This window comes from Yersinia sp. Marseille-Q5920 (assembly GCF_946902935.1).
GTDB classification, from domain to species: Bacteria; Pseudomonadota; Gammaproteobacteria; order Enterobacterales; family Enterobacteriaceae; genus Yersinia; species Yersinia rochesterensis.
This window is the reverse complement of sequence record NZ_CAMPQA010000001.1, coordinates 288,005-345,675: the sequence shown is the minus strand read 5'-3', so window position 1 is coordinate 345,675 and position 57,671 is coordinate 288,005. Positions and strand designations below refer to the sequence as shown.

Below are 57,671 nucleotides of genomic sequence, written 5' to 3'. Positions count from 1 at the left end.
AAAGGCCTTGCAATACAGCGACTAATAAGTCTTGTAAATCAGAAGTTTCGGCGGTTTTTCCGCACATCCCTTGCGCGTAAGAGCAGCCATTAGCAACCGGCGTTCGGATGGTTTGTTCACATTGCACACAGAACATAATTATTTTTCCTTTTAAAGTTGCATTTGTAATGCGTGTTTAAAAGCATAGAGGTGAGCAAGGTGTTTAAACAGCTTTTTTAATGCAACTTTAACTTGTTTTGATTTGGCGCAACTTTTGCTGCGAATGAGAATTTATTCACTATTGTTGCAGGGGATCACGCAGTGAACCCAGTGGCTCACTGCGTACAAGAAGAATTAGGAAGAGAAGAAAGCAATCAATATTGGCGCAAGCAAGCTCAGTAAGAAACCATGTACGATAGCTGCCGGCACCATTTCTAGCCCACCACTGCGCTGTAAAACTGGCAGAGTGAAGTCCATTGAGGTCGCGCCGCATAAGCCCAACGCGCTAGAGCGGCTACTGCGCACCAGTGTTGGAATCAGCATGATGGCCACCAATTCACGGGCTAAATCGTTGAAGAATGCGGCACTCCCAATTACTGGGCCGAATGAATCAGTCAATAAAATACCTGATAATGAATACCAGCCAAAACCAGACGCCATCGCCAGTCCGGTCTTAATCGGCAAATCCATCAATACTGCGGCGAGCATTCCGCCAGCCAATGCACTAAACGCCACAACAATGGCCACAATTGCGCCACGGCGGTTCAATACAATCTGGCGTAGTGTCATACCGCTGTTACGCAATTGAATTCCGACTAAGAAAAGTAAGAAGATCAGCGCCAATTCACTGCCTTTCGCAGCAAATTGCAACCACTCCCATTGGCTCAATCCCAGTAAAAAACCGACAATGACTACGCCACATAATTTCAATGATTCCAGCGCCATATGCAGGCGCGATGGCAATACTTCCTGGCGGTGGGTGTTTTTCCAAGGTGTCTTGCGTTCAAGTAAAAATAACGCCAGTAAATTGGCACAAAAAATACACAGGAAAAAGACGCCAGCATATTGGAAAATAAGCAATAGGTTCGCACTCAGGTTTTCCAGAAACGCCAGACTGATACCCATAAAGAATAAAATAACGTAGACCATCCAGCTTAATAAGCGGTTGATCAATTGAATTAATGTTTTGCGGCTAAGTGGGATGAGATAACCAAGAATTAACGGCAAAAGAATGATCAATAATCCTGAATACACGAGTTATACCGTCCTGCTGTGCAGCTAAAGAAACACCCATTTGGGATATCATGAGCAGATGAATAATGGGCTGTGGCGCAATAAACTATCTAAAATCAGGGAAAGAGTAAAGCACACAGACTGCCGTATTATTTGACCTATAAGGTTTTTTTGTCTCAGATAATCAAGTCATAGGTTAACTCTGTAATCTGATAGTATCAGTATGAATAAATTCGCATCGGAGGCGTAGCATGTATCTTGAGCGTGTAGATATTGTCGGTTTTCGCGGTATTAATCGTATTTCATTGAACCTTGATGATAATACAGTGCTGATCGGTGAGAATGCCTGGGGTAAATCCAGCTTATTAGATGCCCTTACCTTACTTTTGTCCCCCGAACCTCAACTTTATCATTTTACCTCGCAGGATTTTTATCATCCGGCAGGCGATGAGAATGCTAAAGAGCGTCATTTACAAATTATTTTCACCTTTTGCGAAAAAGACATTGGCCATTGGCGCTCCCCCCGCTATCGCCATTTATCCCCGCTCTGGATAAAAAATGACGATGGTTTACACCGTATTTATTATCGAATTGAAGGTGAATTAGCTGACGATGGCACAGTGTGTACCTGGCGTACTTTCCTTGATTTAGACGGACGCCCACTGGAGTTACATGATATCGAAAAGCTGGCGCGTGGGGTGATTCGCATTCATCCGGTATTACGGCTGCGAGATGCACGCTTTATCCGCCGGCTGCGTAGTTCCATCACAGAAAACAGCCATCAGCCGGATAAAGTGGCATTGAACCAGCAATTGGATCAATTAAGCCGCGAATTGGTTCGTCGCCCACAGAAATTGACTAATGCCGAATTGCGCCAAGGGCTGGAGGCTATGCGCCAACTGCTAGAGCACTATTTTGCCGAACAAGGTTCGCAGTCTGTGGGGCCGCGTAACCACCATCGCCCGCAACCCGAGCGCGAAGCCTGGCTCGCTCTCGATAGTATCAACCGTATGGTGGCTGAGCCAAACAGCCGCAGTATGCGATTGATACTTTTGGGAATGTTTTCAACATTACTGCAAGCAAAAGGGCCATTGAGCCTTGATCCCCATGCCCGTCCATTACTGCTGGTGGAAGATCCGGAAACGCGTTTACACCCGATTATGTTGTCCGTCGCTTGGGGGTTACTCAGCCAACTGCCTCTCCAACGCATCACTACAACAAACTCCGGAGAGTTAATTTCATTAGTGCCGGTAGAGAGCATTTGTCGATTAGTGCGCGAATCGTCCCGGGTTGCCACTTACCGCATTGGCCCTCGAGGTATGAGTGCCGAAGATAGCCGCCGCATTGCTTTTCATATTCGTTTCAATCGTCCCTCTGCTTTGTTTGCCCGTTGCTGGCTGATGGTTGAGGGGGAAACTGAAATTTGGTTACTTAATGATCTTGCCCGCCAATGCGGCTATCACTTTGAAGCTGAAGGCGTAAAAGTGATTGAATTTGCTCAGAGCGGCCTGCGCCCGTTACTGAAGTTTGCCAATAGAATGGGAATACAATGGCATGTTCTGACTGATGGCGATGATGCAGGGAAAAAGTACGCGGCGACTGTACGCACGATGGCGGATGATGGGCGTGATCATGAACGGGATCGTTTGACCATTTTACCCGCCCCGGATATGGAGCACTTTTTATATCGTTCAGGTTTTGATGAGGTATATCACCGGATATCCGGTATTCCTGCAAATGCTAAAATTCAGCCACGCAGAGTGATCGAAAAAGCGATTCATCGGACTTCGAAGCCGGATTTAGCCATTGAAGTGACCAGCTATGCCAGAGCGCGGGGCGTTGAGTTTATCCCCCCGCTGCTGAAAAAAATGTTTTCCCGCGTAGTCTGGCTGGCGCGCGGCCGAGCTGACTAGCGGGGGAGACATCTCTAGCCGCGCGGAAAATGCGCGACTAAGCCATTTTCAAGTTGCTCAAGTAGCTGATAGCGGCGGCGATATTCCGCGCGCTTTTTGCTCGCAATATCTTCAAGAGGCTTACGTGCAATTCTGGCGGGTAAATTGAAATGGCCCTGTGCGCACTGTTTCCCTCCCAGTGAAGCCCAAAAAGAGTCGTAATCTGCGTGTAATTTATCTTTCTTTTTCGCCCGATAACGCCAGTTCTGATAAATATGTGTGGTATTACCTACGGCAATAATCTGTATTATCCCCATCAATTCAGCCAAATAGCAAGTCGCTTCCAAGACTAAACGTTTCGGGAATAACCCATGGCAAGCTTTAGTGCAGGCTTGAATTTCGCTGTGCGGCGTTTCATGATCCGCTCCCTGCAACCCACCGATAAACAATGTTTTTTGGTTTTGATAATAAGTGAGACTGAATGTCAGTAATGCCAGGGTTTGTTGTTGCTCATTGGCAAGCATCAGCGTAATTTCACCCTCTTTATTGAGTTTGGGAATAACGCCCAAATAAAGGGAATACTTCTCCTCACTCTTGCCCGTTAACTCCGTGAGTTTATAAGGTGAATGGTGCAAATAGTTGTGGCGTAATAATTCTGGCATACACTGATTTTCCAACTGGAAATGATCCTGTAGTACAGCCAGTTTTTGCTTATTATTTAGCGTGTTAGCTAAGTAAGGGCGGTGTAATTTGCAGGGTAAATCCGGTTGAGCACGTAGGATGCTATTGAGAAACGGTTGCTTCACCAATACACCTAGCAATCTAAAGGTCAGTTTGGGGCTAATTAAGGCACGGGCGATGAATTTAAGCCGAAACTGGGATTCTTGCCACGAGCCGCCCAGAGCTTGATTGCCTTTGAACAGCATTGAGATTAACCCCCAACGGTTAATATTGTCAGGGATTAATTCGGTGTTATTAATGTTGTGCATGACTAAGTCCGTTATATCAATATATTTCCCGCATCATTGAAACAAACAAGAACTAAACGGAATCTCAATGCATCCCAAATTTCGGTTGTAGTCCGATATGCGTTGATGTTTTGTTTAGTCATATGGGCATTACCGATGCTATTTTTAACAAGTGGATAATTTACAATTTCAGGAAGGTAATTGATTTGATGCAGTTAAGTGGACGTCCGCGCCGATGGCTTATCGCAATTGCCGTTTTCATTATCGGCGGTTTTTTCATTATTAAGCATCTCATGGCGCCGATACCGGTTGATTTTCAGACGGTAAAAGTTGCTAGCCGTGATCTGCAACAGAGTGTATTGGCCACCGGCAAACTTGATGCAGTACGCAAAGTTGATGTGGGTGCTCAGGTCAGTGGCCAGTTGAAAAAACTGTATGTGGAAATTGGCAATCAAGTCAAGCAAGGGCAATTGCTGGCCATGATCGATCCGCAACAGGCACAGAATCAAATCAAAGAAGTGGAAGCGACATTGCAGGATTTGAATGCGCAGTTGGGGCAGGCGAAAGCTGAACTGCAATTGGCTGCGGTCACCTTACGTCGTCAGCAAGATTTGGCGAAGTTACAAGTGGTGTCACGTCAGGATTTGGATCAGGCGAGCACCACACTGGCTGTGAAAAAAGCGCAGGTTGAGACTATTAATGCGCAAATTAATAAAGCAAAAGCTGGTTTGGATACTGCCAATATTAACTTGGATTACACCAAAATTTCGGCCCCAATGGGCGGCGATGTGGTGCAAATCACCACTTTACAAGGCCAAACCGTCATTGCCGCGCAGCAGGCGCCTAATATTCTGACGCTAGCGGATATGAGCACCATGCTGGTGAATGCACAGGTCTCGGAAGCCGACGTGATCCACTTAAAGCCCGGCATGAAAGCCTCGTTCACGGTTTTGGGTGATCCTGGAAAGTACTTTGATGGGGTATTAAAAGACATTCAGCCCACACCGGAAAAGGTCAATGACGCGATTTTCTATTCAGCGCGTTTTGAAGTCCCTAATCCAGATAGATTATTGCGATTGCAAATGACTGCGCAAGTATCAATTCAGTTGGCGAATGTTCCGCAGGCAATAGTTATCCCATTATCGGCATTGGGTGATGAGCTGGGAACTAATCGCTATCAAGTCGCGGTATTGAAAGACGGCAAAGAAGAAAAACGAGAAATCACTATTGGTATCCGTAATAACGTTGATGCGCAGGTTGTTTCCGGTTTGAGTGTGGGTGAGGAAGTCATCGTTAGCCGCGGCGGCACGGAGGATGCGTAATGACGGCATTGCTTGAATTAAAAGACATCCGTCGTAGCTATCAGTCCGGCGAAGAAACTGTTGATGTATTGCAGGATGTCTCACTGACCATCAATGCAGGCGAGCTGGTGGCGATTATTGGCGCTTCTGGCTCAGGTAAGTCGACACTGATGAACATTCTCGGCTGTCTGGACAAACCGAGTGCAGGTGTTTATCGGGTGGCCGGGCAAGATGTCGCGGCCTTAGATAACGACGCACTGGCGGCACTGCGCCGTGAGCATTTCGGTTTCATTTTCCAGCGTTATCACCTGCTACCTCATCTGAGTGCGGCCCATAATGTTGAAGTTCCGGCGGTTTATGCTGGTTTGGGTAAAAATGAACGCCGCGAGCGAGCGAACATGCTGTTAACCCGGTTGGGGCTGGGGGAGCGAGTGAGTTATCAGCCCAATCAGCTCTCTGGCGGGCAACAACAGCGCGTCAGTATTGCCCGAGCCTTGATGAATGGTGGTCAGGTTATCCTGGCTGACGAACCCACCGGTGCGCTGGATAGCCATTCCAGTGTTGACGTCATGGCTATATTAAAACAGCTTCAGCAGCAGGGGCACACGGTCATTATTGTTACCCATGACCCCACTGTCGCGGCTCAGGCTGAGCGGATTATTGAAATCAAAGATGGCCGTATTATGGCCGATTCTGGGTCGAAAACAGCGGCAAGTATTGCGGCTTCTGACGCGATTAGTCTAACGCCTCCGGCCCCCTCATGGCAGCAATTAGCAGGGCGTTTCCGTGAAGCGCTATTAATGGCCTGGCGCGCAATGTCAGCCAATAAAATGCGTACCGCTCTGACTATGTTAGGTATCATTATTGGTATTGCCTCGGTTGTTTCTATATTGGTGGTTGGCGACGCGGCGAAACAACTGGTGCTGGCGGATATCAGGGCTATAGGTACTAACACGATTGATATCTATCCCGGTAAAGACTTTGGCGACGATGACCCCAGTACTCGGCAAGCATTGGTTTATGACGACATGACCGCGCTAAAAGAACAGTCTTACGTTAGTGCGGTGTCCCCGACTATCGCCGGTAGTATGCGGTTGCGTTATGGCAATATTGATGTGGCGGCCAGTGTCTCGGGTGTCAGTGAACAATATTTCCGGGTATATGGCATGAAGCTTGAACAAGGCACAGCCATCACCCGCGAGCAGGTTGAGCGCCAGTCACAAGTGGTCGTTATTGACCGCAATACGCAGCGCCGCCTGTTTCCTCACCTCAAAGAGGTGGTGGGGCAAGTGATATTGATTGGCAATATGCCCGCGACAATTGTGGGCGTGGTAGAAGAAAAGCAATCCATGTTTGGTAGTAGCAAAGCACTGCGGGTATGGGTGCCTTATAGCACCATGGCAAGCCGGCTGATGGGGCGTTCTTACTTTGATTCAATCACTATTAGGATTAAAGAGGGCTATAACAGTAAAGAAGCCGAACAGCAGTTGGTTAGGTTGTTAACCATGCGCCATGGTAAAAAAGATATATTTACCTACAACATGGATAGCTTGCTGAAGACTGCGGAGCAAACTACCCGCACTATGCAGTTATTCCTTACATTAGTGGCTGTTATTTCACTGGTGGTCGGTGGGATTGGTGTGATGAATATTATGTTGGTCTCGGTAACAGAGCGTACCCGAGAAATAGGTATCCGCATGGCGGTAGGTGCGCGATCCAGTGATGTTATGCAGCAATTTCTCATTGAGGCTATTCTGGTCTGCCTGGTAGGGGGAGCACTCGGTATCTCGCTATCTTTCGCTATTGGCCTGATTGTAGAGATGTTTTTACCTAACTGGCAAATTGCTTTCCCGCCCATGGCATTGTTCAGTGCATTTTTGTGTTCAACCGTGATAGGGGTGGTATTCGGTTATTTACCGGCGCGCAGCGCTGCTCGGCTAAATCCTATTGATGCACTAGCGCGAGAATAGATTGGTCTGAGGATTGATCTTGGTTTATATGGCCGCATATTAGAAGTGTTAGAAATAAAAATGCCAGTCATTATTTGGCTGGCATTTGGAAGCGTTATTGATGTTGCAATGCAATAAGCTGCGCTGATAATACCTTTATCACCATAGGGTTAGGTTATGGTTTGCACCCAAGGTGCTTAGGGAGGTAAGTGTGCCGTGTTAGGCCAATACAGCGAGTTCCTGCGGTACGGCTTCTTGCAATATCACATCTAGCCCGAGTGGAACAATCAGGCTGGCATGGTTCCCTTTCGGTCCTTCATGGACATCAAAGTTAACCATCTGACCGGCTTTTAACGTTCGGTAGCCATCCATCTGGATAGTTGAATAGTGAGCGAATATATCTTCGCCGCCGCTCTCAGGGCAAATGAAGCCAAAACCTTTGGCATTGTTGAACCATTTAACAGTACCCGTCTCCATACTTCTACGTTCCTCGCAAGGCTATTTTAGTTCGAGATGAGGTAATCACTGGTTAAAGTGAGCGCAAATTGGTTAAAACTCCAACAGCTCACGAAAATACACTCTAGTGGAAATGACCTTAACGTCAAGAGGGCGGCTTTTGTCAATGCGGGGTAGTTCTTCAAAGTTTGATGTAGCTAACGCTATTGTCTTTATTTGGATACAATTTAACCGCTATTAAGGTAAAAATGCCGACTTCTTTCTCAGGCGGCGTTATGGCATAAGTGATGTTAAAATAATAATAGATATCTGCATGAAATGGTCTTATAACCGGAGTGAAGTATTGCTCCTGTGTGGTTCAGTGAAACGATGGGCAGGCAATGAGTAAGAACAACGACTGGCTGAATTTTGAACATTTGGTCAAAGATAAACAAATCGAGGCGCTCAAACCGCCGTCTATGTATAAAGTGATACTTAACAACGACAATTACACACCGATGGAATTTGTGATTGACGTTCTGCAAAAGTTCTTTTCTTATGATATTGAACGCGCAACACAACTGATGCTCAATGTGCATTATCAAGGAAAGGCGATTTGTGGTGTTTTTACTGCCGAGGTAGCAGAAACAAAAGTCGCACATGTAAATCAATACGCCAGGGAGAACGAGCATCCGTTGCTTTGTACGCTGGAAAAAGCCTGATTAAGGCAACTATTGGGAGGTGCCTATGCTCAATCAAGAACTTGAACTCAGTCTCAACATGGCTTTCGCCAGAGCGCGTGAGCACAGACACGAGTTTATGACCGTGGAGCACCTGTTGCTGGCATTGCTGAGCAATCCAGCCGCGCGGGAAGCGCTGGAGGCGTGTTCAGTTGATCTGGTGGCATTACGCCAGGAACTGGAAGCGTTTATCGAACAGACCACACCAACCTTGCCGGTGAGTGAAGACGAGCGCGACACCCAGCCGACGCTAAGTTTCCAACGCGTGTTACAGCGTGCGGTCTTCCATGTCCAATCGTCAGGACGTAATGAAGTTTCTGGTGCCAACGTGTTGGTCGCCATCTTCAGTGAACAAGAGTCTCAGGCGGCCTATCTACTGCGCAAGCATGATGTTAGCCGTCTGGATGTAGTGAACTTTATTTCCCACGGCGCCCGTAAGGACGAACCGGGTCAGGCACCGAATGCAGAAAATCCGGTGAATGAAGAGCAGGCAGGAGGGGAAGACCGTATGGAGAACTTCACCACCAATCTGAATCAACTGGCCCGCGTTGGCGGCATTGACCCACTTATCGGCCGTGATAAAGAGTTGGAACGTGCTATCCAGGTATTGTGCCGTCGGCGTAAAAATAACCCGCTGTTAGTGGGGGAATCTGGCGTTGGTAAAACAGCTATTGCCGAAGGTTTGGCTTGGCGTATCGTGCAGGGCGATGTTCCTGAAGTCATGTCAGAGTGCACATTATATTCATTGGATATTGGGTCACTTTTGGCCGGAACCAAATATCGTGGCGATTTTGAAAAACGCTTCAAAGCGCTACTGAAACAGTTGGAAAATGACAAAGATAGCATCCTGTTTATTGATGAAATTCATACCATTATCGGTGCAGGAGCCGCCTCTGGTGGGCAAGTAGATGCCGCTAACCTGATTAAACCGCTGCTTTCTAGTGGCAAAATTCGGGTCATTGGCTCCACTACTTATCAGGAATTCAGCAATATCTTTGAAAAAGATCGTGCGCTGGCTCGGCGTTTCCAGAAGATTGATATTACTGAGCCGACACCGGAAGAAACTGTTCAGATTATCAATGGCCTGAAACCGAAATATGAAGCGCACCATGATGTGCGTTATACCGCGAAAGCGATCCGCGCAGCGGTGGAGTTATCGGTTAAATATATTAATGACCGTCACTTGCCGGATAAAGCCATTGATGTGATCGATGAGGCTGGTGCTCGTAGCCGCTTAATGCCAGTCAACAAACGCAAGAAAACGGTCAATGTGTCAGATATCGAGTCTGTGGTTGCTCGTATCGCCCGTATTCCGGAGAAAACCGTTTCTGCCAGTGACCGAGATGTGCTGAAAAACTTGAGCGACCGCCTGAATATGTTGGTGTTCGGTCAGGATAAGGCTATTGAGGCTTTATCTGAGGCTATTAAAATGAGCCGCGCGGGCTTGGGCCATGAACACAAACCTGTCGGGTCATTCCTGTTTGCAGGCCCAACAGGGGTTGGTAAAACGGAAGTCACGGTGCAATTAGCCAAAGCGCTCGACATCGAACTACTGCGCTTTGATATGTCTGAATATATGGAACGTCATACGGTTAGCCGCCTGATTGGTGCACCTCCGGGGTATGTTGGTTACGATCAAGGTGGTCTGTTGACCGATGCGGTTATCAAACATCCTCATGCAGTTCTGCTGTTGGATGAAATTGAAAAGGCGCACCCGGACGTGTTTAATCTGCTATTGCAGGTGATGGATAACGGGACTCTGACGGATAACAATGGCCGTAAAGCTGATTTCCGTAACGTTATTCTGGTGATGACGACCAATGCCGGTGTGCGCGAGACGCAGCGCACTTCCATTGGTTTTAAACAACAGGATAACAGCACTGACGCGCTGGAAGAGATCAAAAAAGTGTTTACGCCGGAGTTCCGTAACCGGTTGGATAACATCATTTGGTTCAACCACTTGTCACCAACAGTTATCCAGCAAGTCGTTGATAAATTTATTGTTGAGTTGCAGGCGCAATTAGATGCTAAAGGTGTGTCACTGGAAGTCAGTGAAGAAGCACGTAATTGGTTATCTGGTAAAGGCTACGACAAGGCGATGGGCGCGCGGCCAATGGCTCGAGTGATTCAGGAAAACCTGAAAAAACCACTGGCAAACGAGTTGTTGTTCGGCTCTTTGGTTGATGGTGGTTCGGTCACTGTTGGGCTGGATAAAGAAAAACAGCAGTTGGCTTATGAATTCCAAAGTGCGCAAAAACGCAAAACTGAAGGTGCCGTTCACTAAGTTAGCCAGTCGCTAGCTTTGCGGGAGCTTCAAATTAAGAGCGAAATAAAGGGCGATAAGCTAATTTAGCTATCGCCCTTTTTATTTCTTTGCACATTTTGCTTTTATTTGTGTGGTGAATAAATGCACTAAATCGACAAATAAAAGAAAACGCAAAACGCCCTAGCCATAAATGGGAAGGGCGCCGGAGGGGGGACTACATCCTCAGAGCTCGCCAGTTTTAAATTGGCGACAGATTAGCCGATTAACGGCTACGGAAGACAATGCGGCCTTTGCTCAGGTCGTACGGGGTCAGCTCTACAGTGACTTTGTCACCCGTCAGGATGCGGATATAGTTTTTACGCATTTTACCGGAGATATGAGCGGTTACCACGTGCCCGTTTTCCAATTCAACGCGGAACATGGTGTTCGGCAGCGTATCAAGAACGGTGCCCTGCATTTCAATATTGTCTTCTTTGGCCATCGAATCCTCTAGGTGTAACTACCTTAGTTTTTAACCGGCAAGATAATGCCGAAAAACCCACATTATGTAAAGAAGTGTTGGCGGTCATCGCACCATTTCAGCAAAATTAGTCTGCCGGTAAGAGGGGATAAAGCCTAATGTGGGGTTCTTTTCAACGGTTGAGCTTTACTGCATCGCGGATGAAAAATTCAACGATTGCGGTAACCAGCATTCAGCCGGTAGTGGACTAAACTGGCGTTGACTCAACTGCTGCAAAAAAAAGTTTCGTGGGATCTCAATCGCACCCAGCGACGCAGTGTGAGCGTTGAGGACCTGACAGTCAATCAGTTCTCCACCATGACGGGTAAAATGATGGCAAAAAACCATTAAAGCGCTTTTTGAGGCATTATTAGCCCGGCTAAACATGGATTCACCACAAAAGAGTGAACCCACTGAGATACCGTACAAACCACCTACCAGTTCATTTTCCAACCAGACCTCTACGGAATGGGCGTTGCCCAGTGTATGTAAGTAGCAATAGGCTTGCTGTACATCAGCGCCAATCCAGGTTCCCTCATCACGCTGAGTCGCACAGGCGCGAACGACATCTTCAAAAGCATGGTTGATTGTAAATTGATAAGGGCAATGGCGCATAAAACGCCTCATACTCCGGCTGATATGTAAATCTTCTGGATACAATACGGCGCGGGGGTCAGGTGACCACCATAAAATCATTTCCCCTGGACTAAACCAGGGGAAAATTCCCCGCTCATAGGCTGCCAGCAAACGGGGAGGGGATAAATCTCCTCCCAAGGCCAACAATCCGTTAGGTTCGCGCAGAGCTAGCTCAGGTGAGGGGAATGCGAATGATTGAGAAGAGAGCTGTGTGATGCGCATAAATCCCCTTGGTGACTCTATACCGGCCCATCTGGGCAGACTCTTGGTACTCGATGCTGCATTATTGCTAGCGATACTCGTTACTTGGCCCATTTGCGAGTTTCACTTTGATAAGTTATCTGCAACCCGTAATTAAATTGGCTCTCGGCGCTAAGTGTTAATAAAAAGTTATCACCTGAATCTCTTGGCTGCTCAAATTTATCGAGATCAATCAGCCACAATCTTGAACCCCATCCAGGGGTAGCATGCACACTGCCCCAATCGATTTATCGTTCGCTCGGCCTGACTGCAACTTCAATGACTTTGTCTCTAAAATTATTTATAACAAACCAGACTATTTTGCTTTCAGTTGTTTTACTTAATATTAGCTATGAATTGGTTGATTACCTGCCATTATTCAGTCGCATTATTCACATATAATCTTTGTATTAATGCCGTTGATGGAATTGGTAGTAGCGCCCCTTGTTTTTCAATAAGCTTTGATGGTCGCCTTGCTCAACTATTTTCCCACCATCCATCACACAAATCCGATCCATATATTCCAACCCATACAAGCGATGAGTAACAATAATCAGGCTTTTATGCTGACAGTGCTGACGCAATAACGTCAGGATCTGTTGTTCAGTTTCCGCATCTAACCCTTCGGTAGGTTCATCAAGGAGTAGCAGTGGTGCTGGATGTAGCAACGCGCGAGCAATCCCTAAACGGCGTTGTTCACCACCAGATAATGGACGCCCACCATCTCCCATCCAGGCATTCAGCCCTTCGCTGTTATCTAACAAATTAGCCAAACCAACTTGTTCTAAAACAACTTTTAGTTGTGCATCGGATGCAGCAGGGCAGGCCAGTAGCAGGTTTTCACGCAATGTACTGCTAAAAATATGCACCCGTTGGCTGACGACTGTCATCATTTGGCGTAGTGCAGCTTCATCATAGCTGGCTAAAGGTTTCCCATTCAGCGAGATGATGCCTTCGCTAGCATCCCATGCTCGAGTTAATAACTGCAACAGTGTAGATTTACCACAGCCAGTGCGGCCCAATAGCGCAATATGCTCCCCTGCGGCCAGTGACAGCGATATATTTTGTAAAACGGGCAAAGGCTGCTGTGGGTAAGTAAAACTCAGCCCTGTCACTTCTAGCGCAGCTTGTTGGGTCAATGCCGGGCCGGTAACTGGGAATGTCACTTCGGGCTTTTGTTCCATTAACTGACCAACACGGGTCGCCGACGCGATAACTTGCCCTAAGTGTTGGAAAGCGCCAGCCACAGGTAACAGAGCTTCAAAAGCAGCTAATGATGTGAAAACAAACAAGGCCAGCAATGCCCCTGGCTGGTTGTTACCATTTATCCCCGCCGCAGCTAGCCATAAAATTAATGTCACTGTCAGACCTGAAGCGAGAATCATTAAAGCTTGGGCTAAACCAGCCAAGGATGCTTGCTGCCTTTGACGGATCATCCAGCGCTGTTCAATGTCTTCCAATGAAGCGCGAAACCGTTGTAATGCACCGAAAGCTAACAGTTCGGCTTGGCCTTGTAGCCAAGATGTCAGTTGTGAGCGATAAAGACCGCGCAGATCTGTTAAATCACGGCCAATAGGTTTACCAGCACGATAGAAAATCAATGGCACTAACAATAATAACCCAAGCAGTATGGCACCAAGTGTCAGGGCCAAATTGGCATCAATGTAACTCAGGCCAAATGTTACTGTTGCTATGATGACAATAGCGGCAACCAGCGGTGAGATTACTCGCAGATAGAGATGATCGAGTGTATCGACATCTGCAACCAGGCGGTTCAGCAATTCGCTTTGGCGAAAGCGAGCAATGCCAGCAGGGGAGAGGGGTAATATTTTCTGGAATGCAAAGATCCGTAGATGTGCCAGCACTCGGAATGTCGCGTCATGACTGACAACTCGCTCAGCATAACGACCAGCCGTGCGGATAATCGCAGCACCTCGAACACCAGCCGCAGGTAACAGATAGTTAAAAGTATACAACCCAGCAGGGCCCGCAATCGCGGTTCCGGCCAGGAACCAGCCTGATAATGTCAATAACCCGATACTGGCCAGTAATGTGATGATGGCCAACACAATACCCAGACAAATCAGGAACCAATGACGGCGATACAAGGCCAAAAAGGGGAGAAGCACTCGCATGATTAAAGCTCCTCACTGCGATGGGACAGCAGGTTGGCAAATGAACCGGCTGATTGACTCAGGCTAGAATAATCACCTTGCTGAATTAATAGGCCATTATCCATCACCCAGATTTGATCATACCCCAGCGTATCTTCCAACTGATGGGTGACCAGCAATGTGGTCTGCTTACGGGAGGCTTCCTCCAGCGCTTTCATGACCAACTGTTCACTATGAGCATCCAAACTGGCAGTAGGTTCGTCTAGTAGCAAAAGTCGGCACGGGTTGAGCAATGCTCTGGCAACAGCAACGCGCTGGGCTTGCCCAACAGAAAGACGCGCCGAATGGTCACCGACTTCAGTATCTAATCCTTGTGGTAGGTCATTAAGGAATTCATTGATATATGCGCGCTCAATAGCCAGTTGTAGTTGGTTATTGTCAGCATTAGGTTGGCCCAGCAAAATATTGGCGACCAGTGTCTGTTCCGGTAAGTGCGGATTTTGGCCGACCCAGCTTAACTGGTTTCGCCAAGCCTGCGGATCCAGTTCGCGCAATTCTATGTTGTTGACTTTTAATGAGCCGCGATAAGGTAAAAAGCCTAATAGCAAATTAAGCAAGGAGCTTTTACCCGCCCCGCTTAAACCAACAATAGCAACTCGTTTGCCTGCAGAGAGAGAAAATGTCAGTGGCCCAGCCAAGCGAGTACCTGTGGGGGATAGAATTTCTAGCGCGTCAGCTTCCAGAGTGATGGCATCAGTGCCATCCAAAACTTTATCGCCACGGCCAATAGTTTCACTTTCGCTACTTAAAAATGTTACCAATGACTCAGCAGCACCAACAGCTTGTGCTTTGGCGTGGTAAAACGTACCTAAGTCTCGCAGCGGCTGGAAGAATTCAGGTGCCAAAATTAAAACCAGAAAACCAGAGAATAGGGTGACACCAAGGCCGTAGCTACCAAAATTCAATTCACCTAAATAGGAAAAACCAAAGTAGACGGCAACCACTGCGATGGATATTGCCGCGAAAAATTCCAACACAGCGGAGGAGAGGAAAGCCATACGCAGTACTTCCATGGTGCGGCGACGGAAATCTTCTGAGGATTCACGAATTTGGTCTGTTTCTGCTTTGGCGCGGTTAAATAAACGTAAAGTGTCCAGACCACGCAAACGGTCGAGGAAGTTACCACTTAGACGAGCGAGTGCGACAAAATTACGCCGGTTGGCGTCGGCAGCGCCCATTCCGACCAGCACCATAAACAAAGGGATCAATGGTGCAGTGACAAATAAAATTAAACCTGCTGCCCAGTTGATCGGGAAGACAGCAATCAAAATCAGCACTGGAATAAAGACAGCTAAGTACATCTGCGGCAAATAGCGAGAATAGTAATCCTGCATATCTTCAATTTGTTCCAAAATAATCGTTGCCCAACTTCCGGCGGGTTTGCCTTTTACCCAAGCAGGGCCGAGTTGCTCTAATCGATCTAACACTATTTTGCGAATCTGTTGACGTACCTTCATGCCGCAAATAAACCCTACTCGCTCACGCAACCAACTGATCACGGCGCGTACGGCGAAAGTTCCAGCCAGCAAACCAAAATCAGTGATTAATTCCGCGCGCGGGATTTTGTCAATGATCAGCGCTTGCAACAAGGTGGCCAATAACCAAGCTTGAGCAATAATCAGTAACCCACTGAAGAGGCCAAGTAGCATAGACAGGCGGAGCCAACGTTGCGCGGGGGCGCTTTGTTTTTTCAGCCAACGAATCAACTCATACTGTCGTGTTTTATTCATCGGGTAATTTTCTGCGCAAGGTACGGGAAAGCTTCAAAAAATATTTGTCACCTTTGAAGATGGCAAACCAGCGAGGGGCAATATTACCGCGTCAAGCCATGAGGGGAAACCATAATGCTTGTGATAGTCGCCGCATTAGTCGATATCTATAATTTGCTGTTTTTCATTGACATGCCGATATACCAAATAAAGGGCCAACAGAAATTAAAAACGGGCGGCTCACGTATCTGTTAGCTGCCCGTCGGTATTAGGTGAAGTTTTGATATGGATTATTTGTCGTTAACTAATCCATCCAGATAGCGTTCTGCATCCAGCGCGGCCATACAGCCGGTGCCAGCGGAGGTGATTGCCTGGCGATAGATATGATCCATAACATCACCCGCAGCAAACACACCAGGAATTGAGGTTTGTGTTGCATTGCCCTGAATACCGGACTGCACTTTAATATAACCATTTTCCAGTGCTAATTGATCACCAAAAATGGCGGTGTTAGGGCTATGACCAATAGCAATGAATACACCGGCTACCGCTAACTCTTCAGTTTCGCTGTTTTTGGTGGACTTCAGACGTACGCCAGTGACGCCCATATTGTCCCCCAGCACTTCATCCAAAGTGCGATCAGTATGGAGCACAATATTGCCGTTCTTCACTTTTTCCATCAGACGGTCGATCAGGATTTTTTCTGAGCGGAAGCTATCCCTGCGGTGAATCAGGTGAACTTCCTCGGCAATATTTGCCAGATACAGCGCTTCTTCAACGGCAGTATTGCCACCGCCGACCACGGCAACTTTTTGGTTACGATAGAAGAAACCATCACAAGTTGCACAGGCGGAAACCCCTTTGCCCTTGAATGCTTCTTCTGATTCCATCCCGAGATAACGTGCAGATGCGCCAGTTGCAATGATCAGTGCATCGCAAGTGTATTCAGCACCATCACCAAATAGGCGGAATGGACGGTTCTGTAAGTCGACTTTATTGATGTGGTCGAACAGAATTTCTGTTTGGAATTTTTCTGCATGTGCATGCATCCGTTCCATCAGCGCCGGGCCGGTGAGACCTTCTGGATCACCCGGCCAGTTTTCGACATCGGTGGTGGTGGTCAATTGACCGCCTTTTTCCATTCCGGTAATCAATACAGGACTCAGGTTGGCACGTGCCGCATAAACTGCTGCGGTATAACCCGCAGGACCAGAACCCAAAATAATCAATTTGCTATGTTTTGCGGTGCTCATGAATACCTCTTTCCCACAATGGCGGACAATGTTAACGATTGTAGGGAAGTTCGAGCATTAAAAAAAGCAGACAAAAATGTTGTTAGCGATTTGTTTGATAGGTAATGCCTATTTAACGAACTAAATGTATCAAGAACCAGCAGTTAGGGGCAAAACGAAGTCGAGCAGAGTGCAAAAGAGATAGAAATTCCTTTCTACGTTGCAAGTAGAACAGTCTTAAAAATCTTTGACCCCATAAAGAATGTGGCTTGCAGGGCGATGGTTAAAGAAATATCAACAATTTTTGGCACGTTATTTTGCATCATTTTATAGCAAATTTAGGATGAAAAAATAGCGAAGATAAGCGTTCTTGATTTTTAATTATGGCATGTTGTACTGATTTAACTTCTTTTACTTTGACAATCGGCTGTGCATTTGCGAAAACATCATAGGAAGAAGAAATTATCTGCGCGCCATAATTTCAGATTTGGTGTCAGTGATACCAAGCGAAAACCCTGGAATGTTTTCGATTAATGCTGGATGGCATGTGGAGTATGTTCTCGGATAACTGCAGGGGGGAGTTTCTGTTGTTGTTCGTGATGCGCTATCTCTTCCTCAACGCTAATAATCATCGAGTACCTCGCATACAGTTAGACAGACAGGGTGTGAGATAACAACGTGTTGATATATTTGCATAAAACAGGCTGCGGGTCGTGTCTGTAGCAAGCTCAAAATTCATAGTTAATGAGAGCATGTCGCAGACTCAAGGAAATTAAGAGAGATTATAAGATGATAGATAACAAAAAACGCCCGGGGAAAGAGCTTGATCGTATAGATCGTAACATCCTGAATGAATTACAAAAGGATGGGCGTATCTCTAACGTTGAGCTTTCAAAACGAGTAGGGTTGTCACCAACACCATGTCTGGAACGGGTTCGCCGCTTAGAGCGTCAGGGCTTCATTCATGGCTATACTGCACTGCTTAATCCACAGTATTTGGATGCATCACTGCTGGTTATCGTTGAGATTACTCTGAATCGTGGCGCTCCGGATGTGTTTGAGCAATTTAATACCGCTGTAAAAAATCTTGAGGAAATTCAAGAGTGTCACCTGGTTTCCGGTGATTTCGACTATTTGTTGAAAACTCGTGTACCTGACATGTCTGCTTACCGTACATTACTCGGTGAGACCTTGCTTCGCCTACCGGGAGTCAACGACACCCGCACTTATGTTGTCATGGAAGAAGTGAAGCAGAGTAACCGCCTTGTTATTAAAACGCGGTAAACAGGCAGGTGCAAAACCTGAGTAATTTGGTTACACTCCTGTTTATTCATACAGTTTCAACGCCGGGAGGGTTCTCGGCGTTGCTACTCATACTAGTTAACAGGAACCTGGAGAGCCTTTCTTGAGCCAGGAATATACAGAAGATAAAGAAGTTACTTTGAAAAAACTCAGCAATGGGCGCCGTTTGCTTGAGGCTGTTTTGATTGTGGTAACGATTTTGGCAGCCTTCCTAATGGCCGCGCTGCTCAGTTTCAACCCTTCAGACCCGAGTTGGTCGCAAACTTCATGGCATGAGCCGATCCATAATCTTGGTGGAAGTGTTGGCGCCTGGATGGCCGATACATTGTTCTTCACTTTCGGCGTCTTGGCTTATGCAATTCCCGCCATTATGGTGATGTTGTGCTGGGCTGCATTTCGCCAGCGTGATGCCAGTGAGCATGTCGATTACTTTGCACTCTCATTGCGGTTGATAGGCACATTAGCCCTGATTTTAACCTCATGTGGTTTGGCTGCATTAAATATTGACGATCTTTACTATTTCGCCTCTGGCGGGGTGATCGGCAGTCTATTCAGTAATGCCATGTTGCCATGGTTCAACGGTGTGGGGGCAACCCTGACATTGCTCTGTATCTGGGCTGTGGGCCTGACACTCTTTACGGGGTGGTCATGGTTGGTTATTGCTGAAAAAATTGGTGGAGTAGTCTTAGGATCGTTGACATTTATGACTAATCGTTCACGTCGTGAAGAACATTATGACGATGAAGATGACGATTACCAAGTTGATGGGGCGATGACTGCTGAGCAAGATAAAGGCGTTACGCCGAATAAATCGGTTGTGGGTGTAACAGCGGCTACAGCGCTGGCGGCAAACTCCGCCCATGCGGATGACGATGTATTGTTCTCGGCACCATCCGTAACAGATGCACCTGTTAGCTCGATATTGGATGGGGCAACATTGGCTAGTGCAGCAGTTGCTGAAACCAAAGATGGCGATGACCCATTATTGAGTACATTACGTGCAACAGATAATGATGAGCCGTCAGTGTTATCTCCTGCGGGTCCTCCGTCCGAACCCGTTATCAGCCACAGTACAGTGCCGATGGTTGATAATATGGCCGCAACGCCGCCGCTCTATTCTTTTGAAATTCCACAAGAAGCGACGTCTCCTGCGCCAACACGTGTTGCACCGTCGGTTGAAAGGCCTGAGCCTCAACTGGGTTCATGGGACAAACCAGCAACACCCGCTAGCCATTCTCCCTTTGATTTTTCAGCGGCGCAGCGCCATAGCGATCAGGTAGAAAGTACACCTTATATGAACCCTGGAATGGGCACAGATATTGATGGTCTGGCCCCGATGGGGTCGCCAAGTCGCCCTGCGTCTACGATAGGAGTAGTCGCGGCAAGTGCGGCTGCCGCCACGTTTATGCCCGCATTTACCGCTACCAGTGATAGCAGTTTACAGGTTAAACAGGGCATAGGGCCTGAGTTACCAAGGCCTAATCCTGTTCGGATCCCGACACGGCGTGAACTCGCTTCCTACGGTATCAAATTACCGTCTCAGCGTATGGCGGAGCAGGAACAGCGAGAGCAAGAAGCACAAGCTCCTCAAGTTGCTGAAACGTTATTTACAGCGGAGGTTGCCTCTGAAGATGATGCATTACAGCAGGCAATCTTGCGTCAAGCTTTTGCTGACCAACAATCAGAGCGTTACGGACAATCAGCCGATGCGGGGGGGAATACTTTCTCTGCGGCAGAGCCAGAAGATGAACAGGCTTTGCAAGAGGCGGCATTACGACAAGCCTTTGCAGCGCAACAGCAACATCGTTATGGTTCTCCGGACGATGAAAATCTTGACGCTAGCGAATATAAACATGCTTTTGTTGAGGAAACGCAACCCGTAGATACCCGTAGTGCCTTTACATTCTCACCGGTTGCAGATCTGGTCGATGAAAGCCCACGTGAGCCTCTGTTTACGCTGTCTCCGTATGTTGACGACGCCGCGCAGCCAGCAACAGTGAAAGGTACTTCTGTACCAGAGCATACTGAACAGGTCTCGGCCTATCAGCCGTCAGGAGTCAATCAAACTCATCAAGTGTATTCTGGCCAATCAGCACCGGTGCAACCAACTCCGACAGCAGTACCGCCAGTTTCACCAGTGCAGCCAACTCCGGCGATGGACAGTTTGATTCACCCCTTCTTGATGCGCAATGATCAGCCTTTGGTCAAACCGACAACACCATTGCCGACGTTGGATCTTCTTTCTTCTCCGCCAGCGGAGGAGGAACCGGTTGATATGTTTGCTCTGGAGCAAATGGCGCGTTTAGTCGAAGCGCGGTTAGGTGATTATCGGGTGAAAGCAGAGGTCGTGGGTATATCTCCGGGGCCGGTCATTACCCGCTTTGAGCTTGATTTAGCACCAGGTGTCAAAGCTTCGCGCATTTCTAATCTTTCTCGCGATTTGGCTCGATCTCTTTCGGCTATTGCCGTGCGTGTGGTGGAAGTGATTCCAGGTAAGCCTTATGTCGGGCTTGAACTACCCAATAAACATCGTCAGACCGTTTATTTACGCGAAGTCCTCGATTGTGCCAAATTCCGAGATAATCCGTCGCCATTAGCTATTGTGTTGGGTAAGGATATTGCTGGGCAACCGGTGGTAGCCGATCTGGCTAAAATGCCTCATTTACTGGTGGCTGGTACCACCGGTTCCGGTAAATCGGTGGGCGTTAACGCCATGATCCTCAGCATCTTGTATAAAGCCACGCCAGAAGATGTGCGCTTTATCATGATTGACCCGAAAATGCTGGAGCTGTCAGTGTATGAGGGGATCCCTCATCTGTTAACCGAAGTGGTTACTGATATGAAAGATGCGGCGAATGCATTGCGGTGGTGTGTCGGCGAAATGGAACGGCGCTATAAGCTGATGTCTGCATTGGGTGTGCGTAACCTTGCTGGATATAACGAGCGAGTGGCTCAAGCTGAAGCGATGGGGCGTCCAATCCCCGATCCATTCTGGAAACCCTCTGATAGTATGGATATTTCACCGCCAATGTTGGTGAAATTGCCTTATATCGTGGTGATGGTGGATGAATTTGCTGACCTGATGATGACAGTGGGCAAGAAAGTTGAAGAGCTAATTGCGCGTTTGGCGCAAAAAGCCCGAGCTGCTGGGATTCATTTAGTCTTGGCAACTCAGCGCCCGTCTGTGGATGTGATTACAGGCCTCATTAAAGCCAACATTCCGACCCGCATCGCATTTACGGTTTCCAGCAAGATAGATTCGCGAACTATCCTTGATCAAGGTGGTGCAGAATCGCTACTGGGGATGGGGGATATGCTGTATATGGCACCTAATTCCTCAATTCCGGTACGTGTTCACGGCGCTTTTGTCCGCGATCAGGAAGTGCACGCGGTGGTTAATGATTGGAAAGCTCGTGGTCGTCCTCAATACATTGAGAGCATTCTCAGTGGTAGTGAGGATGGTGAAGGCGGTAGCCTTGGCTTGGATAGCGACGAAGAATTGGACCCACTGTTTGACCAAGCGGTGAACTTTGTCCTGGAGAAGCGCCGTGCGTCTATCTCCGGGGTACAGCGCCAATTCCGTATCGGCTATAACCGTGCGGCACGGATTATTGAGCAGATGGAAGCCCAGCAGATTGTCAGTACGCCCGGCCATAACGGGAATCGTGAAGTCTTGGCTCCGCCTCCACACGAGTAATATCTTGTTTTGAGGTAGTTAACATAGACAGGGCCGCTTTGCGGCCCTTATGCAAAGAAGCGTAAACCTCAGATTTATCAGAATAATATGCTAACGAAACGGAAATACTTCAGCTAAAGTGGTCAGGTTTATGGTATGCATTCAGCTTACCAGTCATAGACTTAAACGGCACATAGAGTGACAATATAACTCGCTCACTGAATTCGCCTTTGTGGTGGCCCGATTAGGGCGCAATGAATTTTATAAGGTACTTAGAATAATGAAAAAACTGCTTGTTGCTTGCTGTCTGTTATCGGGTTTAATTTCAGCTCACGCGCTGGCAGATGCCAGCTCCGACTTACAAGGACGCCTGAGCAAGGTAAACAGTTTCCACGCTAACTTCTCGCAAAAAGTGACCAGCTCAGAGGGTACAGCAGTGCAAGAGGGTGAGGGGGAGCTATGGGTGAAACGGCCAAATTTGTTTAACTGGCATATGACCTCCCCTGACGAGAGTGTCTTGATTTCTGATGGTGAAACACTGTGGTTCTATAACCCGTTTGTTGAACAGGCCACAGCGACCTGGTTGAAAAATGCCACAGGTAATACGCCATTTATGCTGATTACTCGCAATAACCCGGATGACTGGAAACAGTATAATGTGAAGCAGAAAGGTGATGATTTTGAACTTACGCCGAAAAGCGCCAGTGGCAATTTGAAGCAATTTGCTATCACGGTAACGCCAACGGGCACTATCAAAAGCTTTACTGCGATTGAGCAAGATGGGCAGCGCAGTGCTTATACGCTGAAAGGTCAGCAAAATAGCTCTGCGGATGCCAGTAAATTTAAATTTACCCTACCAAAAGGTGTGACGCTGGACGACCAGCGGCAGTGAGGTCAGTGTGAGTAATATGTCCCTCGATTTTTCCCAGAATGAATTTCAGCCATTGGCCGCGCGGATGCGGCCTTTGACGTTGGAACAATATATTGGTCAGCAGCATTTGCTGGCACCGGGTAAACCGTTACCGCGGGCGATCGTTGCTGGACAATTACACTCGATGATCCTCTGGGGGCCGCCGGGGACCGGCAAAACTACTTTGGCAGAAATTATTGGCCGCTATGGTCAGGCGGATGTCGAACGTATTTCAGCGGTGACCTCTGGCATTAAAGAGATTCGCGAAGCGATTGAGCGCGCGCGGCAAAATCGTGATGCAGGTCGGCGGACAATTTTATTTGTCGATGAAGTCCATCGTTTCAATAAAAGTCAGCAAGATGCGTTTTTACCTCATATTGAAGATGGTACCATCACCTTTATTGGCGCCACGACAGAAAACCCGTCATTTGAACTGAATTCGGCGTTGCTCTCCAGAGCTAGGGTCTATTTGCTGAAAGCTCTCACCGCTGCCGATATTGAAAAAGTTATTGAGCAAGCCATGTCAGACAGCAGTCGAGGCTATGGTGGGCAGAATATAAAACTGCCAGATGAAACTCGCCGTATGATGTCTGAATTGGTGGGAGGCGATGCGCGCCGGGCCTTGAATAGCCTTGAAATGATGGCAGATATGGCAGAAATAGATGCCAATGGGGTGCGGGTATTGACCCCTGACTTACTGAAAGAGGTGTCTGGCGAACGTAGTGCGCGCTTTGATAATAAAGGCGATCGTTATTATGACCTTATCTCGGCAGTCCATAAGTCTATTCGTGGGTCCGCGCCCGATGCCGCCTTGTATTGGTATGCGCGAATTATCACGGCAGGCGGTGATCCGCTCTATGTGGCTCGGCGTTTATTAGCCATTGCATCGGAAGATATCGGTAATGCCGATCCTCGCGCAATGCAAGTGGCTATATCAGCATGGGACTGTTTTACCCGTGTTGGTCCGGCGGAAGGTGAGCGAGCGATTGCTCAGGCGATTGTTTATTTGGCTTGTGCGCCGAAAAGTAATGCGGTTTACACGGCGTTTAAAGCCGCCATGCAGGATGCGCGTGATAAACCTGATTTTGATGTGCCGGAACATCTGCGTAATGCGCCAACCAAACTCATGAAAGAAATGGGGTTAGGGGCTGAATACCGTTATGCCCATGATGAACAACATGCTTATGCTGCCGGTGAGAACTATTTCCCGCCAGAAATGGCCACAACCCGCTACTATTTACCGTCATCCCGAGGTCTGGAAGGCAAAATTGGTGAAAAGCTGGCATGGCTGGCTGAGCAGGATCAAAATAGCCCGATAAAACGCTACCGCTAGCCTTGCTGTTGCGGTAAGGTTAGCGCTATATAGAACGGCTAAGCGGCTGTTTATGCTACTTACGTCGTTAAATTCTTTTCAATAACCCTTTATACCCCAAATCATGGCATTGCTAACAACACTGCAATTCCAGTTCAAGGGTATAACCATAACTACAAGCACAGGACTAGCATGCTCGATCCCAATATGCTGCGCAATGAGCTAGACGCAGTCGCCGAAAGACTGGCTCGCAGAGGTTTTAAACTTGATGTTGATACGTTGCGCCAACAAGAAGAGCGCCGCAAAGTTTTACAGGTTGAAACAGAAAGTCTGCAAGCAGAACGTAACTCCCGATCGAAACTGATTGGCGCGGCCAAGGCGCGTGGCGAAGATATTGAACCATTACGTTTGGAAGTCAATGTCTTGGGTGAAAAGTTGGATGCAGCGAAAGCCGAGTTGGACAAGTTGCAAGACGAAATCCGCGATCTGGCGTTGTCTATTCCTAACTTGCCGGATGATTCTGTTCCAGTGGGTAAAGATGAAAACGATAATCTTGAAGTCAGCCGTTGGGGTGAACCTCGCCAGTATGACTTTGAGGTAAGGGATCACGTTTCCCTCGGTGAAATGGCCGGTGGGCTTGATTTTGCAGCAGCGGTGAAGCTGACTGGCGCGCGTTTTGTGGTGATGAAAGGGCAAATTGCCCGGATGCACCGCGCATTGGCACAGTTTATGCTCGATCTACACACTGAAAAACACGGCTATCTGGAAACTTACGTTCCTTATTTAGTTAACCATGCGACCCTTTATGGGACTGGCCAATTGCCTAAGTTCGGTGGTGACCTTTTCCATACCAAACCATTGGAAGAAGAATCTGACACCAGCACCTATGCATTGATTCCAACGGCGGAAGTGCCAGTGACCAACCTGGTGCGTGATGAGATTCTGGAAGAAGATTCCCTGCCATTGAAAATGACGGCACATACACCTTGTTTCCGTTCGGAAGCGGGTTCTTATGGTCGTGATACCCGCGGTTTGATCCGTATGCATCAGTTCGACAAAGTTGAGATGGTGCAGATAACACGCCCGGAAGATTCAATGGCGGCTCTGGAAGAGCTAACCGGCCATGCAGAGAAAGTGCTGCAATTGCTGGAGTTGCCATACCGTAAAGTCCTGTTGTGTACCGGCGATATGGGCTTTGGCTCCAGCAAAACTTACGATCTGGAAGTGTGGCTGCCGGCGCAGAATACTTACCGCGAAATCTCCTCATGTTCCAACATGTGGGATTTCCAGGCGCGCCGTATGCAAGCGCGTTGCCGTAACAAAACTGACAGAAAAACCCGTCTGGTTCATACCCTGAATGGTTCTGGTCTGGCGGTTGGGCGTACCTTGGTCGCAGTGCTGGAAAACTACCAGCAGGCTGATGGCCGTATTCAGGTGCCTGAAGTGTTACGCCCGTACATGGGCGGTTTAGAATTTATTGGCTAATAGCCGCGAGTCAATTTATCTCGCTTAGTTATCAGGCAGTTATAAAGCCCCCTTGGGGGCTTTTTCTTTTTGCGATTATCAGCGAATACCCGGGATTAAGGGCGCAGAGATTTATCCAACAACATATCGTGCTATCCACTCTCGTGATGTAATTGACTTTTTTATCACCAGTGGCATGATGCGCTCACTTCCCTTGTCCCGACGGCCTCTGTCTTATTATGTCCGCATATTCTCGCCCGGTGCTGCTTTTGCTCTGTGGGCTTTTGCTGTTTACGATTTCTATCGCGGTTTTGAATACATTAGTTCCCTTATGGTTATCTCATCAACAATTGTCGACCTGGCAAGTGGGGATGGTTAGCTCGTCATATTTTAGCGGGAACCTGGTCGGGACATTGATTGCCGGGCGGTTTATCCAGCAATTGGGCTTTAATCGCAGTTATCATTACTCCTGCATTTTATTCGCGCTGGCGACTTGTGGGTTGATGCTGTCGGTTGATTTTTGGAGCTGGCTGGGGTGGCGCTTTTTTGCCGGTGTGGCGTGTGCATTAATTTGGGTCATAGTCGAAAGTGCGCTACTGCGTAGTGGTACGGTAACCAACCGTGGCCAACTACTGGCGGCTTACATGATGATCTACTATCTGGGTACTGTCACTGGGCAATTACTCTTAGGCGTTGTCTCGACTCAACTGCTTAATGTTATCCCGTGGGTCAGTGCGTTGGTCATTACTGCCATGCTACCGCTGCTATTTGCGCATTTCTCGCATCAAGGGAGCGGCGAGTTACCCCATATTGCGGTTTGGCCGATGCTAAAGCGCCGTAGCGCACGTTTGGGGATTAATGGCTGCATTATCTCCGGTGTGTTATTAGGTTCGCTCTATGGGTTGCTGCCGTTGTATTTATCCCATCAAGGGATGAGTGATGCCAGTGTCGGGTGGTGGATGGCACTGCTGGTCAGTTCAGGGATTATTGGGCAGTGGCCAATTGGTAAAATGGCAGACCGCTATGGCCGCTTGTTAGTGCTGCGCATTCAGGTGTTTGTTGTGATTCTCGGCAGCGTGGCGGTTTTGGGTAACTATGCGCTTGCTCCGGCATTGTTTATTTTGGGATGCGCCGGTTTTACTCTATACCCGGTTGCCATGGCCTGGGCCTGTGAAAAGGCCAGTGCTGATGAGTTGGTCGCAATGAATCAGGCGCTCTTGATGAGTTATACCATTGGTAGCCTGACTGGGCCGACGATGACTTCATTGCTAATGCAGCGCTATTCAGACAATCTTTTGTTCATCATGATTGCGGGTGTGGCTTTGGTGTATTTAATGATGTTGCTGCGCAAACCCGATCAGCAAAAAACACCTTACGCGGCAGTATAACCGCTAAAAAAATGCCGCCAGTGGGGTAAACCTTGCATGGCGGCATGATTAAAAATCAGCGTGTTATTGATGGGTATTAATAGATCACTTTGTGACCATAACTTTCCAGAATACCCTTCACACGGTCCATAATTTCTTTGGTCGGGGGTTTTACCCCATCCAATTTGTACTCTTCACCCATGGCAATCCATTTGTGCTTACCCAATTCGTGGTAAGGCAACAATTCGATTTTCTCGATATTGGTCATGTTCTGAGTAAACTCACCCAGCATATGGGCTGATTTGTCGTCATCTGACCAACCCGGAACCACCACATAACGAACCCAGGTTTTCTGATTACGTTTTGCTAAGTAGCGGGCAAATTCCAGCGTTCGGTGATTGGACACACCGACCAGATTTTGATGCACGCTGTCATCCATCTGTTTTAAATCCAGCATGACTAAATCTGTGGCGTCTAATAGTTCATCAATCACTGGATCATAGCGACGTACAAAACCGTTAGTGTCCAGGCAAGTATGAATACCTTCTTCATGACAAGCACGGAACCAATCACGAACAAATTCTGCTTGCAAGATAGCTTCGCCACCGGAGGCAGTCACACCGCCACCAGAAGCATTCATAAAGTGACGATAAGTCACGGCTTCTTTGACCAATTCATCGACAGTAACTTCTTTACCGCCGTGGGTATCCCAGGTATCACGGTTATGGCAATACAGGCAGCGCATTAAGCAGCCTTGGAAGAACACGATAAATCGAATACCCGGGCCGTCAACGGTGCCACAGGATTCGAATGAGTGAATGCGGCCAAGTACGGACATTGCAGGTTACTCCAATACTGGATAAATAAAGGCCCCACTAAGGTGGAGCCTTTTAGTTTAATCTATTTTAGTTAGAACTTATATTGACTGAGTGAATGTACGAGTAATCACATCCTGCTGCTGTTCTTTAGTCAGCGCATTGAAACGAACAGCGTAACCAGAGACACGGATAGTTAACTGCGGATATTTTTCCGGGTTTTCCATCGCGTCTAACAGCATTTCACGGTTCATTACGTTCACGTTCAGGTGTTGACCACCTTCGATGGACGCTTCGTGATGGAAGTAACCATCCATCAGACCTGCCAGGTTAGCTTTACGAACTTCGTCGTCTTTACCCAGTGCATTTGGCACGATAGAGAAGGTATAAGAAATACCATCTTTCGCGTAAGCAAACGGCAGTTTAGCAACAGAAGTCAGAGAGGCAACAGCACCTTTCTGGTCACGACCGTGCATTGGGTTAGCACCTGGACCGAATGGAGCACCAGCGCGACGGCCATCTGGGGTGTTACCGGTTTTCTTACCATAAACCACGTTAGAGGTAATGGTCAGTACAGACTGAGTGGCTACTGCACCACGGTAAGTACGCAGCTTCTGAATTTTCTTCATGAAGCGCTCAACCAGATCACAGGCGATGTCATCAACACGTGAGTCGTTGTTACCAAATTGTGGATACTCGCCTTCGATGTTGAAGTCGATAGCCAGGCCATCAGCATCACGAATGGTGCTTACTTTGGCATATTTGATAGCAGACAGGGAGTCAGCAGCAACAGACAGACCTGCGATACCACACGCCATAGTACGGTAAACATCACGGTCATGCAGAGCCATCAGCGCAGCTTCATAGCTGTACTTGTCGTGCATGTAGTGAATGATGTTCAGCGAGGTAACGTATTGTTTAGCCAGCCAATCCATAAAGTGATCCATGCGTTCCATGACTTTGTCATAGTCCAGCACTTCATCCATCATTGGCGCTTCTTTCGGGCCAACCTGGATCTTCATTTTTTCATCAACGCCGCCATTGATTGCATACAACATGGTTTTCGCCAGGTTGGCACGCGCACCAAAGAACTGCATTTGTTTACCGACAATCATTGGGCTAACACAACAAGCGATAGCATAGTCATCGTTGTTGAAGTCAGGGCGCATCAGGTCATCGTTTTCATACTGTACAGATGAAGTATCGATAGACACTTTAGCTGCATATTTTTTGAAGTTCAGTGGCAGCTTTTCAGACCACAGAATGGTCATGTTCGGCTCTGGAGACGGCCCCATGGTGTACAGGGTGTTCAAGAAGCGGAAGCTGGTTTTAGTCACCAGAGTACGGCCATCAACGCCCATACCTGCTAGTGATTCAGTTGCCCAGATTGGGTCACCAGAGAACAGCTCATCATACTCAGGGGTACGCAAGAAGCGAACCATACGCAGTTTCATCACCAAATGGTCAATCAATTCCTGCGCTTCGATTTCGGTCAGTTTGCCTTCTTTCATGTCACGTTCGATGTAAACGTCAAGGAAAGTAGACACGCGGCCGAAGGACATGGCAGCACCGTTCTGAGATTTAACCGCAGCCAGGTAGCCGAAGTAAGTCCACTGTACTGCTTCTTTAGCGTTAGTCGCTGGACCTGAGATATCGCAACCATATTTGGCTGCCATTTCTTTGATTTGACCCAGAGCACGATGCTGTTCAGCAATTTCTTCGCGCAGCTGGATAGTCATTTCCAGGTCTTTACCGTTTTCCAGGTCATCCTGTAGAGAGTTGAACTGAGCCAGTTTGTCTTTCATCAGGTAGTCGATACCGTAAACGGCTACGCGACGATAGTCACCGATGATACGGCCACGACCATAAGCATCTGGCAAACCAGTCAGTACACCAGATTTACGGCAGTTCAGGATGTCTTTGGTATAAACGTCAAACACACCTTGGTTGTGTGTCTTGCGGTAATCGGTGAAGACTTTTTTCAGTTGTGGGTCAAGTTCACGACCATAAACTTTGCAAGAGCCTTCGACCATTTTAATGCCGCCGAATGGGATCAGCGCACGTTTCAATGGTTTTTCAGTCTGCAAACCAACGATGGTTTCCAGATCTTTATCAATATAACCCGCATCATGGGAAGTGATGGTCGCGACGACGTCGGTATCGAAATCAACTGGCGCATGAGTGCGGTTTTCCAGTTTGATACCTTCCATAACTTTCGCCCACAACTTGTCGGTCGCTTCGGTAGAGCCGGCAAGGAAGGATTCATCGCCTTCATAAGGCGTGTAGTTTTTCTGGATGAAGTCACGAACGTTGACTTCTTTCTGCCAATCACCTTGGGTAAAACCTTGCCATGCTTTGGCCAATTTTTCATTAAGTTCGGTCATAATGCATCTACCTTTTAATGTGAATTTCTTCGAAAACCGTGTGCGGCCACACTTAATGTTGCTGGTCACCGCGCAGATAAATTATCCAGTAAGTCAACCCTACCAATAATCCGCCACCAATGATGTTGCCAATAGTGACTGGAATCAGGTTATCAATAATAAAGTTACTTACGGTTAAGTGAGCAAATTGCTCCGGTGCAGATCCTATGGATTGCCAAAACTCAGGCGATGCGAAGTTTTTAATCACAATACCCATAGGGATCATAAACATATTTGCGATGCTATGCTCAAAGCCGCTGGCAACAAACATTCCCACCGGTAAAATCATCGCAAACATTTTGTCCATTATGGTACGGCCGGAGTAACTCATCCAAACCGCCAGGCAGACCATTAAGTTAGCCAGAATGCCTAAACAGACTGCTTCAACAAAAGTATGGTGCAATTTGTGGTCGGCTGTTTGTAAAACATTCAGACCCCATTGACCATTTGCCACCGTATGTTGTCCCGCAAACCAAATAAGGCACACGAAAAATAGCGCACCGCAAAGGTTCCCAATATAGACATTAACCCAGTTGCATCCCAGTTGACGCCAGGTAATACGGCCACTGGCTTTGGCTACAGTTGTGAGCACGGTAGAAGTGAAAAGATCACCACCACATACCACAACTAACATTAGCCCTAGGGAGAAACAAATACCACCCACCAACTTGGCAAAGCCGAAAGGCACGCCTGCGGTACCGGTAGTCGCTGTAATATAAAAAACAAACGCAATTGAAATAAACACACCAGCAGTAATCGCTAAATAAAAAGTTTTTAGCGGATGCTTGGTGGCTTTATAGACACCGGCATCTTCGGCTACTTTAGCCATTGCCGCAGGTAATAATGCATCGAAGGGGTTGTCAGCTTTCACACTAACTCTCTCTTAAGGGTTAATAAAGCACAACGAGATACTAGCAAAGCAGTATAGCGTGAAAATTGATATGGATCATATTGCGAGAGTTTAGTTCGCTTTAAAACACTACAAAATGTGTGCTTAATGAGCTTAACTTTTTGATTTTTAAAATAAAAAAATATTTTAATATTTACAAATATTTTTGATTGCACTGTTTTAAAGCCGTTGAGAACGTTAAATAAAAACAGTATTTGTAGCTATTTTTATTCATCGCTGTCATTAAAAATTAACTATTTATTTACCTGTTTCTCTGTTTTATCTGATGAGTAAATAATGTTTGTTTAAAGGTGCTGTTTTTTACCTCAGGCGGCGTCAGAAAGTAACGTTTTTTTATGACAAAAACAATTGTTGGCTTGCGGTGTTTGTATTTAATTTAGTCAGGAATAATTGCAAAAAATTAATAGGCGAGAAATCTTGAGATAAAAAAAGCGGCATTTGCCGCTTCATTGGTTAATTACGGCCCCAACAGACAGATAACTAAAATCTGTGGGGCAGCGGGGCTTACTCGCTTTTTGCCCAATAACGGCGTTTTGCTGCCTGTAATTTGGCATAAGCACCCAGCAGTGCTTGATGCGCTGGTAGAGCTTTGAGGTCTTCATCGACACTAAACAGGCCATTAAAGCGTTCTTCACCGGCGATAGCCGCTGATGCGGCCTCTACAGCCTCTTGACCATACATTTTCACAAAAGCGCTATAATACTGGGCTGCATCACGTTCTGGCTCTTGGGTCAGCAACAGCAGAGTTTGCAGGCAACGATAATAATTAGCCTGTTTCGCAGTGAACACAGAAGAGTTGAAATCTTGTGTCCACTCGACCCAAATTAGCGCTTGTTCCAAATCACCGCCCGCCAAGGCCAGCATGGATTTCAACTCGCCAACCCGCAGAGTGTACCAGCCGTTATCTTTACCGGAGGCAATACCCAGCAGCTCACGGACTCGGGCGAAATCATCTAAACCTTCATCATCCAAGGTCTGAATAAGTTCCAGATATTGTGCTGGCTGCCAATCAGTGTCCGGCAGGGCCAGTAAAGTGCTGCGCAGATGCACGCCCATGGTGTTGTTCGCCATCAGCAAATCTTCAGCAGGGTAAATATCTGACCAGCCTGGCACCAGAATCCGGCAGGCGTAGACACTTAAATGTTCATAATCAGCGATATACACTTCAGCATCTTCTTGCTTGAAGATAGCCATCAAGGTGGCGAACTCTTCTTCAGTGGTGCCTTTAAAGCTCCAATCCACGAAAGGATAATCAGCTTGTTGTTTAAACATATCCCAGCTGATTAAGCCGCTTGAATCGATAAAGTGTGTTTCCAGATTGGTATGTTCAGCCACTTCTTCATCATCAAAGGTTGGCGCGGTAAACACATCCAAGTCTTTAAGGCTACGACCTTGCAATAATTCAGTCACGGTACGTTCAAGGGCTACACCGAAATCTGGGTGTGCGCCAAATGAAGCAAAACAAGTTCCGTTGGATGGGTTAAACAGCACCACACAAATGACCGGATAAGCACCGCCTAAAGAAGCATCGTAAGACAGGATCGGGAAACCTTCCTCTTCCAGCTTGGCGATAGCTTCCACCACGCCCGGATAGCGATTTAACACGTCGGCCGGGATCTCTGGCAAGCTGATAGATTCGGCGATAATGCGATTTTTCACTGAACGTTCAAACACTTCAGACAATGCTTGCACGCGGGCTTCATTGGCGGTATTCCCCGCAGACATGCCGTTTGAAACATACAGATTGCCGATAATATTCATCGGAATATAGACAGTTTCTAAATCTGACTGGCGGATGAATGGCAGAGAGCAGATACCGCGCGCCGCATTACCTGACTGCAAATCCACCAGGTCACTACTCACCAGCTCATTTTCTGGATCGTAAAACGTCAACAGGCGCTCATCCAGAATACCTTCCGGCAACAAGTCATCTTCAGGGATGGGGAACCATTTTTCATTCGGATAATGAACAAAGTCACCTTCCGCAATGCCTTTGCCCAGATAGAAGTCCGCAAAGAAATAGTTAGTGGATAAACGTTCGAAATATTCACCCAAGGCCGAAGCCAATGCGGCTTTCTTGCTAGCGCCTTTGCCATTAGTAAAGCACAGCGGACAGTCACGATCGCGGATATGTACCGACCAAACGTGAGGAACCGGATTCAGCCAAGAGGCTTCTTCAATATTAAAACCGAGGTCGCTCAGTTTTTGCTGAAAGCGGGAGATGGAGTCTTCCAGCGCGGCGTCTTTGCCGGGAATAAAAGTTTGGGTCATTGTCTTCACTTTTTGGCGGTACTAAAAACGCGCAATCATACGGGGTTTTAGTTAATAGCTCCATGTATTCCTAAAGCGCAGTAAATGTCACAGTTTTGATATGGATATTCCGGATAATTCGCTAGCTCATAAATGATGGAGTCATAATATGAAGTCTATAAAGCTAACTGTCTTAGCCGGAATCTTAGCAGGGATCAGTGGTTCGGCCTTTGCTCTACCCAATATCACCTTGTTGGCGACCGGAGGAACTATCGCCGGCGGCGGCGATTCAGCCACTAAATCAAACTATACCGCCGGAAAACTGGGCGTGGATGCCTTGGTCAACGCCGTGCCGGAAATGAAAAAACTCGCCAATATTCAAGGTGAGCAAGTGGTGAATATCGGTTCTCAGGATATGAATGATGAAGTTTGGTTGAAATTGGCAAAAAAAATTAATGCTGATTGTGCCAAAACCGACGGATTCGTGATTACCCATGGGACGGATACATTGGAGGAAACTGCCTATTTTCTCGACTTAACCGTCAACTGTGATAAGCCGGTAGTGATGGTGGGGGCAATGCGCCCGGCGACGGCTCTGGGCGCTGATGGCCCACTGAACCTCTACAATGCCGTGGTGGTGGCCAGTGATGCTAACTCGGCTAAACGTGGGGTGCTGGTGGCCATGAATGACCAGGTATTGACGGGCCGTGATGTGATGAAAACCAATACGACCTCGGTGCAAACCTTCCAGTCACCTAATACTGGCCCACTGGGCTATATCTATGATGGTAAAGTGAATTATTTGCATCAGCCGGCACCAAGGCAGCCAGCTTTTGATATCAGTAAGCTGAATGAGTTGCCGAAAGTGGGCATTATTTATAACTATGCTAATGCCTCCGATTTGCCCGCTAAGGCATTGATTGCTGATGGTTATAAAGGGATTGTCAGTGCCGGTGTGGGCAACGGCAACCTGTATCATACTGTGTTCGATACACTGGCAACCGCAGCACATAATGGCGTTGCCGTGGTGCGTTCATCCCGTGTCCCCACCGGATCTACCACTGAAGATGCTGAAGTGGATGATACTAAATATGGCTTTGTTGCCTCCGGCTCACTTAATCCACAAAAAGCACGGGTGCTGTTGCAATTGGCATTAACCCAAACGCAAAAACCACAAGAAATTCAAAAATTGTTCCACACCTATTGATCTAGTCAAACTCTGACGGGGGCTTCGGCCTCCGTATCTCTTTAATTCCTGTAATCTGAAATAAAAATACTAATGCCTTCAGTCAGCTACCTTTAACAGGTGCGCGGCAACATTTTGCCCTTTTTAGACGGCAGGATAACAATAAATGAAAACTTTTGATTTCAACCGGATGGCGCTGGATAAATTCCCTATTGAATTTTTAGCAGAGGTGGGGGTTCGGTGTTTATTGACTTTTGTATTGGTCTTTTTATTTCTTAAGCTGAGTGGCCGCCGTGGTGTACGGCAGATGTCACTATTTGAGGTGGTTATCATTTTGACCCTCGGCTCAGCCGCCGGTGATGTCACTTTTTATGAAGATGTGCCGATACTGCCCGTGGTTATGGTATTCATCAGCATTATGCTTTTGTACCGACTGGCCACTTTCCTCATGTCGCGCAGTGAAAAAATCCAACAATGGATGGAAGGGAAGCCACTCATTATTATCAGTGACGGGGTATTTGTTTGGAAAACCATGCAGCAGGAAAATATTACGCACGATGAATTTTTTATGGAGTTGCGCCAACAAGGTGTCGAGCATCTCGGTCAGGTGCGGCTAGCCATTCTGGAGGTCAATGGGGCTATCAGTGTCTTTTTCTTCAGTACCGAAAAGGTTAAGCCCGGCCTGCCTGTATTGCCAAAATCATGCATTAACCAATTAATTAATAAAGAAAAAATGGGTGAATATGCTTGTGGCCAATGTGGCCTGATTGTTACATTTTCTGATGATTCACATGCTACTTGCCAATGTTGCGGTCACCACCACTGGGTCGAGGCTTTGCATCATCCGCGGGCAAAATGAGTTATCTATCATGCAACAAGGTTATGACTGAGCCAGTTTTAGTGAATAGTTTCAAATAAATGACAAGATAACGCACAGCCTGCTGTGGAAGAGAGGGCGAGTTTCGCCTTCGTGAGTGAATAACCATTGCAGCAGGCGGACTCGAATGATAAAACCGAGTCAGGATAATGATGGCAATCTCAGTTGAGTGTGGTGAGGGGAAATGACACAGGTTTATAATTTTAGCGCTGGTCCAGCAATGCTACCGGTTGAAGTTTTACGTCGTGCGGAACAGGAATTGCGTAACTGGCATGGTCTGGGCACGTCGGTGATGGAAATCAGCCACCGAAGTAAAGAATTTATGCAGGTCGCAGAAGAGGCTGAAAAAGATTTACGCGATTTGATGCAGATCCCAGCCAATTATAAAGTGTTATTTTGCCACGGCGGCGCACGCGCACAGTTCGCTGCTGTGCCTCTAAATTTGCTCGGCGACAATAACAGTGCCGATTACATCGACGGCGGCTATTGGGCGCACAGTGCGATCAATGAAGCTCAGAAATACTGCACGCCGAATGTGATTGATGTGAAAACTGAGGTTGATGGCCGAACCGGTATTCAGCCGATGAAACAATGGAAATTGAGTGATAATGCCGCCTATGTGCATTATTGCCCGAATGAAACCATTGACGGGTTGGCTATCAATGAAGAGCCTGATTTTGGCAGCAAAGTCGTGGTTGCGGATTACTCTTCATCCATTCTCTCCCGCCCCATTGATGTCAGCCGTTATGGTGTGATTTATGCGGGTGCCCAGAAGAATATTGGCCCAGCCGGTTTGACCCTGGTTATCGTGCGCGAAGATTTGCTCGGTAAAGCCCGCACGGAACTGCCGTCAATTCTTGATTACAAGGTGCTGGCAGAGAATGATTCAATGTTCAACACCCCGCCAACTTTTGCCTGGTATCTGTCCGGCTTGGTATTTAAATGGCTGAAAGAACAGGGCGGTTTGGGCGAAATGGAAAAACGTAATCAGGCGAAAGCTGAGTTGCTGTATGGTGCCATCGACAAAACCGGCTTCTACTGCAATCAGGTTGCTATTGCCAACCGCTCTTGGATGAATGTGCCATTCCAAATGAGAGATCCTTCACTGGACAAACTGTTCTTGAGCGAAGCAGAAGCGCAAGGGCTGCAAGCCTTAAAAGGTCACCGTGTTGCCGGGGGCATGCGCGCCTCTATCTATAACGCGATGCCAATTGAGGGCGTGAAAGCATTAACCGATTTTATGGCTGACTTTGAACGCCGCCATGGTTGATTGCTCTGAGCAAATATTAGTTTTATTTATTAAGTAATTACAACAGCCCCGTCCTGTGCGGGGCTGTTGTTCATCAAAGACTGGAGAGTGCTTTTCCCATGCTGGAATCCCTGACTTTACACCCCATAGCCCTGATTAATGGCACAGTTAACTTACCCGGATCTAAAAGTGTTTCTAACCGTGCACTTCTTCTGGCTGCGCTGGCTGAGGGGACGACCCAGCTGAATAACTTGTTAGACAGTGATGACATCCGCCATATGCTCAATGCATTACAGGCATTGGGAGTAAAATTCCGTCTTTCTGCCGACAGAACGCGCTGTGAAGTTGATGGGCTGGGCGGCAAGTTGGTTGCTGAGCAACCATTAGAATTGTTCTTGGGCAATGCAGGAACGGCCATGCGTCCGCTGGCGGCCGCCCTTTGTTTGGGGAGCAATGACATTGTATTAACCGGTGAACCGCGCATGAAAGAGCGGCCAATTGGTCATTTGGTCGATGCATTGCGCCAGGGCGGGGCACAGATTGATTATCTGGAGCAAGAAAATTACCCGCCGCTGCGCTTATGCGGTGGTTTCCGTGGTGGCAAACTGACCGTAGATGGCAGTGTTTCCAGCCAATTCCTGACAGCGCTCCTGATGACGGCCCCCTTAGCGGAGCAAGATACTGACATTCAGATTCAAGGGGAGTTGGTATCTAAACCTTACATCGACATTACCCTGCATCTGATGAAAACCTTTGGTGTAGATGTTGTGCATGAAAATTATCAGGTTTTCCACATTAAAGGCGGGCAGACTTATCATTCACCAGGTACCTATCTGGTTGAGGGCGATGCATCTTCCGCTTCTTATTTCCTCGCCGCCGCCGCGATTAAAGGCGGGACAGTGCGCGTAACCGGTATTGGTAAAAAAAGTGTGCAGGGCGATACCAAATTTGCTGATGTGCTGGAGAAAATGGGCGCTAAAGTAAGTTGGGGTGATGATTATATCGAGTGTAGCCGGGGGAAATTACAGGGGATTGATATGGATATGAACCATATTCCTGATGCTGCAATGACCATTGCCACCACCGCACTGTTTGCCGATGGCCCGACGACTATTCGTAATATCTATAACTGGCGCGTGAAAGAAACCGACCGCTTATCCGCGATGGCGACAGAGCTGAGAAAAGTGGGCGCACAAGTGGAAGAGGGGCAGGATTACATTCGTGTTGTCCCTCCAGCACAATTAATCGCAGCAGAAATAGGCACTTATAATGACCATCGAATGGCGATGTGTTTCTCGCTGGTGGCTTTATCTGACACTCAGGTCACTATCCTTGACCCTAAATGTACCGCGAAGACTTTCCCAGATTACTTCGAGCAATTAGCGCGGCTGAGCCAATTAGCCTGATCAATCTTTACCGGGTTTATCAGCATGAGATGGGTACCAGTGAGTACCCATTTTTTATTCTGTAACAGACGGTTTTCTCACAAAACTTCACCGATTTTTGCCTGTTAATAGATAAAGAATAAATATTTTTTCTGGCTATCTTTCCCATCTCTTCTACACTCCAGCCACGGCTTATGGTTTTATTTTCAGCAACTAAACCACCGCAGGGTAACAGTTCACTTCGATGCAGCGTATAATACTGCTCCTGTGTTTGCCCTGCCGGGTAGACAAGAGGTTTTGCCTACCGAAAGGAGAGATAAATGACGGCGTCAGCCCCGGTGATAACCGTTGATGGACCAAGTGGTGCAGGTAAAGGTACGCTTTGCAAAGCATTGGCTGAATCGTTGGATTGGCGTTTGCTGGATTCCGGTGCGATATACCGTGTTTTAGCTTTGGCGGCACTGCATCATCAGGTAGATATCAGCACCGAAGAGGCATTAGTTCCACTTGCCGCACATCTCGATGTTCGTTTTGTTTCGCAAAATGGGCAGTTAAAAGTCATTTTAGAAGGTGAGGACGTCAGTAATGAGATCCGCACTGAAACTGTGGGAAATACAGCATCTCAGGCAGCGGCTTTTCCTCGGGTGCGTGAAGCATTATTGCGTCGCCAGCGGGCTTTTCGTGAACCGCCCGGCCTGATTGCCGATGGCCGTGATATGGGCACGGTGGTGTTCCCAGATGCCCCGGTGAAAATATTTCTTGATGCAAGTTCACAAGAACGTGCGCACAGGCGTATGCTACAGTTGCAGGAAAAGGGGTTTAATGTTAACTTTGAACGTCTTTTGTCCGAGATACAGGAGCGGGACTCTCGCGATCGTAATCGGGCTATTGCACCTTTAGTCCCTGCGGCAGATGCGTTGGTACTGGATTCAACCAGTATGTCCATCGAGCAGGTGATCGAACAGGCGCTGGCTTATGCCCAACGAATTCTAGCGTTGCCGTTAAAAAAATAGCGACAATGCGGTCAGTTCTGAGCTCTCAATGATTTATTTTTTAAATAAAATTATTTTTGATGAGCACTTTAACCTTGCTGCAAGGATGTGTGGCGAGGCATGTGAAACAACCCCATCCGGCGGGATGCTAGATGGACGTTAAACTTAAGAATCCTGAAGATTATAAACATGACAGAATCTTTTGCTCAACTCTTTGAAGAATCCCTGAAAACAATTGAAACACGTCCGGGCTCTATCGTCCGTGGTGTTGTTGTTTCTATCGATAAAGATATCGTACTGGTTGACGCCGGTCTGAAATCTGAGTCAGCAATTCCAGTAGAACAGTTCAAGAACGCGCAAGGCGAACTGGAAATTCAAGTCGGTGACGAAGTTGACGTGGCTCTGGACGCTGTTGAAGACGGCTTCGGTGAAACTCTGCTGTCCCGTGAGAAAGCTAAGCGCCATGAAGCATGGCTGATGCTGGAAAAAGCTTACGAAGAAGCTGCAACCGTTACTGGTGTGATCAACGGCAAAGTGAAGGGCGGCTTTACAGTCGAACTGAACGGCATCCGTGCGTTCTTGCCTGGTTCACTGGTTGATGTGCGCCCAGTTCGCGATACTCTGCATCTGGAAGGCAAAGAGCTTGAGTTCAAAGTCATCAAGCTGGATCAGAAACGCAACAACGTGGTTGTTTCTCGTCGTGCAGTTATCGAATCTGAGAACAGCGCTGAGCGTGATCAATTGCTGGAAAACCTGCAAGAAGGCATGGAAGTTAAGGGTATCGTTAAGAACCTGACTGACTACGGTGCATTCGTTGATCTGGGTGGCGTTGATGGCTTGCTGCACATTACTGACATGGCTTGGAAACGTGTTAAACACCCAAGCGAAATCGTCAATGTGGGCGACGAAATCACTGTTAAAGTTCTGAAATTCGACCGCGAACGTACTCGTGTATCCCTTGGCTTGAAACAGCTGGGCGAAGATCCATGGGTTGCTATCGCTAAACGTTACCCAGAAAGCACTAAGCTGACTGGTCGTGTAACTAACCTGACTGATTACGGCTGCTTTGTAGAAATCGAAGAAGGCGTTGAAGGCTTGGTACACGTTTCAGAAATGGATTGGACCAACAAAAACATTCACCCGTCTAAAGTTGTTAACGTTGGCGACGTAGTGGAAGTTATGGTTCTGGACATCGATGAAGAACGTCGTCGTATTTCTCTGGGCCTGAAACAGTGCAAATCTAACCCATGGCAGCTGTTTGCAGAAACCCACAACAAAAACGACCGCGTTGAAGGTAAAATCAAGTCTATCACTGACTTCGGTATCTTCATCGGCTTGGACGGCGGCATCGACGGCCTGGTTCACCTGTCTGACATCTCCTGGAACGTTGCAGGCGAAGAAGCAGTTCGTGAATACAAGAAAGGCGACGAAATCGCAGCTGTGGTTCTGCAAGTTGACGCAGAACGTGAGCGTATCTCCTTGGGCGTGAAACAACTGGCTGAAGATCCGTTCAATAACTACCTGTCTGTTAACAAGAAAGGTGCTATTGTTACGGGTAAAGTCACTGCAGTTGACGCTAAAGGTGCTACAGTTGAATTGGCAGGCGGCGTAGAAGGTTATCTGCGTGCTTCTGAAGCAACTCGCGACCGCGTTGAAGATGCGACGCTGGTTCTGAACGTCGGTGATGAAGTTGAAGCCAAATATACTGGCGTTGACCGCAAAAACCGCGTAATCAGCCTGTCTGTTCGTGCTAAAGACGAAGCTGATGAGAAAGATGCTATTGCTACAGTTAACAACAAGCCAGAAGAAGGTAACTTCTCTAGCGCAATGGCAGAAGCGTTCAAAGCTGCAAAAGGCGAGTAATAACGGGGGGCGATCTTTTCGCCCCTATACGGTAGTTTAGCTGCAAAGCTTGGAGGTAATATGACCAAGTCTGAACTTATTGAAAGACTTGCTGGCCAGCACTCTCATATTCCGGCTAAGGCCGTTGAGGATGCAGTGAAAGAAATGCTTGAACATATGGCTGGAACACTAGCTGAAGGTGAGCGCATTGAGATCCGCGGATTTGGCAGTTTTTCTCTTCACTACCGTGCTCCGCGTGTTGGTCGTAACCCGAAAACTGGTGATAAAGTTGAGTTGGAAGGTAAGTACGTTCCACACTTTAAGCCAGGTAAAGAGTTGCGTGATCGCGCTAATATCTACGGTTAAGTTGTTTACAGCTTACCGCGTTATTATTTATGTCCGAAACACGCGGAGCTATTGCTTCCAGTGAAAGGATATAAAGCTGATACGAAACGGTGCCCCTAAAGGCACCGTTTTTATTTGTTTTTGTATATTAATCTTGACGATGTATCCCTGCCAAAATGCCTTACCCATCAATATATTCCTGATTATTTTAGATGCATCCCGCATTTCCTTTACAGATTTTGCAACTCAATAAAACTGTTCGCGTATCGGCTCGGAACTCCTGTCAGTGGTGCTGGCCCTATAACCAATCTACATAGAAAATTAGTTTCTCACCCACAGTGAGCGGATAGCCATGAGGCTATTTGAGAGTCATAACATGGATGGTTGCTTATCACTTTATCAACAGATCATTGCGCGTTTGCTATCATCGCGGGTCTTTTACCTCTTATTTTGCTACCTCATCTCCCAGGCCCCGGGGTGATTGGCGTGTTACTGGCATTGGGCGCATTGCTATGGGTTAGCGGCAATACTTATTGTCAGTGTCTTGCATTGGCTCTGATGAGTTTTGTTTGGGGATGTTGGCACGGCGATAAGATGTTGATGCAGATTGAGCAATTCACTCAGGGAGATCAACAGATCGTCGCCACAATAAGCAATTCACATTTGTTTTGGGGAGAAGGTAATAAGGTTCTCTTAAATATTCAGCAGATCAATGGAAAGAAGGTGTTTCCTGCTATTAAGGTCACCGTCAAATGGCAAGAGGGCCTGGATTATTGTGCCGGGCAACAATGGCAGTTCTGGCTCCGCATGCGAGGTGTACATAGTTTGCTCAACGAAGGCGGTTTTGATAGCCAGCGTTGGGCTATAGCGAATCGCCGTCCATTACAGGGACGAATCATTAGAGCCGAATTACTTGATGCGCCTTGTAATGCTCGCCAGCAAATCATCCGTATTGTGGAACGGCAACTTGAACCCTATAAACAACGGCAGATATTGCTGGCACTGGCTTTTGGTGAAAGAAGCCAACTGGAACCCCAGTATTGGGCGCTGTTGCGTGATACCGGGACGGCCCATTTAATGGCAATTTCAGGGTTACACATTGCTATGGCGGCGTTATTTGGTGGGATGTTGGCTCGGGCGATTCAGTTTTTACTCCCCGTTAGTCGAGTTGGTCCGCTGTTTCCGCTATTAACTGGCTGGATGGTTGCTGTCATTTACGTTTGGTTAGCAGGGGGGAATCCCCCAGCAGTTAGAGCCGTTATGGCACTAACGCTATGGTTACTGCTTAGGCTTTTTAATGTCTCCTGTAGTACATGGCAAGTATGGTTATGGGCACTAGCGCTAATTTTGCTTAGTGATCCTCTTGCAATACTTTCGGACAGTTTTTGGCTCTCCTGCTTGGCGGTATTTAGTTTGATATGTTGGTTTTATTGGGTACCGCTTTCCCCACGGTTTAAAACAGGTTGGCCGGGGCTGGTTATTCGCGGGCTCCATTTGCAATTCGGTATGATGTTGCTGCTGATGCCATTGCAAATAGTTTTGTTTCATGGCATCAGTTTATTCTCAATGCCTGCAAATTTGTGGGCAGTGCCTCTCGTTTCCTTAATTACTGTCCCTTGTGTTTTGCTGGCTTTGGCTTTCTCTCTCCTTCCTGTGGTTGCTGGGGTGTTCTGGTCGTTGGCTGATATATCGTTGACTGCGGTACTCTTCCCGCTGAGTCTGATGAGAATGGGCTGGTTTCATACTGGAACGGCATCAGTTGCTATCGGATTCAGTGGTTGGCTAGCCATGTTTATATGGCGTTTTGGATGGTGGCGTAACTATTCTATTGGGGTCATGGTGCTTTGTGTGAATCTGGCATTATTGACTCAGCGCCGTGATGAATACCAATGGCGGGTTGATATGTTAGATATTGGGCATGGTCTGGCGGTAGTCATTGAGCACAAGGGGAAAGCCATTATTTTTGATACAGGTAATCGCTGGGTAACCGGCAGCATGGCATCAATGGTGATTTTGCCTTATTTACGCTGGCGAGGTATCACTGTTGAGCAAATTATTCTCAGCCATGACCATCAGGACCATACCGGAGGTTTAGCTGAGATTCAGGCCGCTTTTCCCATGGCTACGGTTCGCGCTCCTTTTTCCTTAAAAGATGTTGTACATACATTGCCTTGTAAACAAGGGGTAGCATGGCAGTGGCAAGGTTTGAATTTCGAGGTGTTATGGCCGCGAGTGCAGGTTGCCAATGCTCAGAATGATGATTCGTGTGTTATTCGTGTTGATGATGGAAAACACAGCTTATTACTGACTGGTGACCTTGAAATGCGCGGTGAGAGAGAGTTGATTAAAAATTCTCGTGCTAAATTAGCTTCAACGTTACTACAGGTTCCTCATCATGGGAGCAATACATCTTCGACACCACCTTTTCTGCGGGCGGTAAAGCCAGAATTGGCTTTTGCTTCTGTTGCACGCTATAACCAATGGCGTCTCCCAGCGAGAAAAGTGACTAAGCGTTACAAAAAAAATAACATTATTTGGCGAGATACCTCGGTGTCAGGACAATTAAGTGTTTATTTTTACAGCAATAGTTGGCAAATTAATGGTTATAGGGAACAATTAATGCCTCGTTGGTATCACCAGCAATTTGGCGTTGGAGGTCATAATGAGTAGAATGGGCCGCTATTTCTTCTGGTGCTGGTATTTGCATGATGAATGATAAAGATCTATCCACTTGGCAGACGTTTCGTCGCCTCTGGCCATTGATCTCTCCTTATAAGACCGGTCTTGTTGTTGCAGCGATAGCATTAATCCTTAATGCCGCCAGTGACACCTTTATGCTGTCATTACTAAAACCCTTGCTTGACGATGGTTTTGGTAAGGCTAATAGCTCAATTTTAAAATGGATGCCTCTGGCCGTTATCGGCTTAATGGTGGTTCGTGGCATAACTGGCTTTATTTCAAGCTATTGCATCTCGTGGGTCTCTGGCAAAGTAGTGATGCATATCCGTCGCCGCTTATTCAGCCATATGATGGGAATGCCGGTTTCATTTTTTGACCAGCAATCAACCGGTACATTGCTATCACGTATTACTTATGACTCCGAACAGGTAGCAGCATCATCTTCTGGCGCACTGGTTACAGTGGTGCGAGAAGGGGCTTCTATCATCGGTTTGTTTATTATGATGTTTTATTACAGCTGGCAGTTGTCGCTGATTTTAATCGTCATTGCACCGATTGTGTCGATTTCTATCCGGTTGGTATCTAAGCGTTTTCGCAATATCAGTAAAAATATGCAAAGCACCATGGGGGAAGTGACCACCAGTGCAGAGCAAATGCTGAAAGGGCATAAAGAAGTTTTGATCTTCGGCGGCCAAAAAGTTGAAACTGAGCGCTTTGAAGCTGTGAGTAACCGCATGCGCCAGCAAGGGATGAAACTGGTTTCTGCTTCTTCGATTTCAGATCCTATTATCCAGTTGATAGCTTCTTTTGCTTTGGCATTTGTATTGTATGCAGCAAGCTTTCCCAGTGTGATGGAAACACTGACCGCCGGTACTATTACCGTGGTGTTCTCAGCCATGATTGCGCTGATGCGTCCGTTGAAATCACTGACCAATGTGAATGCTCAATTCCAACGTGGGATGGCTGCTTGCCAGACATTGTTCACTATTTTGGATATGGAGCAGGAAAAAGATGAAGGTAAACTGGAAGTTGAACGCGCTAAAGGCGAAATAGAATTCCGCCATGTGACGTTCTACTATCCGGGCAAAGATACCCCGGCACTGAATGACATCAATATGCATATCGATGCCGGTAAAACGGTTGCATTGGTGGGGCGCTCAGGCTCGGGTAAGTCAACTATCGCTAATTTAATGACTCGTTTCTATGATGTCAGTGAAGGCAGTATTTTGTTGGATGGTCATGACTTACGTGATTACCGATTGGGTGCATTACGCAACCAGGTCGCGTTGGTGTCGCAAAATGTTCATCTGTTCAATGATACGGTGGCGAATAACATTGCTTATGCCCGTGATGAGCAGTACAGCCGCGCGGAAATTGAAGAAGCTGCCCGCATGGCTTATGCCATGGACTTTATCAATAAAATGGAAAATGGCCTGGACACCGTTATTGGTGAAAACGGCGTCATGCTCTCCGGTGGTCAGCGCCAGCGCATTGCCATTGCACGGGCGCTGTTACGGGATTGCCCAATATTGATTCTGGATGAAGCGACTTCGGCACTGGATACTGAATCAGAGCGGGCAATTCAGGCCGCATTGGATGAATTGCAGAAAAACCGTACTTCACTGGTCATTGCCCACCGTTTGTCGACCATCGAAAAAGCAGATGAGATCCTGGTCATTGAGGATGGACGCATTGTGGAGCGCGGCATGCATGCAGAATTGCTGGCGAAAAAGGGCGTTTATGCTCAACTTAACCGTATGCAGTTTGGCCAATGATTGAGCGCATCTGGTCTGGAAAGTCTTGGCTGTATTTGCTATTGCTGCCGCTGTCCTGGCTATATGGTGCAATCACTTGGCTTATCCGTGTCAGTTATACTCTGGGGTTGCGTTCGGCGTGGCGCTCCCCAGTGCCTGTCATTATTGTGGGTAATCTGACTGCCGGCGGTAATGGTAAAACGCCAGTAGTTATTTGGTTGGTGGAACAGCTGAAACAGCGGGGTTACCGCATCGGGGTTGTCTCCCGAGGTTACGGTGGTAAGTCTGTGTATCCGTTACTGCTATCCAGCGAGACCACAACCACTCAGGCCGGTGATGAACCGGTTCTGATCTATCAACGAACAGGTGCCCCTGTTGCGGTCTCGCCAAAGCGTTCTGATGCGGTTAAAGCATTACTGGAATCTCATGATTTGGATTTCATTATTACTGATGACGGATTGCAGCATTATGCATTACAGCGGGATTTCGAGCTGGTGGTGATTGATGGTGTTCGCCGCTTTGGTAATGGTTGGTGGCTGCCCGCAGGCCCGATGCGCGAGCGGGCAGGGCGACTGCGCTCAGTCGATGCGGTGATAACCAATGGTGGTATTGCTGCCGCCGGTGAAATACCGATGCAACTGGTTGTACAGAAAGCTGTCAATTTGGTGACGGGCGAACGTTTTCCTGCGCAGCAATTACAGCATGTCGTTGCCATGGCCGGGATTGGTCATCCCCCGCGCTTTTTTGCTACGCTAAGTCTGCTCGGCATTGAGCCTAACAAGGAATATGCTTTCGCTGACCATCAGGATTATTCATTGTCTCAACTTAGCTCGCTGACTTCCGGGCCACAAATTTTGCTAATGACTGAAAAAGATGCTGTTAAGTGTCGAGCTTTTGCTCAGCCCAATTGGTGGTATTTGCCAGTGGATGCGCAGTTACCTCCTGACCAGGCTGAACAATTACTGTTGAAAATTCAAGCGCTAGCGCGACATTCTGCATAATCCAATTTATAGACTCAGTGATGTGAGCTTTAGGGCCGCCGCGCATGCTGTTAGCGAACGTTGCTGAGTTTTCTCGTACAGTTGTAGTTCATCAACAACATCAGCGCCCAAGTCCCGTTGGAAATCCTGCTTACTGGAATGTCCTGCAAAATGGTTTTGCCCTTTATCCCCTAAATTCGACTGAAAAATACCTGCGGCACTGACCGGTAGGAAATCTTCATAAACCAAAGGTTCAAATTGGATGAATCCAGCGCCAATCAATTCATCTAAAGTTAAATTTTGTATTGAGGTTGCAGATCCGCCGAGTTTTTTTTCTGTCGGGAAATAGCGGAAGAAAGCGAGTTTTTCTGCGCGCATTGCTGGATAATTATCCGGAAACTGGCTAAATTTTTCGCTAAGAATTGCCATATATTGCGCTGCATTCTCCTCATTTGCAGGAGTTTGCAACTGATCCTGAGCCGCTTGCAGCAGGCGGTCATAAAGATTGCGGCCTTTGGCGGTCAGCGCAGCGCCACGCTGTTCTATTTCGCCAAAGCGGGCGGTATGATTCCCTTGAATAATCTGCCCATCGGATGATACAAACGCGACTTTTTCTTCCAGTGCCTTAAAACTGGTTTGTCGCAGCAGTATTGGGCAATGGCGTGGTGGTGGCCCTTCGATGACGGCTTTGGGGGGAATATTGTGTTTCGGCATGGCAGCTTGTACTGCGTCTATATTCAGTGTTCGTGGGGTCAAGTGGTTAATATGTGGCCCTTTAAAGGCAACGACATCAGCAATTAACCGATGTTGATCATGCAGTTGCTGATAAATCTCAACACTCACAGTGGCTTGATTATGCCAGCGGAATGTTTCCAGGGATTCAGTAATAAAATCAGCCGTGTCATTGTCGGCCAGCCCCCCGGCTGTTTCATGCTTAACAATCAATTCGATAAGGCGGGGCGTGAAAATATTTCTTTTGGCAAGAATATCAACTGCTTGTTGCCGCATTTCTGGCCGCTCAATCAACTCTAACCGCAGCAATGAAGTGAAAATTCTGAATGGGCATATTTGCAATGAAGCCTCATGTACCGCGCGAAAAGCCGTAGAGTGAACAGGTACACCAGCAGGGGCCAGGTCGTAATACCCGACGGGAACCATCCCCATTACAGCAAATAAGCGGCGTAAAGTGGCGAGCTCGGCGGCAGTTCCCACGCGGATAGCGCCATGCCTTTCCATATTTAATCGCTCAATTTCCCCAGTTCGAAGCAAATGGCGGGTCAGTTCTGGCGATTGCTCCATAGTTTGGTTGTTGGTTTCGGCAACTAATTGCAATAAATCACTGTATAACGGGACTTCCGTCTGATACATATTCGACATAGCACTGGAGAACCTGGCGCGTATCTCATCGGGATGAACAAATGGCAGGGCGGTAATCATTGGAATGTTCCTTTTTACCTTTCAACGCAGATATTTACGGCTGCGGATCACGCTGATTCCATTTTATTTTAGGTGAGTTCGCTGAGCTGGGGAGGCGCTGGCGGAGAATATTAGTTTTTTATGCGTTATATCTCATTGATTCTGGGGTTTGTTGCGATCCATGCAATAAAAAAGTTGTATAGATGCGTTTTTTATGTATAAATACACATCGGCCTGTTTTGCAGGCTTATTTATGTGTAAGAGTGCACGAGAGCAAAGTAAAGCAGTTCCTCCCAAGACGCTATTTTCTGATACAGCCTCAAAGACGAACCCCTGAATCTCCTATAAGCAACTCCCATAAGTCATATTTTAGGCGAACCTGTTGAATAAGCATTTATTGCTTTGTGGCTGGTTTGTTAGTTGCTGTATCTGTTGCTGCTCTATTACTTAAAATAATAACGTTTAAAGTAATAACGTTGGGTTATCGGCGGAATAAAATGATCGCGCAAATGTGCCTATCATTTATTCTGGAGATAGACAAAATTCTAAGCCCACATTTATGCGGGTTTTTCATAAAATCAAGCTCATAGAGGTTTAATCAGAAAACTTTAGGATGGGCAACTGCATCTAAACAATAAATAAAAATGAGTTGTTAGGATGCCCAGTAAAAGGAAATTTATTATGACGTTAAAAATGGGCCGCGTGAAATGGTTCAACCAGTCTGAAGGCTACGGTTTTATTTCACCCCACGACGGTGGTTTGGATGTGTATGTCAGCAAGACAGCCATTGCCAACACCAAAAATAAATCACTGAGTGAAGGGCAGGACGTTGAATTCTCTACTTATCGTAGTATTCATGGGCCGTCAGCAGCAGATGTGATCGCTTTCTAAGCAAACGGCTACCCAAGGGTAGCCGCTAGTTTTTTTGCCTCTGTTCGACATGTTTATTTTGTCGTCGGGCAGTTTTGCAGGTGCTTCTATTTGTTTTTGCGGCTTAATTGCTGAAGTTAGCAAACAGCGCAATAATTTTATGGAATACTTTCATTTCTTACTCGATAGATATGGTTATGTGACTTGTGTCACAAAAATACTACTCCTCACAATTCAACATATCAATAACAAAACCAACATTTATCATCCCGATTGCTGAATATATTCACTTATACCAATGTCAATTAACATAACCGCTTGTTATCAATAGCTGATATAAATGACGGCATCGGCGCAGTTAACCTGCATCGGCGGATATGGTATCCTCGACCACTTTCCTGCTGGCTAAACTCCATTCTGGAGGATGTATGGACCACCGTTTACTCGAAATCGTTGCTTGTCCTGTCTGCAACGGTAAGTTGTACTTCAATAAAGAAAACCTTGAGCTGGTATGCAAAGCTGACAATCTGGCTTACCCGGTGCGTGACGGCATCCCGGTATTGTTAGAGAACGAAGCCCGCCCACTGTCCATTGATGAGAAGCACGCATGAGTTTCATTGCTATAATACCCGCCCGTTATGCTTCAACCCGTCTGCCCGGTAAGCCACTGGCTGATATTGCAGGCAAACCAATGGTTGTGCATGTGATGGAGCGGGCATTGGAGTCAGGTGCATCTCGGGTGATTGTGGCAACAGACCATCCGGAAGTGGTGAAAGCTGTTGAAGCAGCGGGCGGCGAAGTATGTTTAACCCGCGCAGATCATCAGTCCGGTACCGAACGCTTAGCGGAAGTCATTGAACGCTATGGTTTTGCTGATGATGATATTATTGTCAATGTGCAAGGGGATGAGCCATTGGTGCCGCCAATGATTATCCGTCAAGTTGCTGATAATTTGGCTGCCTCCAGTGCAGGTATGGCGACATTGGCAGTGCCGATTGAAAGCAGCGAAGAAGCTTTTAACCCTAATGCCGTGAAAGTGGTGATGGATGCGCAAGGTTATGCGCTGTATTTCTCGCGTGCCGCCATTCCGTGGGAAAGAGAGCGCTTTGCTCAATCGAAAGAAACCATTGGTGATTGTTTCTTACGCCATATTGGTATTTATGCTTATCGCGCTGGTTTTGTTCGCCGCTACGTTAATTGGGCACCAAGTAAACTCGAGCAGATAGAGCTGTTAGAGCAATTGCGTGTGCTGTGGTACGGTGAAAAAATTCACGTTGCTGTGGCAAAAGCTGTGCCAGCAGTTGGGGTTGATACGCAAGAAGATTTAGACAGAGTTCGGGCTATTATGCTCAAGCAGTAATCGCAGTAATCATTGTGCAGCTTTCCACGCCAAGCTCAGTTGAGTTTGGCGTTGTTATTTCTGGATCCCACGGGCTTCAATTATTTAACTTTTATTGTGGCTATTATTTGATCTGCATTCTGGAAATATCCCTCCCATCATCCCATGATGAATAATCTATTTCGTCAGATAATCGGACAAAGCCTTATGGAACAGCTGAAAGCTGAATTAAGCGTCGTGCTTGGGGAGTCGATTACCCGCCTTGAGCGCATCAGCGAGCAGCCTTATGCCCACCTGTATGCGATGTATAATCAGCAGGGTCAGGCGATCCCATTGTTGGCAAAGAGTTATGTCTGTCAGGGAATTGCACAGCAAGAAGCCTATAAACTGTCAATGTTGTCGCGCGAAGGCGATATCCGCTTGCCGACTGTGTATGGTTTAGTTATGACCCATCAACCGCCGTATAAAGAAATCTTGCTGATGGAACGCCTTCGGGGTGTTTCGGTAGAAGCGCCCACCCGAACAGGGGAACGCTGGAATGCTTTGATGGATCAGATAGTTGAGGGCGTATTAGCTTGGCACCGGATTGATAGCCATGGGTGTGTCGGCAATGTTGATAGCACACAAGAAAATGATTGGTTCAGTTGGTATCAGCAACGAGTTGAAGTGCTGTGGGCCACGCTATCGAATATGAATTCACCACAAATGACCTTGGAAGATAGGGCAATTCTTTATCGTGCTCGGGCATCATTAAATGCACTTTTCGCCGGTTTTGACGACAGTTCGGTGCTGGTTCATGGCAATCTGACCTTACGCAGTATGCTTAAAGATCCCCGCAGTGATCAATTGCTGGCGATGCTCAACCCCGGCCCCATGCTATGGGCACCGCGGGAGTATGATTTATTCCGTCTTAGTGAAGAGGGGATGCCGAGCCAGCTATTTTATCGCTACCTCAATAAAGCGCCGGTCTCGGAATCCTTTGTTGCCCGCCGTTGGCTCTACACTCTGTGGGAATTGGTTTCCCGCTTTATTCACACCGGTAATTTGGATCGCGCTTCATTTGATAATGCGGCTAAACAACTGTTACCTTGGCTGAATTAACCGCAAAATTATTCATCATTTTTATTGCCCGTTAATGTTTGCCAGATTAGCCCCAATGTTTCATACCAAGCGCGTTCGGTGTGGCCTAAATAGGTTGCCGCCGGAATAGTACGTTCCCAGCTGTGTAAGGGGCTGGTAATAGCTAACTGATTGGCGGGAGCCGGAATAGGGTGTAAGCCCTTGGCTGTAAAAAATTTTATCGCCCGAGGTAAATGACTGGCGGAGGTCACTAGCAAAAAAGGTTTATTACCCACCAAGGTAGCCACCGCTGCCGCTTCTTCAACCGTATCTTTGGGTTGCTCTAATGCAATAATATCCGCCGCCGGAACCCCTAAACTTTCCGCTACCTGCGCCGCTGTTTTTGCACTGCTTTGGCTGTTCGGGCCAGCGCCGCCGGTAAACACTATTTTTGCGTTAGGATGGGCACGATACAGCCGGATCCCCTCAGTGACTCGCGGCAAACTATTCGAGAATAAATTAGCACTTGGCGCCCAATTCGGATTAAACGTGTAGCCGCCACCAAGGACAACAATGTAATCTACCGGGTCGTTTCCCTGATAAGTTGCGTATTGTTTTTCCAGCGGTAATAACAGGCGATCCGCGACAGGTTGCAGGCTAATAAGCAATAATATCAGCCAACTTAATGCAAAAAGCGTTTTGCCACTTTTTTGCCAGCGGGTAAACCACAATAAGATTAATGCCAGCCCCATGATGATAAGCAGAAAGGGCAGTGGCATTAATAAGCCGCCAACAAACTTTTTTAGGGTAAAAAGCATAAAAACAGGCACCTTTTGGCTGAAAAAACGGCATTTGGCGATGATTACGGGCCAAGAAGATTTATTCTAAGTCAGGCTGTGCCAAAATAGCAGGTTGATAGTCATTCTTTTTGCTGTCGCTATTGATTTGCGAGTCTCTATCAAGGCCGGTAAATCAATAGTTATAGATACAATCGCGGAGCAATTGTCCATGCAGGATCGCAATTTCGATGATATTGCCGAGAAATTCTCGCGCAATATCTACGGCACGACGAAGGGAATGATCCGTCAGGCGGTGGTGTGGCAAGATATCACCGGGCTGTTAGCGCAGTTGCCGCAACGCCCGTTACGGATTTTAGATGCAGGTGGTGGTGAAGGGCATATGGCTTGTCAACTGGCGGAATTGGGTCATCAGGTTCTATTATGTGACCTGTCCGCTGAGATGATCCAACGTGCAAAAGTGGCCGCTCAGGAAAAAGGTGTGAGCCACAACATGCAATTTGTACAAAGTGCAGCCCAGGACATCACCCAACATTTGGAACAGCCCGTTGATCTGATATTGTTCCATGCGGTTTTAGAATGGATTGCAGAGCCACAGCAAGTTCTGCAAATACTTTTTAATGCGTTAAACCCAGGTGGCGCATTGTCATTGATGTTTTTCAATGCCAATGGGTTAGTGATGCGTAATGCGGTATTAGGTAACTTTCAGTTGGCGATACCGGGCCTCAAAAGGCGTCGGCAGCGCTCGTTATCACCGCAATACCCGTTAGACCCGCCGACGGTATACGGTTGGCTTGAGCAAATGGGTTTATCCATTAGCGGTAAGACAGGAGTACGGGTGTTTCACGATTACATGAAAAATAAACAGCAACAAGTCGATGAGTTTGCTGAATTATTGGCGTTGGAACAGCGCTATTGCCGGCAGGAGCCCTTTATCAGTTTGGGGCGCTACGTGCATGTCATGGCGTTTAAGCCGAATCTGAAGGACCCATTATGAGTGAATTTTCCCAGACAGTACCCGAACTGGTCGCCTGGGCGCGAAAAAATGATTTTTCGATTACTCTGCCAACAGAGCGTCTGGCCTTTCTTATGGCTATTGCCACCTTAAATGGTGAGCGGCTGGACGGCGAAATGAGCGAAGGCGAGTTAGTTGATGCATTTCGTCACGTCAGTAAAGGGTTTGAACAGACCACCGAAACCGTGGCAGTGCGCGCCAATAATGCCATTAATGATATGGTGCGCCAGCGCTTGCTCAACCGCTTTACCAGTGAGTTGGCTGATGGTAATGCTATTTACCGCCTGACTCCATTGGGCATTGGTATCACAGATTATTATATCCGTCAGCGCGAGTTCTCCACTCTGCGGTTGTCGATGCAGTTGTCGATTGTGGCGCAAGAGCTGCAACGGGCGGCAGAAGCGGCAGAAGAGGGCGGTGATGAATTCCACTGGCATCGTAATGTCTTTGCCCCGCTTAAATATTCAGTCGCTGAAATCTTTGACAGTATCGACATGACCCAGCGCCTGATGGACGAGCAGCAGCATAGTGTTAAAGAAGATATCGCGGCGCTGTTGAATCAAGATTGGCGTGCTGCCATTGCCAGCTGCGAAATGTTGCTGTCAGAAACCTCCGGTACACTCAGAGAACTGCAAGATACGCTGGAAGCGGCCGGTGATAAGCTTCAGGCGAATTTATTGCGCATTCAAGAAGCCACCATCGGCAATGCGGGCTTGGATTTGGTTGATAAACTGGTCTTTGATTTACAAAGTAAACTTGACCGCATTATCAGTTGGGGCCAGCACTCTATTGACCTGTGGATTGGTTATGACCGCCACGTGCACAAGTTTATCCGTACTGCGATTGATATGGATAAAAATCGGGTATTCGCCCAGCGCTTGCGCCAGTCAGTGCAAAATTATTTTGATAGCCCTTGGGCCTTGACCTACGCCAATGCCGATCGCTTGCTGGATATGCGCGATGAAGAGCTGTCACTGCGTAGTGAAGAAGTCACCGGAGAACTGCCACCGGACCTGGAATTTGAAGAGTTTAATGCTATCCGTGAGCAATTAGCCGCCCTGATTGAACAAGCATTGCTGGTGTATCAGCAGAAAAAACTGCCGCTCAATTTGGGGGAAGTCATGCGCGATTACCTCGCGCAATATCCGCGTGCTCGTCATTTTGACGTGGCTCGTATCCTGGTCGACCAAGCAGTTCGCCTTGGTGTGGCCGAAGCCGATTTCTCAGGGTTACCCGCTGAATGGCTGGCAATCAATGATTACGGAGCCAAGGTGCAGGCACATGTCATCAACAAATATTGAAGTAGTAATGCCGGTTAAACTGGCTCAAGCATTGGCCAACTCCTTGTTTCCGGCACTGGATAGTCAGCTACGTGCTGGCCGTCATATCGGGCTTGATGAGCTGGATAACCATGCTTTCCTGATGGATTTTCAGGAGCAACTGGAAGAGTTTTATACCCGCTATAATGTGGAATTAATTCGTGCGCCGGAAGGTTTCTTCTATCTGCGCCCTCGTTCAACCACGTTAATCCCGCGCTCGGTGTTATCTGAGCTGGATATGATGGTCGGCAAAATTCTTTGTTATCTGTATCTCAGCCCGGAACGTCTGGCTCATGAAGGGATTTTCGCCCAGCACGAGTTGTACGAAGAGCTGCTGAGTCTGGCCGATGAGAGCAAATTGCTGAAGTTTGTTAATCAGCGCTCAACCGGTTCGGATTTGGATAAACAGAAATTGCAGGAAAAAGTGCGAACCTCACTCAACCGGCTGCGCCGTTTGGGTATGATTTACTTTATGGGCAATGACAGTAGCAAGTTTCGTATCACGGAGGCGGTATTCCGCTTTGGTGCCGATGTGCGCAGCGGTGATGATCCACGAGAAGCTCAATTGCGTATGATCCGGGATGGCGAAGCCATGGCGGTCGAAAATAGTCTGTCACTCCATGATGAAAGCGATGAAAGCGACATCACCATGGGCAATGCAACGGACAGTGCAGAGGATGAACAGGAATGATTGAACGCGGTAAATTTCGCTCACTGACCTTAGTTAACTGGAATGGTTTTTTTGCCCGAACATTTGATCTTGATGAACTGGTTACTACCTTATCCGGTGGTAACGGGGCCGGTAAATCTACCGCCATGGCCGCTTTTGTCACAGCATTGATTCCAGATTTAACCTTGCTGCACTTCCGTAACACCACCGAAGCCGGGGCCACCAGTGGCTCGCGCGATAAAGGCTTGCACGGTAAATTGCGCGCCGGAGTGTGTTACTCCACGTTAGATGTGGTCAACTCTCGCCACCAACGGGTGGTTGTCGGGGTGCGACTGCAACAAGTGGCCGGGCGCGATCGCAAAGTTGATATCAAACCTTTTACTATTCAAGGGCTTCCGACGGTAATTCAACCCACACAGATCCTCACCGAAGTGGTGGACGAGCGTCAGGCGCGGGTGTTGTCCTTGCCAGAGCTGAAAGAACGCGTTGAAGCCATGGAAGGGGTGCAGTTTAAGCAATTTAACTCCATCACCGATTACCACTCGCTGATGTTTGATTTGGGTGTGATCCCCAAACGGCTGCGCTCTTCAACTGATCGCAGTAAATTCTATCGTTTGATTGAAGCGTCACTGTACGGCGGTATTTCCAGCGCCATTACCCGCTCATTACGCGATTATTTATTGCCAGAAAACAGCGGCGTCCGCAAAGCATTCCAGGATATGGAGGCGGCGTTGCGCGAAAATCGCATGACGCTGGAAGCTATCCGTGTCACCCAATCCGACCGTGACCTGTTTAAGCATCTCATTTCCGAAGCAACTTCCTATGTCGCCGCTGACTATATGCGCCATGCTAATGAGCGGCGTATTCATCTCGATGGCGCTTTGGTCTTGCGCCGCGATTTACTGGGCAGCCGCAAACAACTGGTGACCGAGCAGTATCGCCATGTCGAAATGTCCCGTGAATTGGCCGAGCAAAGTGCTGCTGAATCTGATCTCGAGACTGATTATCAAGCTGCCAGTGACCATCTCAGTCTGGTGCAAACCGCGATGCGCCAGCAGGAAAAAATCGAGCGCTACCAAAGTGATTTGGAAGAGCTGACTTACCGGCTGGAAGAGCAAAATGAAGTTGTTGCTGAGGCCAGCGAGCAACAGGCTGATAACGAAGCCCGTGCCGAAGCCGCAGAGCTGGAAGTGGATGAGCTGAAAAGTCAGTTGGCTGATTATCAGCAAGCGCTGGATGTACAGCAAACCCGCGCCATTCAATATCAGCAAGCATTACAAGCATTGGAGCGCGCCCGTGCGCTGTGCCAATTACCTGAATTAACGGCCGATAATGCTGAAGATTGGCTGGAAACTTTCCAGGCCAAAGAGCAGGAAGCGACCGAATCTTTATTGCAACTTGAGCAAAAACTGAGTGTTGCAGATGCCGCCCACAGCCAATTTGAGCAAGCTTATCAGTTGGTGGTGACCATCGCCGGTGAGGTCAGCCGCAGTGAAGCTTGGCAAACCGCGCGCGAATTATTACGTGACTGGCCGTCGCAGCAACATTTGGCCGAGCGGGTTCAGCCCTTGCGCATGCGCCTGTCCGAGCTTGAGCAGCGTTTACGTGCCCAGCAAGATGCCGAGCGTTTATTGCAAGAGTTTTGCAAACGTCAGGGGCAAGCTTATCAGCCGGAAGAATTGGAAGAGTTGCAGCGTGAGCTGGAATCACAGATTGAAGAACTTTCTCTCAGTGTCAGTGATGCTGGTGAGCGGCGGATGGAAATGCGCCAGGAACTGGAGCAACTAAAGCAAAAAATTCAAGAATTGACGGCACGAGCTCCAGTATGGCTGGCGGCTCAAGATGCTCTGAGCCAACTCAGTGAACAGAGCGGCGAAGCGCTGGAAGATAGCCGCCAAGTCACTGAATACATGCAACAGTTGCTAGAGCGCGAGCGCGAAACCACCGTCGAGCGTGATGAAGTGGCGGCAACTAAACGGGCTATTGATGCACAAATTGAGCGCCTGAGTCAGCCAAGCGGTGCTGAAGATTCGCGGATGATTGCATTGGCCGAGCGTTTTGGCGGCGTGCTGTTATCCGAGATTTATGATGATGTCACGCTCGACGATGCCCCCTATTTCTCCGCGCTGTATGGCCCGTCTCGCCACGGTATCGTGGTACCCGACTTGTCATTGGTGCGCGATCAATTGGCCGGATTGGAAGATTGCCCGGAAGA

44 protein-coding genes (2 of these 44 running past the window's edge) are annotated in these 57,671 nt (G+C 47.6%); 29 read left to right on the top strand and 15 right to left on the bottom strand.

The window, feature by feature from the left end; translation table 11 throughout:
• On the bottom strand, positions 1 to 136 hold the 5' portion of the coding sequence (gene hcp, locus OVO64_RS01640) for a hydroxylamine reductase (RefSeq protein ID WP_038632048.1). 1,517 nt of this gene lie to the left of the window's left edge; only the first 136 of its 1,653 coding nucleotides appear in the window; its start codon is at positions 134 to 136; the stop codon falls past the left edge of the window.
• 197 nt (positions 137 to 333) lie between these two features.
• Positions 334 to 1,233: a lysine exporter LysO family protein gene (locus tag OVO64_RS01635; RefSeq protein ID WP_038632049.1), complete on the bottom strand. Its 900-nt coding sequence runs from the start codon at positions 1,231 to 1,233 to the stop codon at positions 334 to 336.
• A gap of 230 nt (positions 1,234 to 1,463) precedes the next feature.
• On the opposite strand from OVO64_RS01635, the gene OVO64_RS01630 reads away from it, so the two are divergent.
• Positions 1,464 to 3,125 (top strand): ATP-dependent endonuclease, encoded by a 1,662-nt coding sequence (locus tag OVO64_RS01630; protein WP_038632051.1) that lies wholly within the window; start codon positions 1,464 to 1,466, stop codon positions 3,123 to 3,125.
• A gap of 14 nt (positions 3,126 to 3,139) precedes the next feature.
• Here the strand turns inward: OVO64_RS01630 and OVO64_RS01625 are convergent, their stop codons facing one another.
• Entirely contained in the window at positions 3,140 to 4,093 is a 954-nt protein-coding gene (locus OVO64_RS01625; RefSeq protein WP_267248543.1) for a VirK/YbjX family protein, read from the bottom strand.
• A 188-nt stretch (positions 4,094 to 4,281) separates the two neighbouring features.
• Here OVO64_RS01625 and macA point away from each other — a divergent pair, with 188 nt between their 5' ends.
• Both macA and macB read left to right on the top strand, forming a co-directional pair.
• Entirely contained in the window at positions 4,282 to 5,394 is a 1,113-nt protein-coding gene (gene macA, locus OVO64_RS01620) for a macrolide transporter subunit MacA (RefSeq protein WP_267248542.1), read from the top strand.
• Positions 5,394 to 7,343, top strand: a complete 1,950-nt coding sequence (macB, locus tag OVO64_RS01615) for a macrolide ABC transporter ATP-binding protein/permease MacB (RefSeq protein WP_145509649.1) — start codon at positions 5,394 to 5,396, stop codon at positions 7,341 to 7,343. The genes macA and macB overlap by 1 nt, the downstream gene beginning before the upstream one ends.
• A gap of 198 nt (positions 7,344 to 7,541) precedes the next feature.
• On the opposite strand, the gene cspD is transcribed toward macB, so the two are convergent.
• On the bottom strand, positions 7,542 to 7,799 hold the full coding sequence (cspD, locus tag OVO64_RS01610; protein ID WP_038632059.1) for a cold shock-like protein CspD: 258 nt from the start codon (positions 7,797 to 7,799) through the stop codon (positions 7,542 to 7,544).
• 359 nt (positions 7,800 to 8,158) lie between these two features.
• Here cspD and clpS point away from each other — a divergent pair, with 359 nt between their 5' ends.
• Entirely contained in the window at positions 8,159 to 8,479 is a 321-nt protein-coding gene (gene clpS / locus OVO64_RS01605; RefSeq protein WP_038632061.1) for an ATP-dependent Clp protease adapter ClpS, read from the top strand.
• A gap of 25 nt (positions 8,480 to 8,504) precedes the next feature.
• Positions 8,505 to 10,781, top strand: a complete 2,277-nt coding sequence (clpA, locus tag OVO64_RS01600; protein ID WP_145509650.1) for an ATP-dependent Clp protease ATP-binding subunit ClpA — start codon at positions 8,505 to 8,507, stop codon at positions 10,779 to 10,781.
• Between the two features lie 244 nt (positions 10,782 to 11,025).
• Here clpA and infA read toward each other — a convergent pair whose 3' ends face one another.
• The 5 genes from infA to trxB all read right to left on the bottom strand — a co-directional run bounded on the left by infA (position 11,026) and on the right by trxB (position 17,274).
• Positions 11,026 to 11,244: a translation initiation factor IF-1 gene (gene infA, locus OVO64_RS01595; RefSeq protein ID WP_002211347.1), complete on the bottom strand. Its 219-nt coding sequence runs from the start codon at positions 11,242 to 11,244 to the stop codon at positions 11,026 to 11,028.
• A 165-nt stretch (positions 11,245 to 11,409) separates the two neighbouring features.
• Positions 11,410 to 12,120, bottom strand: coding sequence for a leucyl/phenylalanyl-tRNA--protein transferase (gene aat / locus OVO64_RS01590; RefSeq protein ID WP_145509651.1), 711 nt, complete (start codon positions 12,118 to 12,120; stop codon positions 11,410 to 11,412).
• Positions 12,121 to 12,548: 428 nt separating this feature from the next.
• Positions 12,549 to 14,273: a heme ABC transporter ATP-binding protein/permease CydC gene (cydC, locus tag OVO64_RS01585; protein WP_038632068.1), complete on the bottom strand. Its 1,725-nt coding sequence runs from the start codon at positions 14,271 to 14,273 to the stop codon at positions 12,549 to 12,551.
• Between the two features lie 2 nt (positions 14,274 to 14,275).
• Complete coding sequence (gene cydD, locus OVO64_RS01580; RefSeq protein ID WP_038632070.1) at positions 14,276 to 16,042, bottom strand: heme ABC transporter permease/ATP-binding protein CydD; 1,767 nt, start codon at positions 16,040 to 16,042, stop codon at positions 14,276 to 14,278.
• A 269-nt stretch (positions 16,043 to 16,311) separates the two neighbouring features.
• A complete protein-coding gene (trxB, locus tag OVO64_RS01575; RefSeq protein WP_038632072.1) occupies positions 16,312 to 17,274 on the bottom strand; it encodes a thioredoxin-disulfide reductase in 963 nt (320 codons plus the stop codon).
• 768 nt (positions 17,275 to 18,042) lie between these two features.
• Here trxB and lrp point away from each other — a divergent pair.
• The 6 genes from lrp (at position 18,043) to OVO64_RS01545 (ending at position 27,305) form a co-directional block, all read left to right on the top strand.
• Positions 18,043 to 18,537, top strand: a complete 495-nt coding sequence (gene lrp, locus OVO64_RS01570) for a leucine-responsive transcriptional regulator Lrp (RefSeq protein ID WP_038632074.1) — start codon at positions 18,043 to 18,045, stop codon at positions 18,535 to 18,537.
• 121 nt (positions 18,538 to 18,658) lie between these two features.
• On the top strand, positions 18,659 to 22,252 hold the full coding sequence (locus OVO64_RS01565; protein WP_267248541.1) for a DNA translocase FtsK 4TM domain-containing protein: 3,594 nt from the start codon (positions 18,659 to 18,661) through the stop codon (positions 22,250 to 22,252).
• Between the two features lie 259 nt (positions 22,253 to 22,511).
• Complete coding sequence (gene lolA / locus OVO64_RS01560; RefSeq protein ID WP_038632078.1) at positions 22,512 to 23,123, top strand: outer membrane lipoprotein chaperone LolA; 612 nt, start codon at positions 22,512 to 22,514, stop codon at positions 23,121 to 23,123.
• A gap of 7 nt (positions 23,124 to 23,130) precedes the next feature.
• Positions 23,131 to 24,474 (top strand): replication-associated recombination protein A, encoded by a 1,344-nt coding sequence (locus OVO64_RS01555; RefSeq protein WP_038632079.1) that lies wholly within the window; start codon positions 23,131 to 23,133, stop codon positions 24,472 to 24,474.
• A 171-nt stretch (positions 24,475 to 24,645) separates the two neighbouring features.
• Entirely contained in the window at positions 24,646 to 25,938 is a 1,293-nt protein-coding gene (gene serS, locus OVO64_RS01550) for a serine--tRNA ligase (protein WP_038632081.1), read from the top strand.
• Positions 25,939 to 26,156: 218 nt separating this feature from the next.
• Positions 26,157 to 27,305, top strand: coding sequence for an MFS transporter (locus tag OVO64_RS01545; RefSeq protein WP_038632084.1), 1,149 nt, complete (start codon positions 26,157 to 26,159; stop codon positions 27,303 to 27,305).
• Positions 27,306 to 27,381: 76 nt separating this feature from the next.
• Here OVO64_RS01545 and pflA read toward each other — a convergent pair whose 3' ends face one another.
• From pflA to ycaO, 4 genes are all read right to left on the bottom strand, one after another.
• Positions 27,382 to 28,122, bottom strand: coding sequence for a pyruvate formate lyase 1-activating protein (gene pflA, locus OVO64_RS01540; RefSeq protein WP_038632086.1), 741 nt, complete (start codon positions 28,120 to 28,122; stop codon positions 27,382 to 27,384).
• A 78-nt stretch (positions 28,123 to 28,200) separates the two neighbouring features.
• Positions 28,201 to 30,483 (bottom strand): formate C-acetyltransferase, encoded by a 2,283-nt coding sequence (gene pflB / locus OVO64_RS01535; RefSeq protein WP_038632089.1) that lies wholly within the window; start codon positions 30,481 to 30,483, stop codon positions 28,201 to 28,203.
• Between the two features lie 52 nt (positions 30,484 to 30,535).
• On the bottom strand, positions 30,536 to 31,393 hold the full coding sequence (gene focA, locus OVO64_RS01530) for a formate transporter FocA (RefSeq protein WP_038632091.1): 858 nt from the start codon (positions 31,391 to 31,393) through the stop codon (positions 30,536 to 30,538).
• 543 nt (positions 31,394 to 31,936) lie between these two features.
• The gene (ycaO, locus tag OVO64_RS01525) at positions 31,937 to 33,703 is read right to left on the bottom strand and encodes a 30S ribosomal protein S12 methylthiotransferase accessory factor YcaO (RefSeq protein ID WP_267248540.1); all 1,767 of its coding nucleotides are present in this window, start codon (positions 33,701 to 33,703) and stop codon (positions 31,937 to 31,939) included.
• Positions 33,704 to 33,851: 148 nt separating this feature from the next.
• On the opposite strand from ycaO, the gene ansB reads away from it, so the two are divergent.
• The 10 genes from ansB (at position 33,852) to lpxK (ending at position 46,992) form a co-directional block, all read left to right on the top strand.
• Positions 33,852 to 34,889: an L-asparaginase 2 gene (gene ansB / locus OVO64_RS01520; RefSeq protein WP_267248539.1), complete on the top strand. Its 1,038-nt coding sequence runs from the start codon at positions 33,852 to 33,854 to the stop codon at positions 34,887 to 34,889.
• A 145-nt stretch (positions 34,890 to 35,034) separates the two neighbouring features.
• The gene (locus OVO64_RS01515; protein WP_038632096.1) at positions 35,035 to 35,727 is read left to right on the top strand and encodes a YetF domain-containing protein; all 693 of its coding nucleotides are present in this window, start codon (positions 35,035 to 35,037) and stop codon (positions 35,725 to 35,727) included.
• A 202-nt stretch (positions 35,728 to 35,929) separates the two neighbouring features.
• Positions 35,930 to 37,015, top strand: a complete 1,086-nt coding sequence (gene serC / locus OVO64_RS01510; RefSeq protein ID WP_038632098.1) for a 3-phosphoserine/phosphohydroxythreonine transaminase — start codon at positions 35,930 to 35,932, stop codon at positions 37,013 to 37,015.
• 98 nt (positions 37,016 to 37,113) lie between these two features.
• Positions 37,114 to 38,400, top strand: coding sequence for a 3-phosphoshikimate 1-carboxyvinyltransferase (gene aroA / locus OVO64_RS01505; RefSeq protein ID WP_038632100.1), 1,287 nt, complete (start codon positions 37,114 to 37,116; stop codon positions 38,398 to 38,400).
• Positions 38,401 to 38,699: 299 nt separating this feature from the next.
• Positions 38,700 to 39,392, top strand: a complete 693-nt coding sequence (cmk, locus tag OVO64_RS01500) for a (d)CMP kinase (RefSeq protein WP_038632102.1) — start codon at positions 38,700 to 38,702, stop codon at positions 39,390 to 39,392.
• Positions 39,393 to 39,560: 168 nt separating this feature from the next.
• The gene (gene rpsA, locus OVO64_RS01495) at positions 39,561 to 41,234 is read left to right on the top strand and encodes a 30S ribosomal protein S1 (RefSeq protein WP_038632104.1); all 1,674 of its coding nucleotides are present in this window, start codon (positions 39,561 to 39,563) and stop codon (positions 41,232 to 41,234) included.
• A 60-nt stretch (positions 41,235 to 41,294) separates the two neighbouring features.
• A complete protein-coding gene (ihfB, locus tag OVO64_RS01490) occupies positions 41,295 to 41,579 on the top strand; it encodes an integration host factor subunit beta (protein ID WP_032820038.1) in 285 nt (94 codons plus the stop codon).
• Between the two features lie 363 nt (positions 41,580 to 41,942).
• A complete protein-coding gene (locus OVO64_RS01485) occupies positions 41,943 to 44,228 on the top strand; it encodes a ComEC family protein (RefSeq protein WP_038632107.1) in 2,286 nt (761 codons plus the stop codon).
• Positions 44,229 to 44,263: 35 nt separating this feature from the next.
• On the top strand, positions 44,264 to 46,012 hold the full coding sequence (gene msbA / locus OVO64_RS01480; protein ID WP_004391094.1) for a lipid A ABC transporter ATP-binding protein/permease MsbA: 1,749 nt from the start codon (positions 44,264 to 44,266) through the stop codon (positions 46,010 to 46,012).
• Entirely contained in the window at positions 46,009 to 46,992 is a 984-nt protein-coding gene (gene lpxK / locus OVO64_RS01475) for a tetraacyldisaccharide 4'-kinase (protein WP_038632109.1), read from the top strand. Before msbA ends, lpxK begins: the two co-directional genes overlap by 4 nt.
• Positions 46,993 to 46,998: 6 nt before the next feature.
• Here the strand turns inward: lpxK and OVO64_RS01470 are convergent, their stop codons facing one another.
• Positions 46,999 to 48,408, bottom strand: coding sequence for a VOC family protein (locus tag OVO64_RS01470; protein ID WP_038632112.1), 1,410 nt, complete (start codon positions 48,406 to 48,408; stop codon positions 46,999 to 47,001).
• A 660-nt stretch (positions 48,409 to 49,068) separates the two neighbouring features.
• Between OVO64_RS01470 and OVO64_RS01465 the strand changes: the two genes are divergently transcribed.
• The 4 genes from OVO64_RS01465 to OVO64_RS01450 all read left to right on the top strand — a co-directional run bounded on the left by OVO64_RS01465 (position 49,069) and on the right by OVO64_RS01450 (position 51,697).
• Positions 49,069 to 49,278 (top strand): cold-shock protein, encoded by a 210-nt coding sequence (locus OVO64_RS01465; protein ID WP_038632114.1) that lies wholly within the window; start codon positions 49,069 to 49,071, stop codon positions 49,276 to 49,278.
• 407 nt (positions 49,279 to 49,685) lie between these two features.
• Positions 49,686 to 49,868, top strand: a complete 183-nt coding sequence (locus OVO64_RS01460; RefSeq protein ID WP_004700032.1) for a Trm112 family protein — start codon at positions 49,686 to 49,688, stop codon at positions 49,866 to 49,868.
• Positions 49,865 to 50,617: a 3-deoxy-manno-octulosonate cytidylyltransferase gene (gene kdsB, locus OVO64_RS01455; protein ID WP_038632118.1), complete on the top strand. Its 753-nt coding sequence runs from the start codon at positions 49,865 to 49,867 to the stop codon at positions 50,615 to 50,617. Before OVO64_RS01460 ends, kdsB begins: the two co-directional genes overlap by 4 nt.
• A gap of 186 nt (positions 50,618 to 50,803) precedes the next feature.
• Entirely contained in the window at positions 50,804 to 51,697 is an 894-nt protein-coding gene (locus OVO64_RS01450; protein ID WP_004391100.1) for a YcbJ family phosphotransferase, read from the top strand.
• 8 nt (positions 51,698 to 51,705) lie between these two features.
• Here the strand turns inward: OVO64_RS01450 and elyC are convergent, their stop codons facing one another.
• On the bottom strand, positions 51,706 to 52,473 hold the full coding sequence (elyC, locus tag OVO64_RS01445; protein WP_145509654.1) for an envelope biogenesis factor ElyC: 768 nt from the start codon (positions 52,471 to 52,473) through the stop codon (positions 51,706 to 51,708).
• Between the two features lie 190 nt (positions 52,474 to 52,663).
• Between elyC and cmoM the strand changes: the two genes are divergently transcribed.
• The 4 genes in view from cmoM to mukB are tightly spaced (each overlapping or abutting the next) and all read left to right on the top strand, a layout consistent with a single transcriptional unit that may run on beyond the window.
• Positions 52,664 to 53,449: a tRNA uridine 5-oxyacetic acid(34) methyltransferase CmoM gene (gene cmoM / locus OVO64_RS01440; RefSeq protein ID WP_038632124.1), complete on the top strand. Its 786-nt coding sequence runs from the start codon at positions 52,664 to 52,666 to the stop codon at positions 53,447 to 53,449.
• Positions 53,446 to 54,768: a chromosome partition protein MukF gene (mukF, locus tag OVO64_RS01435; RefSeq protein WP_038632126.1), complete on the top strand. Its 1,323-nt coding sequence runs from the start codon at positions 53,446 to 53,448 to the stop codon at positions 54,766 to 54,768. Before cmoM ends, mukF begins: the two co-directional genes overlap by 4 nt.
• On the top strand, positions 54,749 to 55,477 hold the full coding sequence (mukE, locus tag OVO64_RS01430) for a chromosome partition protein MukE (RefSeq protein WP_038632128.1): 729 nt from the start codon (positions 54,749 to 54,751) through the stop codon (positions 55,475 to 55,477). The genes mukF and mukE overlap by 20 nt, the downstream gene beginning before the upstream one ends.
• Positions 55,474 to 57,671 carry the beginning of a chromosome partition protein MukB gene (gene mukB, locus OVO64_RS01425; protein ID WP_267248538.1) on the top strand. The gene runs 2,248 nt beyond the window's last position, so 2,198 of the gene's 4,446 nt are visible here — the first part of the coding sequence; the start codon lies at positions 55,474 to 55,476; its stop codon lies off the right edge, out of view. The genes mukE and mukB overlap by 4 nt, the downstream gene beginning before the upstream one ends.

What these genes read in the sequence shown, in the direction of transcription:
- kdsB (WP_038632118.1), top strand. Translation starts at nt 49,865, where the DNA reads ATGAGTTTCATTGCTATAATACCCGCCCGTTATGCTTCAACCCGTCTG.
- mukE (WP_038632128.1), top strand. Translation starts at nt 54,749, where the DNA reads ATGTCATCAACAAATATTGAAGTAGTAATGCCGGTTAAACTGGCTCAA.
- pflA (WP_038632086.1), bottom strand. Translation starts at nt 28,122, where the DNA reads ATGTCCGTACTTGGCCGCATTCACTCATTCGAATCCTGTGGCACCGTT.
- cmk (WP_038632102.1), top strand. Translation starts at nt 38,700, where the DNA reads ATGACGGCGTCAGCCCCGGTGATAACCGTTGATGGACCAAGTGGTGCA.
- OVO64_RS01625 (WP_267248543.1), bottom strand. Translation starts at nt 4,093, where the DNA reads ATGCACAACATTAATAACACCGAATTAATCCCTGACAATATTAACCGT.
- OVO64_RS01630 (WP_038632051.1), top strand. Translation starts at nt 1,464, where the DNA reads ATGTATCTTGAGCGTGTAGATATTGTCGGTTTTCGCGGTATTAATCGT.
- trxB (WP_038632072.1), bottom strand. Translation starts at nt 17,274, where the DNA reads ATGAGCACCGCAAAACATAGCAAATTGATTATTTTGGGTTCTGGTCCT.
- rpsA (WP_038632104.1), top strand. Translation starts at nt 39,561, where the DNA reads ATGACAGAATCTTTTGCTCAACTCTTTGAAGAATCCCTGAAAACAATT.
- OVO64_RS01465 (WP_038632114.1), top strand. Translation starts at nt 49,069, where the DNA reads ATGACGTTAAAAATGGGCCGCGTGAAATGGTTCAACCAGTCTGAAGGC.
- infA (WP_002211347.1), bottom strand. Translation starts at nt 11,244, where the DNA reads ATGGCCAAAGAAGACAATATTGAAATGCAGGGCACCGTTCTTGATACG.
- OVO64_RS01460 (WP_004700032.1), top strand. Translation starts at nt 49,686, where the DNA reads ATGGACCACCGTTTACTCGAAATCGTTGCTTGTCCTGTCTGCAACGGT.
- serS (WP_038632081.1), top strand. Translation starts at nt 24,646, where the DNA reads ATGCTCGATCCCAATATGCTGCGCAATGAGCTAGACGCAGTCGCCGAA.
- OVO64_RS01515 (WP_038632096.1), top strand. Translation starts at nt 35,035, where the DNA reads ATGAAAACTTTTGATTTCAACCGGATGGCGCTGGATAAATTCCCTATT.
- msbA (WP_004391094.1), top strand. Translation starts at nt 44,264, where the DNA reads ATGATGAATGATAAAGATCTATCCACTTGGCAGACGTTTCGTCGCCTC.
- cmoM (WP_038632124.1), top strand. Translation starts at nt 52,664, where the DNA reads ATGCAGGATCGCAATTTCGATGATATTGCCGAGAAATTCTCGCGCAAT.
- lpxK (WP_038632109.1), top strand. Translation starts at nt 46,009, where the DNA reads ATGATTGAGCGCATCTGGTCTGGAAAGTCTTGGCTGTATTTGCTATTG.
- OVO64_RS01450 (WP_004391100.1), top strand. Translation starts at nt 50,804, where the DNA reads ATGGAACAGCTGAAAGCTGAATTAAGCGTCGTGCTTGGGGAGTCGATT.
- macB (WP_145509649.1), top strand. Translation starts at nt 5,394, where the DNA reads ATGACGGCATTGCTTGAATTAAAAGACATCCGTCGTAGCTATCAGTCC.
- ycaO (WP_267248540.1), bottom strand. Translation starts at nt 33,703, where the DNA reads ATGACCCAAACTTTTATTCCCGGCAAAGACGCCGCGCTGGAAGACTCC.
- OVO64_RS01545 (WP_038632084.1), top strand. Translation starts at nt 26,157, where the DNA reads ATGTCCGCATATTCTCGCCCGGTGCTGCTTTTGCTCTGTGGGCTTTTG.
- aroA (WP_038632100.1), top strand. Translation starts at nt 37,114, where the DNA reads ATGCTGGAATCCCTGACTTTACACCCCATAGCCCTGATTAATGGCACA.
- clpA (WP_145509650.1), top strand. Translation starts at nt 8,505, where the DNA reads ATGCTCAATCAAGAACTTGAACTCAGTCTCAACATGGCTTTCGCCAGA.
- cydC (WP_038632068.1), bottom strand. Translation starts at nt 14,273, where the DNA reads ATGCGAGTGCTTCTCCCCTTTTTGGCCTTGTATCGCCGTCATTGGTTC.
- elyC (WP_145509654.1), bottom strand. Translation starts at nt 52,473, where the DNA reads ATGCTTTTTACCCTAAAAAAGTTTGTTGGCGGCTTATTAATGCCACTG.
- lolA (WP_038632078.1), top strand. Translation starts at nt 22,512, where the DNA reads ATGAAAAAACTGCTTGTTGCTTGCTGTCTGTTATCGGGTTTAATTTCA.
- ihfB (WP_032820038.1), top strand. Translation starts at nt 41,295, where the DNA reads ATGACCAAGTCTGAACTTATTGAAAGACTTGCTGGCCAGCACTCTCAT.
- cydD (WP_038632070.1), bottom strand. Translation starts at nt 16,042, where the DNA reads ATGAATAAAACACGACAGTATGAGTTGATTCGTTGGCTGAAAAAACAA.
- mukF (WP_038632126.1), top strand. Translation starts at nt 53,446, where the DNA reads ATGAGTGAATTTTCCCAGACAGTACCCGAACTGGTCGCCTGGGCGCGA.
- pflB (WP_038632089.1), bottom strand. Translation starts at nt 30,483, where the DNA reads ATGACCGAACTTAATGAAAAATTGGCCAAAGCATGGCAAGGTTTTACC.
- ansB (WP_267248539.1), top strand. Translation starts at nt 33,852, where the DNA reads ATGAAGTCTATAAAGCTAACTGTCTTAGCCGGAATCTTAGCAGGGATC.
- lrp (WP_038632074.1), top strand. Translation starts at nt 18,043, where the DNA reads ATGATAGATAACAAAAAACGCCCGGGGAAAGAGCTTGATCGTATAGAT.
- serC (WP_038632098.1), top strand. Translation starts at nt 35,930, where the DNA reads ATGACACAGGTTTATAATTTTAGCGCTGGTCCAGCAATGCTACCGGTT.
- OVO64_RS01470 (WP_038632112.1), bottom strand. Translation starts at nt 48,408, where the DNA reads ATGATTACCGCCCTGCCATTTGTTCATCCCGATGAGATACGCGCCAGG.
- cspD (WP_038632059.1), bottom strand. Translation starts at nt 7,799, where the DNA reads ATGGAGACGGGTACTGTTAAATGGTTCAACAATGCCAAAGGTTTTGGC.
- macA (WP_267248542.1), top strand. Translation starts at nt 4,282, where the DNA reads ATGCAGTTAAGTGGACGTCCGCGCCGATGGCTTATCGCAATTGCCGTT.
- aat (WP_145509651.1), bottom strand. Translation starts at nt 12,120, where the DNA reads ATGCGCATCACACAGCTCTCTTCTCAATCATTCGCATTCCCCTCACCT.
- clpS (WP_038632061.1), top strand. Translation starts at nt 8,159, where the DNA reads ATGAGTAAGAACAACGACTGGCTGAATTTTGAACATTTGGTCAAAGAT.